52 protein-coding genes and 4 pseudogenes (2 of these 56 only partly in view) are annotated in these 55,398 nt (G+C 62.4%); 23 read left to right on the forward strand and 33 right to left on the reverse strand.

Annotated elements, in window-relative coordinates; translation table 11 throughout:
• On the reverse strand, positions 1 to 1,519 hold the 5' portion of the coding sequence (locus tag AB4Z44_RS08825) for a TonB-dependent receptor (protein WP_404713672.1). The gene continues 1,148 nt to the left of window position 1, outside the view; 1,519 of the gene's 2,667 nt are visible here — the first part of the coding sequence; its start codon is at positions 1,517 to 1,519; the stop codon falls past the left edge of the window.
• A 310-nt stretch (positions 1,520 to 1,829) separates the two neighbouring features.
• On the opposite strand from AB4Z44_RS08825, the gene AB4Z44_RS08830 reads away from it, so the two are divergent.
• Positions 1,830 to 2,990, forward strand: coding sequence for an SMP-30/gluconolactonase/LRE family protein (locus AB4Z44_RS08830; RefSeq protein ID WP_404713673.1), 1,161 nt, complete (start codon positions 1,830 to 1,832; stop codon positions 2,988 to 2,990).
• Between the two features lie 8 nt (positions 2,991 to 2,998).
• On the forward strand, positions 2,999 to 4,372 hold the full coding sequence (locus AB4Z44_RS08835; protein WP_404713674.1) for an MFS transporter: 1,374 nt from the start codon (positions 2,999 to 3,001) through the stop codon (positions 4,370 to 4,372).
• Positions 4,373 to 5,739: 1,367 nt separating this feature from the next.
• Here AB4Z44_RS08835 and AB4Z44_RS08840 read toward each other — a convergent pair.
• A complete protein-coding gene (locus AB4Z44_RS08840; RefSeq protein ID WP_404713675.1) occupies positions 5,740 to 6,636 on the reverse strand; it encodes a LysR family transcriptional regulator in 897 nt (298 codons plus the stop codon).
• A 116-nt stretch (positions 6,637 to 6,752) separates the two neighbouring features.
• Between AB4Z44_RS08840 and AB4Z44_RS08845 the strand changes: the two genes are divergently transcribed.
• Entirely contained in the window at positions 6,753 to 7,421 is a 669-nt protein-coding gene (locus tag AB4Z44_RS08845; protein ID WP_404713676.1) for a glutathione S-transferase family protein, read from the forward strand.
• A 219-nt stretch (positions 7,422 to 7,640) separates the two neighbouring features.
• Here AB4Z44_RS08845 and AB4Z44_RS08850 read toward each other — a convergent pair whose 3' ends face one another.
• Positions 7,641 to 8,375 carry an SDR family oxidoreductase gene (locus AB4Z44_RS08850; RefSeq protein WP_404713677.1) on the reverse strand — a complete coding sequence of 245 codons (735 nt, stop codon included), beginning with the start codon at positions 8,373 to 8,375 and terminating at the stop codon, positions 7,641 to 7,643.
• Between the two features lie 128 nt (positions 8,376 to 8,503).
• Here AB4Z44_RS08850 and AB4Z44_RS08855 point away from each other — a divergent pair, with 128 nt between their 5' ends.
• The 3 genes and pseudogenes from AB4Z44_RS08855 (at position 8,504) to AB4Z44_RS08865 (ending at position 11,382) form a co-directional block, all read left to right on the forward strand.
• Positions 8,504 to 8,815 (forward strand): ArsR/SmtB family transcription factor, encoded by a 312-nt coding sequence (locus tag AB4Z44_RS08855; protein WP_404714199.1) that lies wholly within the window; start codon positions 8,504 to 8,506, stop codon positions 8,813 to 8,815.
• 415 nt (positions 8,816 to 9,230) lie between these two features.
• A pseudogene (locus AB4Z44_RS08860) lies at positions 9,231 to 9,935 on the forward strand (type IV secretory system conjugative DNA transfer family protein); the annotation flags it as partial.
• 859 nt (positions 9,936 to 10,794) lie between these two features.
• Positions 10,795 to 11,382 (forward strand): TetR/AcrR family transcriptional regulator, encoded by a 588-nt coding sequence (locus AB4Z44_RS08865; protein WP_404713678.1) that lies wholly within the window; start codon positions 10,795 to 10,797, stop codon positions 11,380 to 11,382.
• A 37-nt stretch (positions 11,383 to 11,419) separates the two neighbouring features.
• Here AB4Z44_RS08865 and AB4Z44_RS08870 read toward each other — a convergent pair whose 3' ends face one another.
• The 4 genes from AB4Z44_RS08870 to AB4Z44_RS08885 form a co-directional block, all read right to left on the reverse strand.
• Positions 11,420 to 12,316 (reverse strand): hypothetical protein, encoded by an 897-nt coding sequence (locus AB4Z44_RS08870; RefSeq protein ID WP_404713679.1) that lies wholly within the window; start codon positions 12,314 to 12,316, stop codon positions 11,420 to 11,422.
• Positions 12,317 to 12,608: 292 nt separating this feature from the next.
• The gene (locus AB4Z44_RS08875) at positions 12,609 to 13,724 is read right to left on the reverse strand and encodes a hypothetical protein (protein ID WP_404713680.1); all 1,116 of its coding nucleotides are present in this window, start codon (positions 13,722 to 13,724) and stop codon (positions 12,609 to 12,611) included.
• Between the two features lie 40 nt (positions 13,725 to 13,764).
• Entirely contained in the window at positions 13,765 to 13,983 is a 219-nt protein-coding gene (locus AB4Z44_RS08880; protein ID WP_404713681.1) for a hypothetical protein, read from the reverse strand.
• A complete protein-coding gene (locus AB4Z44_RS08885; RefSeq protein ID WP_404713682.1) occupies positions 13,980 to 14,453 on the reverse strand; it encodes an SDR family NAD(P)-dependent oxidoreductase in 474 nt (157 codons plus the stop codon). Before AB4Z44_RS08885 ends, AB4Z44_RS08880 begins: the two co-directional genes overlap by 4 nt.
• A gap of 162 nt (positions 14,454 to 14,615) precedes the next feature.
• Between AB4Z44_RS08885 and AB4Z44_RS08890 the strand changes: the two genes are divergently transcribed.
• The 3 genes from AB4Z44_RS08890 to AB4Z44_RS08900 all read left to right on the forward strand — a co-directional run bounded on the left by AB4Z44_RS08890 (position 14,616) and on the right by AB4Z44_RS08900 (position 19,337).
• Positions 14,616 to 15,545 (forward strand): LysR family transcriptional regulator, encoded by a 930-nt coding sequence (locus AB4Z44_RS08890; protein WP_404713683.1) that lies wholly within the window; start codon positions 14,616 to 14,618, stop codon positions 15,543 to 15,545.
• 184 nt (positions 15,546 to 15,729) lie between these two features.
• Positions 15,730 to 17,538 carry a M3 family oligoendopeptidase gene (locus AB4Z44_RS08895; RefSeq protein WP_404713684.1) on the forward strand — a complete coding sequence of 603 codons (1,809 nt, stop codon included), beginning with the start codon at positions 15,730 to 15,732 and terminating at the stop codon, positions 17,536 to 17,538.
• A gap of 323 nt (positions 17,539 to 17,861) precedes the next feature.
• Positions 17,862 to 19,337: an MBL fold metallo-hydrolase gene (locus tag AB4Z44_RS08900; RefSeq protein ID WP_404713685.1), complete on the forward strand. Its 1,476-nt coding sequence runs from the start codon at positions 17,862 to 17,864 to the stop codon at positions 19,335 to 19,337.
• Positions 19,338 to 19,438: 101 nt separating this feature from the next.
• Here the strand turns inward: AB4Z44_RS08900 and AB4Z44_RS08905 are convergent, their stop codons facing one another.
• A complete protein-coding gene (locus tag AB4Z44_RS08905; RefSeq protein ID WP_404713686.1) occupies positions 19,439 to 19,837 on the reverse strand; it encodes a winged helix-turn-helix transcriptional regulator in 399 nt (132 codons plus the stop codon).
• Between the two features lie 82 nt (positions 19,838 to 19,919).
• Here AB4Z44_RS08905 and AB4Z44_RS08910 point away from each other — a divergent pair, with 82 nt between their 5' ends.
• Positions 19,920 to 20,651: an SDR family NAD(P)-dependent oxidoreductase gene (locus tag AB4Z44_RS08910; protein WP_404713687.1), complete on the forward strand. Its 732-nt coding sequence runs from the start codon at positions 19,920 to 19,922 to the stop codon at positions 20,649 to 20,651.
• Positions 20,652 to 20,721: 70 nt separating this feature from the next.
• Here the strand turns inward: AB4Z44_RS08910 and AB4Z44_RS08915 are convergent, their stop codons facing one another.
• The 5 genes and pseudogenes from AB4Z44_RS08915 to AB4Z44_RS08935 all read right to left on the reverse strand — a co-directional run bounded on the left by AB4Z44_RS08915 (position 20,722) and on the right by AB4Z44_RS08935 (position 23,512).
• Positions 20,722 to 21,171, reverse strand: a complete 450-nt coding sequence (locus AB4Z44_RS08915; RefSeq protein ID WP_404713688.1) for a DUF6010 family protein — start codon at positions 21,169 to 21,171, stop codon at positions 20,722 to 20,724.
• An 18-nt stretch (positions 21,172 to 21,189) separates the two neighbouring features.
• Entirely contained in the window at positions 21,190 to 21,684 is a 495-nt protein-coding gene (locus AB4Z44_RS08920) for a TetR family transcriptional regulator C-terminal domain-containing protein (protein WP_404714200.1), read from the reverse strand.
• Between the two features lie 6 nt (positions 21,685 to 21,690).
• Positions 21,691 to 21,798, reverse strand: a pseudogene (locus AB4Z44_RS08925) (hypothetical protein); the annotation flags it as partial.
• A 242-nt stretch (positions 21,799 to 22,040) separates the two neighbouring features.
• A complete protein-coding gene (locus AB4Z44_RS08930) occupies positions 22,041 to 22,943 on the reverse strand; it encodes a CPBP family intramembrane glutamic endopeptidase (RefSeq protein WP_404713689.1) in 903 nt (300 codons plus the stop codon).
• A gap of 131 nt (positions 22,944 to 23,074) precedes the next feature.
• A complete protein-coding gene (locus AB4Z44_RS08935; RefSeq protein ID WP_404713690.1) occupies positions 23,075 to 23,512 on the reverse strand; it encodes a GFA family protein in 438 nt (145 codons plus the stop codon).
• A 299-nt stretch (positions 23,513 to 23,811) separates the two neighbouring features.
• On the opposite strand from AB4Z44_RS08935, the pseudogene AB4Z44_RS08940 reads away from it, so the two are divergent.
• Positions 23,812 to 24,761: pseudogene (locus AB4Z44_RS08940) on the forward strand (LysR family transcriptional regulator).
• Positions 24,762 to 24,771: 10 nt separating this feature from the next.
• Here AB4Z44_RS08940 and AB4Z44_RS08945 read toward each other — a convergent pair.
• The 4 genes from AB4Z44_RS08945 to AB4Z44_RS08960 all read right to left on the reverse strand — a co-directional run bounded on the left by AB4Z44_RS08945 (position 24,772) and on the right by AB4Z44_RS08960 (position 27,893).
• Positions 24,772 to 25,794 (reverse strand): alpha/beta hydrolase, encoded by a 1,023-nt coding sequence (locus AB4Z44_RS08945; RefSeq protein WP_404713691.1) that lies wholly within the window; start codon positions 25,792 to 25,794, stop codon positions 24,772 to 24,774.
• Positions 25,791 to 26,219 carry a DUF1330 domain-containing protein gene (locus tag AB4Z44_RS08950; RefSeq protein ID WP_404713692.1) on the reverse strand — a complete coding sequence of 143 codons (429 nt, stop codon included), beginning with the start codon at positions 26,217 to 26,219 and terminating at the stop codon, positions 25,791 to 25,793. The genes AB4Z44_RS08945 and AB4Z44_RS08950 overlap by 4 nt, the downstream gene beginning before the upstream one ends.
• A 226-nt stretch (positions 26,220 to 26,445) precedes the next feature.
• Entirely contained in the window at positions 26,446 to 26,679 is a 234-nt protein-coding gene (locus AB4Z44_RS08955; RefSeq protein WP_404713693.1) for a hypothetical protein, read from the reverse strand.
• Between the two features lie 341 nt (positions 26,680 to 27,020).
• Positions 27,021 to 27,893 carry an NmrA family NAD(P)-binding protein gene (locus AB4Z44_RS08960; RefSeq protein ID WP_404713694.1) on the reverse strand — a complete coding sequence of 291 codons (873 nt, stop codon included), beginning with the start codon at positions 27,891 to 27,893 and terminating at the stop codon, positions 27,021 to 27,023.
• Positions 27,894 to 28,084: 191 nt separating this feature from the next.
• On the opposite strand from AB4Z44_RS08960, the gene AB4Z44_RS08965 reads away from it, so the two are divergent.
• Positions 28,085 to 28,393: a winged helix-turn-helix transcriptional regulator gene (locus AB4Z44_RS08965; protein ID WP_404713695.1), complete on the forward strand. Its 309-nt coding sequence runs from the start codon at positions 28,085 to 28,087 to the stop codon at positions 28,391 to 28,393.
• 312 nt (positions 28,394 to 28,705) lie between these two features.
• A complete protein-coding gene (locus AB4Z44_RS08970; RefSeq protein ID WP_404713696.1) occupies positions 28,706 to 29,296 on the forward strand; it encodes a serine hydrolase in 591 nt (196 codons plus the stop codon).
• A 105-nt stretch (positions 29,297 to 29,401) separates the two neighbouring features.
• On the opposite strand, the gene AB4Z44_RS08975 is transcribed toward AB4Z44_RS08970, so the two are convergent.
• Positions 29,402 to 29,965 (reverse strand): TetR/AcrR family transcriptional regulator C-terminal domain-containing protein, encoded by a 564-nt coding sequence (locus AB4Z44_RS08975; RefSeq protein WP_404713697.1) that lies wholly within the window; start codon positions 29,963 to 29,965, stop codon positions 29,402 to 29,404.
• A 207-nt stretch (positions 29,966 to 30,172) separates the two neighbouring features.
• Between AB4Z44_RS08975 and AB4Z44_RS08980 the strand changes: the two genes are divergently transcribed.
• On the forward strand, positions 30,173 to 31,150 hold the full coding sequence (locus tag AB4Z44_RS08980) for an NAD-dependent epimerase/dehydratase family protein (RefSeq protein WP_404713698.1): 978 nt from the start codon (positions 30,173 to 30,175) through the stop codon (positions 31,148 to 31,150).
• Positions 31,151 to 31,353: 203 nt separating this feature from the next.
• Here AB4Z44_RS08980 and AB4Z44_RS08985 read toward each other — a convergent pair whose 3' ends face one another.
• The 8 genes from AB4Z44_RS08985 to AB4Z44_RS09020 all read right to left on the reverse strand — a co-directional run bounded on the left by AB4Z44_RS08985 (position 31,354) and on the right by AB4Z44_RS09020 (position 41,119).
• Positions 31,354 to 31,851, reverse strand: a complete 498-nt coding sequence (locus AB4Z44_RS08985; protein ID WP_404713699.1) for a nuclear transport factor 2 family protein — start codon at positions 31,849 to 31,851, stop codon at positions 31,354 to 31,356.
• A 94-nt stretch (positions 31,852 to 31,945) separates the two neighbouring features.
• Complete coding sequence (locus tag AB4Z44_RS08990) at positions 31,946 to 32,710, reverse strand: transcriptional regulator (protein WP_404713700.1); 765 nt, start codon at positions 32,708 to 32,710, stop codon at positions 31,946 to 31,948.
• Between the two features lie 274 nt (positions 32,711 to 32,984).
• Complete coding sequence (locus AB4Z44_RS08995) at positions 32,985 to 34,115, reverse strand: alpha/beta fold hydrolase (protein ID WP_404713701.1); 1,131 nt, start codon at positions 34,113 to 34,115, stop codon at positions 32,985 to 32,987.
• A 55-nt stretch (positions 34,116 to 34,170) separates the two neighbouring features.
• On the reverse strand, positions 34,171 to 35,214 hold the full coding sequence (locus tag AB4Z44_RS09000; protein ID WP_404713702.1) for an aldo/keto reductase: 1,044 nt from the start codon (positions 35,212 to 35,214) through the stop codon (positions 34,171 to 34,173).
• A 182-nt stretch (positions 35,215 to 35,396) separates the two neighbouring features.
• Complete coding sequence (locus AB4Z44_RS09005) at positions 35,397 to 35,879, reverse strand: VOC family protein (protein WP_404713703.1); 483 nt, start codon at positions 35,877 to 35,879, stop codon at positions 35,397 to 35,399.
• Positions 35,880 to 36,149: 270 nt separating this feature from the next.
• Positions 36,150 to 37,436: an MFS transporter gene (locus AB4Z44_RS09010; RefSeq protein ID WP_404713704.1), complete on the reverse strand. Its 1,287-nt coding sequence runs from the start codon at positions 37,434 to 37,436 to the stop codon at positions 36,150 to 36,152.
• Positions 37,430 to 39,751: a TonB-dependent receptor gene (locus tag AB4Z44_RS09015; protein WP_404713705.1), complete on the reverse strand. Its 2,322-nt coding sequence runs from the start codon at positions 39,749 to 39,751 to the stop codon at positions 37,430 to 37,432. Before AB4Z44_RS09015 ends, AB4Z44_RS09010 begins: the two co-directional genes overlap by 7 nt.
• Before the next feature lie 465 nt (positions 39,752 to 40,216).
• On the reverse strand, positions 40,217 to 41,119 hold the full coding sequence (locus tag AB4Z44_RS09020) for a LysR substrate-binding domain-containing protein (RefSeq protein ID WP_404713706.1): 903 nt from the start codon (positions 41,117 to 41,119) through the stop codon (positions 40,217 to 40,219).
• 173 nt (positions 41,120 to 41,292) lie between these two features.
• On the opposite strand from AB4Z44_RS09020, the gene AB4Z44_RS09025 reads away from it, so the two are divergent.
• The 5 genes from AB4Z44_RS09025 to gstA all read left to right on the forward strand — a co-directional run bounded on the left by AB4Z44_RS09025 (position 41,293) and on the right by gstA (position 46,254).
• Entirely contained in the window at positions 41,293 to 42,186 is an 894-nt protein-coding gene (locus AB4Z44_RS09025; protein ID WP_404713707.1) for a DoxX family protein, read from the forward strand.
• Positions 42,183 to 43,298, forward strand: a complete 1,116-nt coding sequence (locus AB4Z44_RS09030; protein ID WP_404713708.1) for an NAD(P)-binding domain-containing protein — start codon at positions 42,183 to 42,185, stop codon at positions 43,296 to 43,298. The genes AB4Z44_RS09025 and AB4Z44_RS09030 overlap by 4 nt, the downstream gene beginning before the upstream one ends.
• Positions 43,299 to 43,520: 222 nt before the next feature.
• The gene (locus AB4Z44_RS09035) at positions 43,521 to 44,327 is read left to right on the forward strand and encodes an SDR family NAD(P)-dependent oxidoreductase (protein WP_404713709.1); all 807 of its coding nucleotides are present in this window, start codon (positions 43,521 to 43,523) and stop codon (positions 44,325 to 44,327) included.
• 137 nt (positions 44,328 to 44,464) lie between these two features.
• Entirely contained in the window at positions 44,465 to 45,478 is a 1,014-nt protein-coding gene (locus AB4Z44_RS09040; RefSeq protein WP_404713710.1) for a polysaccharide deacetylase family protein, read from the forward strand.
• A gap of 173 nt (positions 45,479 to 45,651) precedes the next feature.
• Positions 45,652 to 46,254, forward strand: a complete 603-nt coding sequence (gene gstA, locus AB4Z44_RS09045; protein WP_404713711.1) for a glutathione transferase GstA — start codon at positions 45,652 to 45,654, stop codon at positions 46,252 to 46,254.
• Between the two features lie 304 nt (positions 46,255 to 46,558).
• Here the strand turns inward: gstA and dmpG are convergent, their stop codons facing one another.
• The 7 genes from dmpG to AB4Z44_RS09080 all read right to left on the reverse strand — a co-directional run bounded on the left by dmpG (position 46,559) and on the right by AB4Z44_RS09080 (position 52,914).
• Complete coding sequence (gene dmpG, locus AB4Z44_RS09050; protein ID WP_404713712.1) at positions 46,559 to 47,605, reverse strand: 4-hydroxy-2-oxovalerate aldolase; 1,047 nt, start codon at positions 47,603 to 47,605, stop codon at positions 46,559 to 46,561.
• Positions 47,602 to 48,552: an acetaldehyde dehydrogenase (acetylating) gene (locus AB4Z44_RS09055; RefSeq protein WP_404713713.1), complete on the reverse strand. Its 951-nt coding sequence runs from the start codon at positions 48,550 to 48,552 to the stop codon at positions 47,602 to 47,604. The genes dmpG and AB4Z44_RS09055 overlap by 4 nt, the downstream gene beginning before the upstream one ends.
• Positions 48,552 to 49,340: a 2-keto-4-pentenoate hydratase gene (locus tag AB4Z44_RS09060; protein ID WP_404713714.1), complete on the reverse strand. Its 789-nt coding sequence runs from the start codon at positions 49,338 to 49,340 to the stop codon at positions 48,552 to 48,554. The genes AB4Z44_RS09055 and AB4Z44_RS09060 overlap by 1 nt, the downstream gene beginning before the upstream one ends.
• Positions 49,341 to 49,348: 8 nt before the next feature.
• Positions 49,349 to 50,227, reverse strand: coding sequence for an IclR family transcriptional regulator C-terminal domain-containing protein (locus AB4Z44_RS09065; RefSeq protein WP_404713715.1), 879 nt, complete (start codon positions 50,225 to 50,227; stop codon positions 49,349 to 49,351).
• A complete protein-coding gene (locus AB4Z44_RS09070) occupies positions 50,224 to 51,105 on the reverse strand; it encodes an alpha/beta fold hydrolase (RefSeq protein WP_404713716.1) in 882 nt (293 codons plus the stop codon). The genes AB4Z44_RS09065 and AB4Z44_RS09070 overlap by 4 nt, the downstream gene beginning before the upstream one ends.
• A gap of 82 nt (positions 51,106 to 51,187) precedes the next feature.
• The gene (locus AB4Z44_RS09075; RefSeq protein ID WP_404713717.1) at positions 51,188 to 51,925 is read right to left on the reverse strand and encodes an SDR family oxidoreductase; all 738 of its coding nucleotides are present in this window, start codon (positions 51,923 to 51,925) and stop codon (positions 51,188 to 51,190) included.
• A gap of 41 nt (positions 51,926 to 51,966) precedes the next feature.
• Complete coding sequence (locus AB4Z44_RS09080) at positions 51,967 to 52,914, reverse strand: 3-carboxyethylcatechol 2,3-dioxygenase (protein WP_404713718.1); 948 nt, start codon at positions 52,912 to 52,914, stop codon at positions 51,967 to 51,969.
• Positions 52,915 to 53,466: 552 nt separating this feature from the next.
• On the opposite strand from AB4Z44_RS09080, the gene AB4Z44_RS09085 reads away from it, so the two are divergent.
• The 4 genes and pseudogenes from AB4Z44_RS09085 to AB4Z44_RS09100 form a co-directional block, all read left to right on the forward strand.
• Positions 53,467 to 54,696 (forward strand): MFS transporter, encoded by a 1,230-nt coding sequence (locus AB4Z44_RS09085; protein ID WP_404713719.1) that lies wholly within the window; start codon positions 53,467 to 53,469, stop codon positions 54,694 to 54,696.
• A 71-nt stretch (positions 54,697 to 54,767) separates the two neighbouring features.
• Entirely contained in the window at positions 54,768 to 55,040 is a 273-nt protein-coding gene (locus tag AB4Z44_RS09090; protein ID WP_404713720.1) for an EamA family transporter, read from the forward strand.
• A 13-nt stretch (positions 55,041 to 55,053) separates the two neighbouring features.
• Complete coding sequence (locus AB4Z44_RS09095; protein ID WP_404713721.1) at positions 55,054 to 55,338, forward strand: EamA family transporter; 285 nt, start codon at positions 55,054 to 55,056, stop codon at positions 55,336 to 55,338.
• Positions 55,280 to 55,398, forward strand: a pseudogene (locus tag AB4Z44_RS09100) (hypothetical protein); its annotated part runs 148 nt beyond the window's last position; the annotation flags it as partial. The gene AB4Z44_RS09095 and the pseudogene AB4Z44_RS09100, both read left to right, overlap by 59 nt.

Genomic DNA, 55,398 nt, shown 5'->3' on the forward strand with positions numbered 1-55,398 from the left:
GTTCGCCAGTTTTCTGGGTCACATACTGATCGAAGTGCGAGAGCACATAGCCGAGTGGCGACTCTTCGCCGTTTTGCGTAAAGTTGTTGCGGAACTTCGACCATGAGGCGATCGCGGTCATGTTGATGTCGTCGGAGAGCCTCCACTTCAGGCGACCCGAGATAGTCGTGTTCTCTGCCTCCTTGTTGCGCGGGTAGCAGAAGCCGGACGGCGATGCCGCATAGGGCGCCGCCTGCAACACGGCGTTGAACTGCGGACGGCAGAAACTCGAATAGACCGAATATGGCTGGCCAGGAGGTGCCAGGAAGCGGCTGTCGAAGCGGATGCCATATTGCGCCATCATCTGCTGATTATACGGTTCGATCAGCGTGCTGGGGTTCGGGTTCGGATTCACCGCCTGCACCAGAAGTTCCGGCGTCTCCTGCATATCCGCTTTGTCATAGGCAGCGGTGATCAGCAGGTCGATGTCGCTGGTCGGGCGCCAGCGGAGCTTGACCTGCCCGCCGCCCTGCGTGCCGCCACCCAGCTCACCGACCTTGCAGCCGCGCGATGCCGCATCGGGTTGCGCCGGGAAGGAGCCTGCAAGACCGGGTGTGCCAAGCTTGTGCATCTCGCAGGTGAAGTCCAGCATGTTCACATAGCCATCCTGCTTCTGGATGTGCCCGGAAACACGGACGGCCAGCGTGTCGGTGAGGCCCAGGTCGATCGCGCCGGTCGCCTTCATCAGGTTGCGCGAGCCATATTGCAGCGAAGCGTCCCCTGAGCCGTCACCGACCGGATCCTTGGTGTAGATTTTGATCGCGCCGCCGATGCTCGCATTGCCGGAGAGCGTGCTCTGCGGACCGCGCAGCACTTCGATATGGTCGACGTCAGTGAGATCGAAGCCGGAGCCGACGACGGTGGCGTGATAGACATCGTCGACATAGAGCGCCACGGCGGGTGCACGGGCGAAGCTGTCCTGATCCTGCAGCACGCCGCGCATCGAAATGACCGGGCCGCTCGCCTGAGCCAGCGGCGGGTGGCTGTAGAGATTGGGGATGACCGCACCGAGATTGCCGACATTGGTGACGTGCGCCGCCTCGAGCTGTTCGTTGGACTGCGCGGAGATCGCCATCGGCGTCCTCTGGATGTCCTCGCGCACATAGCGCGCCGTCACCACGATGTCCCCGAAACCGTCGGCGGCCGGCGCCGCGGGCGTAGCGGACTGGGCGCCTTGCGTGGCTTCCGGGCTCTGCTCCGCCGGAACCGAGCCGGCGCTCTGGGGCGGCAACTGCGGCGGCGTCTGTGCCAGAGCTGCGCTCGAAAGCGCCGCCATGACACCAAAAGATGCGCCGCCCAGCAGCCATTTCTGCAGATCAATTCGGCAGAGCCTTCCGTCCCTCATCGCCCTCTCCCTGTTCGGTGCGGCAGCCGTGCTGGCGCTCGCTCGTTGATTGTTCTCCACCTTTCGAGCGCGTCGAATGAGAGGCACTCCAATGGATAACATGTTAAACTTAATTAGGCGATTCGACGCTGTCAATCCGGCTTAAGAGAGCCGCCCCAGGGCGGCAATTCGATCTTTTACGCCCCGTGACCGCTTGGTGTTATCGTGATGCGATGCAGCGAAACACTAGGCAAAGAGGGGATTATGCGCCGAGTATCCGAACGGCGCGGAGACGGAGCAGCCCTCTTGCCGCCGGCGCTTGCCAAGTCTCCGTGAGACAATTAACGTGATAACTAGGGGGCTGCCGGAATAGGCTTGTATCCTGCGGCAATCACCAGGATCGGCGGTTTGGCGATCGACAAGGATCGAGGTGTCGCGCCCGCTAAGAGAGAGGATGAAAGAAAAGATGCGGACCATTGCAAAGCGTCGCGCCGGGCTCGGCCCGAGTCGGCTGCTGGATCGGCTCTGCCGCGATGCCGGCGCTCTGTTCGCCATGTTGCTCTTGGCCGGCCCGCCTCTGGCTGCGCAATCGACGGGCGCGCCGCCGGGACCTCAACGCTTTCGCGTTGAGAAGGCGGATCCCGCCTTCGATACGCTCGTCGCTCCGGGCGCGACGTTGGAGACCGTGGCGTCGGGGTTCGGCTTCAGCGACGGGCCGGTTTGGGTGCGGAAAACCGGCGCGGTGCCCGGTTACCTCCTCATCAGCAGCATCATCGGCAATGCGCTCTACAAGGTGACGCCGCAGGGCAAGGTCACCCTGTTCATGGATAAGGCGGGCTACAGCGGCGACGATTTTCTACACGACGGCAAGCTTGCCTATATCGGCCGCATCCACATGATCTTGATCGGCCCAAATTGCACAGGGATCGATCCGCAGGGCCGGCTGGTCTGGTGCGCGGGACAGGACCGCGCGGTCAAGCGGATGGAGAAAGATGGGCGGGTCACGGTTCTCGCGGATCGCGGCGACGGCAAACGGTTCAACGGACCCAATGACGTGGCAATCGCGAAGAACGGCGCCATCTACCTGACCGACTCCGACGTCGGCCTACGCGGCGGCATCAACGGCAGCCTCGCCGAACAGCCCAATTCGGTCTGGCTGATCAAGGACGGCAAAGTGATCAAGGTGGTCAGCCGCGACGAACTCGGCTCGGAGCCCAATGGTATCGCGCTCTCGCCCGACGACAAATATCTCTATCTATCGGCCGGCACCATGACCGAGCACCCGCGCATGATGCGCTATCCGGTCCTGGCGGACGGGACGGTCGGCAAGGGAGACGTCTTCACCGAAGGACCGGGCATCGGCGACGGGATGAAGACGGATCCAGAAGGTAATGTCTGGTCGACCGGCCCGATGCCGGGGATCATCCGCATCACCGCGCCCAGCGGCAAGCTGCTCGGCCTGCTGCACATGCCGACCAACGGCGACCGGGAGCCGCAACGGGCGATCTGCGCCTCGGCGCTCGCCTTCGGCGGGGACGACGCCAGGACGCTCTACATCACGGCCTGCGATGACATCTACGCGATCAAGCTGAAAAAGCCCGGCGCTCTCGAGGGGCCGGCGAGCTGACGCGGGCCATGGCGATGATCGAGACGCGCATGACCACGCCCTTCGACGAGGCGCTCACGCGTCGGCCGGTCGGCGCATTCCAGCTCGCGACCGCCGCCATTTGCCTGGTTCTGCTGATGTGCGACGGCGTCGATATGCAGCTGCTCGGATTGGTGGCCCCGCTTGTCATCAAGGATTTCGGCGTCGACAAGAGCAGATTCGGCATCGCCATGAGCGCCGCGCTGATCGGCATGGGCGTCGGCGCCTGGTTCGGAGGTTGGCTGGGCGACCGGATCGGCCGGCGCTATTCTCTGGCGCTCGCGGCGCTCTCCTTCGGTCTCGCGACAATCGCAGCCAGCCTGTCGAACGGGATATGGCCCATGGCGGCGTGGCGCTTCCTCGGGGGCCTTGGTTTCGGCGCGGCCTTTTCCAATGCCCTTGCGATGACCAGCGAATGGCTGCCGGAGCGCTGGCGGCCGTTGGCGATCACCAGCTTGTCCGTTGGCACTCCCGCCGGTGGCGCGATCGCCGGGGCGCTTGTGCCGTTCTTGCTCGCCGGCCATGGCTGGCGGGGCACGTTCGTCCTCTTCGGAGCCTCCACTCTCCTCCTGGTGCTGATCGTGCTGCTGCTATTGCGCGACAGCCCGGCATTTCTCCTCGCCACTGGCCGCACGGCGGAGGCCGATCGTCTCGCCCAGCGCATCCTGGGCAGCCCGGCGATCCTTGCCAGCGCGCGGCGAGCCGAGATAGCCCGTCACGACGATCCCGTCGGCGTGTTCGACGCGAGCAACTTCCGGCTCAACCTCGGCGTAGCGCTCGGTTTCGGGTCGGCAACGCTCGTCGCCTATGCAATCCTCAACTGGTCGACGTCGCTGCTGACCGCCAAAGGCATGTCGCTGCCCTCGGCGAGCTATGCCGTGTCGGTCGCAGGCGTCGCGGCGATCATCGGCTCCGTGGCCACAGGCGTTTTGGTTCGCGCTTTCGGTTCGCGCCAGGTGCTGTTGGTGGCGAGCGGCGTTCTCCTGCTCATCCTCGTGACGCTAGCCAGCGTAGTCGAGCAGACGGCCGGCGCCCTCGACGCCCAGGCCGCTGCGATCATCGTGGTCCTGATCGGTCTCGCCGCGGCGACGTTCAGCTGCGCTATCGCGACCCACTATGTCATCATCACCCTGGGCTACCCGCAATCGTGCCGATCCTCGGGGATCGGCTTTGGGGTGTTCGTCGGGCGGATAGGCGCGATCCTCGCGAGCGGCCTTGGCGGGACCCTGCTGGATCTGGGGCACGGCAGCAGCCTCATCTTCTTCATCGTTCTCGCAGCGGGGTCGCTCATCATCGCGGTGGCGAGCCTTATCATCGATCGCCACGTCGTGGCTCGGGCCTCTGGAGGGGCGCACCGAACGTAGGCCCGCGATCCTCAGGTCGGTGCGGACGTGACGTCCGATCCAATCTTGCGCGCGACGACGATCCGGTCCACGCCCCCGCGCAAGATCAAAGCACTCCCATGAGAGCCGATCTCGACCTCTTCGGCGCCTTGCTGCTCCCCGACCTCGCGCTCGCGGAGGAGATGGTGCCGCCGCTGATCGCGCACATCGCCTCCGCAGTCTGACGTCCTTCCGTTTTCAGCTCGATCCGGGAGGCCATTGAGACAAAAGGCATTAACACCCGAAAGCCGCGTGGCGGCAGCTAGCCTGGATAGCGAAATGCGACGTAGGGTTGACGTCGGCTCGGGGCTTTCGCTGCCCGGTAGCAGATAACCGGGAAAGTCCCGGAGACTATCGCTTCGAGCGACCGGCGGCCTCGCCGAAGCGCTCGCGCAGCCCAAATGAACGAATGCCCGGTTTCGGGTGGCCGGTGAGCAGCGCTGAGCGGCCTGAAGTGGGTCATCGCAGCGGTGAGGGACGAACGGCAGCTTACCTTAACCGTAACGCCAAAAGCGGCCAGTCAGCAGCCGACCATTCCGGTCATTCGACATGCTGGCGCGGCATCCCGAGACGCGCACAGTCCCGTATCTCCATGTTCAATGGACCGTGTCCGGAAAACGCAGTCGGGAACAGGTTTTGGGAAAACGGCCTACCGGAGGGCATCGAGAGACCGATACTACTTTGGCTGTCTTGCTGGACCGTCCAAATCGGGAATGGTCCGCGTTACCGAGGTGGCATGGTGTGGTGTGCAATGAAGGTGGGGGCTGAACGGTCGTTCTGTGGTGCAGCATCCTCGTCAAAGATTGCGCCACCTTGGCGATCCACCCGAAAGTGCCCCAGCAGGCTTGAGCAAACATCTTGGCCGGGGAGGCAGGGGCGAGTGGCGTGAGCGACGAAGAAAAAGCTGGCGTGGTCCGCACGATCCAACCTGACGTTCGCGTCGGATTTGTTGGGATTGGCTGAATGGTTCAGCCTCTGGCGAGCAAGGACTAGCACCTCTTGGCGGGCCGTACCCTCGCTGATGAGGGGGGCCGCAAGACCCGAGGAGCAAACAATTCCAACGGCAAATAGCCCGAGAAATAAACGCCCGCGCATGTCGGCCTCCAACAGCCGTTTACCGCCAACGTGGCTTTCCCGCAAAGGGATCGTTTGCGGTACAGCCAGCGGCAGCTATCCGCTTCCGGCCGCCCGAAAGCTGCCGGTCGGAAAGTCTCCAAACTGCGTCATTGTCCACGCAAATCAGCAGCAACCGCGTGGGCCTCAGGCGAGATGAACCAATGGCTGAAACAACGGGGACGAGAAGAGGCCGCGAGCGGCTGGGATTGGGTCTCGACGCCCTGCAGTGCTGCTCAAGCTGCAGCGCCGAGCGATGCTGCGAGGTGTTCCACAATCGCTCGCACCTTCGCGGAAGGCCTCGGGCCGGCCGGGAAGACCGCAAATACCTCAGCCGGGTCGAGCTGGTAGTCTTCGAGCAGTTGTATGAGCTGGCCGCAGCGCAGTTCCTCTCCTGCCATGACGCGGGTGCCCAGGGACAGGCCGAGGCCGGCAACTGTGGCCGCCAAGACACCCGGGGCCGAGTTGATCCAAAGCCTCGCATGCACATCGACCGAGGTGACGATCTTGTTGTGCCGGAAACGCCAACTCTCGCTCCCGAACGAGCCATGCTGAAGGATACAGTCGTGGCCGACCAAGTCCGCCGGCTGAGCAGGCGTGCCGTGGGCGGCGAGGTAAGCAGGCGCCGCGATCACCAATCGCTCGACCAGTGCGAGTTTACGCGCGCCGAAGGTGGAGTCGTCCAAAGGCCCTACGTTAATGCGGATGGCGAGGTCGACGCCGTCCGCGATGAGGTTCTGGCGCGCGTCACTCATGGCCAGCTCGACTTTCAGGTTGGGATGGCGGGCCAGAAACGGCGCTAGCGCCGGGATGATCGCGCGCGTGCCGTACATGAGTGGTATTGCGAGCCGGATGACGCCGTGAAGTGAATCCAAGCCTCGCGTCGCCTGCTCGGCCTCTTCCATCTCGGCGAGAAGGCGTCTGGCGCGCTCCAGATAAAGTGCGCCGGCGTCGGTCAGAGAAAGACTGCGGGTGGTGCGCAGCAGCAGCGTCGTGCCGAGCCGCGCCTCCAGCATACCGACGATCCGCGATACAGAGGGCTGCGATAGTTTCAGTTCGCGCGCGGCGCGCGAGAGGCTGCCGCTGTCGGCGACGCGGACGAAAACGGTCATCTCTTGCCAGCGATCACTCATTTGAATCTCGGATAAATGTTGTTCGGTTTGACTGGATACACTGCTTCGCGCTGAAGACCTATTTTCCGGGTCACGGTACCCATTCCCAAACCATCGAAGAGAAGGCGTTCCCTGCAGTGGCTATCAAGATTTACGGCGACCCCGGTTCGGGCAGCCGCCGCCGCGTCACCGCAGCCGCGGCCGCGATGGGCATCGACATCGAGATCGTGAACATCGATCTTTTCAAGGGCGAGAGTCACACGCCCGAGTTTCTAGAGCTGAACCCCCATGGTCTGTCCCCCGTGATGGTGGACGGTGACTTCGTCCTCTACGAGTCCGCGGCCATCAATCTCTACCTCGCCGAGAAGGCGGGCAGCGACTTGGCGGGCCGCACCACCGAGGAGCGGTTTCAGGTCCTGCAGTGGATGTTTTGGTCGGGTGAGCAGTGGCGCATCTTTGCTACACTCACCTTCGACGAGGTGCTCGGCAAGAAGTTCATAGGCCAGTCTGCGGACGAGACCATCGTGAAACTGGCGGCCGACAAGATCCGCGCCGCCGCCGCAGTGCTCGACGCCCATCTCGCCAAGCACGACTACATCGTGGGTGACCGGCTGACACTGGCCGACTTCGACATCGCCGGACCATTCTCGCAGAACGAGCGGACCAAGATCCCGCTTAACGACTTCCCAAACTTGGTTGCTTGGCAGCAGCGCCTACTTTCCGAGGTTGCAGGTTGGGCGGCGACGAAGCGCGAGGTCGACAAGCGCATCGACGGTGCGCTGGCGGCGGCCGGCGTTAAGCTTTGACAGCGTGGCGCCGGCGTCCTTGGAGACGACCGGCGCCATGCTTTTGCTACTGCTGCACAAAAAGTAGGTTGGTAGCTGATCCTACATCTCGAAGATGAACGATCGTCCGGTATGAGAAAGCGGCAATCTGGTCATGAATGGCCGGCATTGGGTCTCCTCCCCCTGCGCGCGCGGTAGTCATCGGCCCCTCCAAGTTTGGCGAGGGGCCGATCGCCATTCTTAAGCCGCCGCGCCTCCATCGATGTTAAGCGTAGTTCCCGTGATGTAGCTCGCATCAGGTCCGGCGAGGAACGAGACCGCGCCCGATATCTCCTCCACTTTGCCGTAACGGCCGAGCGGGACGAACGCGGTCATCTGTTTGGCAAACTCGCTATCGGCGGGATTCAGGTCGGTGTCGATTGGTCCTGGCTGCACCGTGTTGACCAAGATGTTGCGCGGCGCGAGGTCCTTCGCCCAGCCGCGCGCCAGCGCCGCAACCGCTGCCTTCGTCGCGCTGTAAACCGCGGTTGCGGGGAAGGCGAGTTCGCCCGAGACGCTGCCGATCAGGATGATCCGCCCGCCGTCGGTCAGGTGGGGCAGCGCCGCGCGGGTGCCGACGTGCAATCCCTTGACGTTGATGCCGAACTGGCGGTCATAGGTCTCGTCCGTGTCGTCGGCGACCGCGGAGAATTCGGCGACCCCGGCATTGTGAACGAGGATGTCGATTGCGCCCAGCGCTGCCGCCGCCTGCTCGACGCCCGCGCGCTGCGACGCAGGATCGGCGGCGTCAGCCTGGAACGCGAAGGCGGTGCCGCCCGCGCTTTCGATCGCCGCTACGGTGGCGTCGGCCGCCGCCTTGTTACCGGCGTAGGTTATCGCGACTGACGCTCCGTCAGCGGCCAGTCGCTTGGCGATCGCCGCACCAATGCCGCGCGACCCACCAGTGACGAGTGCCTTCTTGCCCTGAAGTGACATGGGGTTCTCCAAATTTGGCCCGCGATCACGCTGTCGTGCGCTGTCGGCAGGGCGGAAAATGGGGCATCGTTTCCATAGTTCAACATTCCCGAACTATTAAATTTATCCTGATGTCCTATATCTGGCTGATGCCCCGCTTTACCCATCCCAGGCTGGAGGACGTTCCGCTCGATCTGGCGCTCCACGCGCTGGCCGATCCCAATCGGCTGGGCATGGTGGCGCGTTTGGCCGCGACCGAGCGGCTGAGCTGCACCGACGCCGCGCCGTGTGAAGCCATCCCCAAGAGCACGCTGTCCAACCACCTCAAGCTGCTGCGCGCCGCGGGGCTGATCGAGACGACCCAGGCCGGGCGCGAGATGATCAACACGCTGCGACGCTCCGATTTTGACCGGCGCTTTCCCGGGCTGCTCGACGCAGTGCTCGCCAATCGACCTGTCTGACCTGATCGCGGCATTGGGACGATCTTCGGCATGCCGGTGCTGCTGGGCCGCCATTTCGGTGCCGCAAGGAGGTCGCGCAGGCCGTCCAGCGAGGGCGACCTAACCGTAGCTCCGCTGACCCGCATTTCCACGTCCGAAACTGACGAACGTCAGCAACAGGGAAACGAAACCTTGGCCTAAAACTCGGCTTCTGGGTCTTTCCGCCTGGATCGCTGGCCGAAAGGCCGCTCGCTTCCGTCGACGCTCACCCGAAGTTGGCAGCGATTCATCAGCCAACCGAATGTAGAAATCGCTGCGGCGCGCTCGTCCCCCCAGAGGCATCGGCCGACACCAGACAAGCTCTGACCGGGCGGAACGTTATCAGGGAATTTAGCGCCGGCCCGCGCGTCTGAGTCGCATGCAGGCGGAGGCCCGTATGACACCCACCAAACTGCTCATCGGACAGATGCTGATCGTGATCGCGATCGTGATCGCTGGCGTCTGGTTCGCCACCCAATGGGCAGCGGCCGCCCTCGCATATCAGCCCGAGCTGGGCGCGCCCTGGTTCGCCGCATTCGGCCGTCGGATCTATTATCCGTGGGCGCTGTTCGGCTGGTGGTTTCGCTTCGATGCCTATGCGCCGAAGGTCTTCAACGAGGCCGGTATTATCGCCGGCGCCAGCGGTTTCGTAGGTTGCGGTGCGGCGGTCTTCGGCTCGCTGTGGCGCGCCCGCCAGCGAACGAACATTACTACCTACGGCTCCGCGCGCTGGGCATCGGCCCGAGATATGGGCCGCGCCGGGCTGTTCAACGACGCCGGCGTCTTCCTCGGTCGCTCCGGCGCCAAGTATCTCCGTCACGACGGCGCCGAGCATATCATGGCGTTCGCCCCGACCCGGAGCGGCAAGGGTGTCGGCCTGGTCGTGCCGACCCTGCTCGGCTGGTCGGGCTCGGCGGTCATCCACGACATCAAGGGCGAGAACTGGCAGCTGACGGCCGGCTGGCGATCACGCTTCTCGCACTGTCTGCTCTTCAATCCCACCGACGTCCGCTCGGCGCGCTACAATCCGCTGCTCGAGGTCCGCCGCGGCACCGACGAGGTACGCGACGTCCAGAACATCGCCGACATCCTGGTGGATCCCGGGTGGAGTCGCCACCATTCCCGACAATCCTGACGTTCGGTGACTGTGCGCGAGCCACTGCGACATGGGCAACGAGCAGGGCAGCGAATGCGCCGGACCCTATGCGTCGCATGACAGCTAAACGTTCCAAGAGCCTCTCCCTAGGCTATGTCGCGGTATTCCGCGTCTCTAGAAAGGTGACAGAGCAGGACCCATTGCGTCCAATAGCGTTTGTGATCCTCGGTAATAGCGATCCGCAATAAGGGGCGTCTTGCTCAGGTCTCAGTCGGCCCTGTTCAGCTGCAGTGCCCCGGGCCTAAGAAACGGCTACCATAAGCCAGGCAGCGCCCAGTATCGCGTATGACGGCAACGCCAGGTGATGGGCGGCCCCCGCCCACCTTGCAGTCCTATCCCTCTGGAAAACACCGCCCACTTACACTCCCCAGCGACCGGCCAATCCGATCACAGACAGGCCCAGCTCAGCGCCGTCGCGCGTCGGCGCAGCGAGCGGACAAGGGAGCCCCTGCTCTATCGAAAAGGCCGAGACCTCGCCTGTTTGCGCTGGGTTTGCTGCTTGGCGCGCTATTGCTGGCGTGACGCCGGGACATCCACGGTCCCCCGGCCCTGTCGGTTTCGCCCTGGGCTGGGCCATGTCGTGCGCTCTGCGATGCGGAAGGATTGAACAATCCAAGGATGCTTCGGCAGGTTGCCAAAGAACATAAAAGCTTCAAGATGAATCTTAACTTTAGCCCCCACAAGATCGGCCGACTGCGAGGGTAGCCATATTTCCTCGCAAACGATAAGATGCAGGCAAGATTCTATTTCACTTCAGGATGACGTCAATTAGGAATCATTTTTGCATCTTATATGAGGGCACGCAGTGAGTGCGACCGAACGGGGCCGGCGCCGTGGTGGCGCGCTGGAGGCAGCGATCCTCGATGCTACCTGGGCGGAGCTATTGGAGCATGGTTACGCCGGCCTGACGATGGAGAGCGTAGCCAAGCGGGCCGGTACGAGTTGTCCTGTTTTGGCGCGGCGTTGGGCGAACAGGGCCGAGCTCGCGGTTGCCGCCATCCGCAATTATAACAAGCACAACTCAGTCGATGTGCCCGATTTAGGCAGTGTGCGGGCCGAATTGATTGCGCTCCTCCAAAAGCTTTCGAACCGGGGCGCAACGACGATGACGAAGACCCTTCTCACCGTAAGTGATTTCAAGGAGATCGCAGCGACCGTCAGAGATCTGTTGATGAAGGACACGTGTGACGGCGCATTGGAGAGAGTTCTGAACAGGGGCGTGCAGCGCGGCGAGTTGGATAGAGACAGGATCACGCCTCGGATTTTGGCCCTGCCGCTAAACCTCCTTCGCTATGAAGTGATCACGACAAGAAAGGCAGCCTCCAAGAAGAGCATCGAAGAGGTTGTCGATACGGTTTTTTTGCCGCTGGTTGAGAAAAGACAATCGGCCTAAGGCTACTTTGAAGCGCGCCGGCCGGCATATGATTTCGTTAGTCTCGCCGAACTAAAGAGCAGTTTTGAGCGATCAACTCCAAAAGCTTGTCGTTTTGAACCGAGTAGTAGGCGTCGTGGGGCGTTGATGTATAGGCGGCGAAGGCTGAATAGAGCGCGTCGGCCGCGGTATCAGGGAGTGGGACATCCCGAGCCGCAGAGACGGCAGCTGCATGGGCTGTGGCACCGGCGGCAGCAGCCTGGCGGGCATGCGCGGCGGCTAGTTCCGTCGCGGCGGCGGCTCTCGCCAGGCTCGCAACATTGTCGGCACCCTCATGGGCGTCCTTGGCCGCAATGACAGAGGCATGAGCAACTTTGGAAAGGTGCGAAGCGTAACCGGCAGCGGCTGCAGCGCTTGTCCACGCGCCGGCATTCCCCGCAGATGCGGCCGTTGCGGCGGCAAGAACGGCGGCAATAGCGCGGGCGGTCGGACCGCGAGCCGCGCTCGACCCGAGGGTCCCTTTCACGGCGTCTCGCGCGCGGGTCAGCGTTTCCTCTCCGCCCTTTCCGTCGAGATAGGCGTCGGTGGCCCTTATGCAGTCGACCAGCAGGTTGTTCTCCGGATGCTTACCCCCGAAGGACACCAGACAATCTTCAGCGCACCATATAGCGAACCGTCGCGAAACGATTTCGGGAATTTCCGCGACAAGCCGCATATCTGAAGCGGCAAATTCGCTGCCGCCATGTGAGATTTCTCCGCGCGCTTCCGCGACGAACCACCGCCGCCCATAAACTCTCGCAAGTGACGCTCGCGGAGAGACAGCTGCGTGAAGGCCATGTGAGCCACAAGCGATGTTGCCGCCTACCTTGGTCCATTCCCCAATGGTCCAGGACACCTGGCCGCAGTGCGAGCTCAAATCATCCCTGACAAACCGGTAGCACTGCAGCGTATCCATGGTTCTGGCCTTGCAGGTAGACGCGACGCTCGAGGCCAGCGCCCCAAGAAGGGATGCTCCGGGTGAGCGACGACCATCAATGGCAAATTAGATGCCTACGAGTATCTTATTTGCCGAATGCGACTCCGTCAATAGGAGTCATCGGTGCATCTAAGAGCCGATTGCCCTGGAAGGCCGCCCATGGCGCAGGCGCGCGCGCCCGGCCACGGGGTCGGCCACACTGTAGGGACGTGCCCGCTGTGTCGCTTGTTGACGCCGGCCTGCCACGACCATGATACGCCTTGTGGGCGCTTTATTGGGGAAATGCGGGGCGGTTCCAATGGTACTCAGGGGTTTCACAGTCCACGCAGGCCACATCTTCCACCGGCTTGCCGGTTATCGCTGCGGTAAACCAGTCGAGAAATCTCACGCCGTTGGCTTGCCGCGTGTAGAACCGATCCAACACATGCGGACGCCCGCGGTTATCCAGCGCGTTCTTTGCCAGAACGGCGTCATAATAACCGCCGATGATCCCTTCGTCCTGCCCCCAGCTCGTGTAGGTGCGGAAATTGGCGACGCGCGCGCGGATATAGGCGTGCGCCTCGTCCAGCTTCGAGGGAACGTCGGGCTTCCTGTCCCCGATGAGCTGCATGAACATCGCTTGCACCGCATCGTGTCGTTCGTTGTACTGATGAAATGTGATGTCGGGATGGAGCTCGGCGGCGCGGACATAGAGATCCTCGATGGTCAGCCCGTCGATTGGCACATCCTCGAAGCCCGCAACGCGCTTCAGGACGTTTTCCGTCCCCCAAGATTTGAAAAGTGGGGCGAGCTTCTCACTCAGGTGATAGGCGCCACCGCCGTCGGCGAAGTGCGTGACCAGGGCGCCGGGATATTGCCCGGCGACGATGTGCGTGAAGAGCGGCGAGGCAAGCGCGCCGGCACTCCAGCCCATGACCGCGACGGTGTCCGGCTGGGCATAGGTTTTGAACATCCAGTCCAGGGCCAGCATCGCATTGTCGAAACCCTTGTGCAGGATCGCCGCCTTGCCTTCAGGGTGACCGTTCATCGCCGGCGTGTCGTAAACGGGTGTCGCGTCACCGAGGAAGACGTCTCCGTTTGCGGTGGGAAGGTAGACCAAAGTGTAGTCGGCAAGCGGGTTTTCGGGATTGTCCGTGTCGAAGATCCCGCCCAAGTCGGTCGGATCGAGCTCGAGGTCGGCGAACGCCCGGTAGTGCGGCCGGCAATGCAAGGCACAGTTTTCGCCCGTCCAGCATGCGCCGCCGCCGGCGAAGATCACCGCGAGCTTCTTCGGATCGCCCTGCTTCACCCAGAACGAATAGGGCGTTCCTTGTGAGCAACCGGGCGCTCCCGCCGGCAGGACGTTCCGCCATGGGTTTGGCACCGTTCGAACGGGTTGCGTCGGCATGAGTGTTCCTGATCTAACCGGGTTGACGAAAGGCGAGGGTTCACCACGGGACGGGTTGGCCCTCGCGATCGAGAAATTGCAGACCGGGTCTGCCCTTTTGGGTGAGCAGAACCTCGACCACCTTCGGCACGGCTTCTTCGACACTGAAAGGTGCGTTCGGACCGCCCAAAGCGGTGCGGATCCAGCCCGGCGCCATCAACACGGACGCGCGCGCGTCTTCGGCATGACGCGCGGCATGGCACCGCATGAGCTGGTTCAAGGCCGCCTTGCTGCGCGATAGACGTTGTTGCCGCCTCTTATGTTGTTGCCGAGGCTCCCCTGCCCTGACGACATGACACCGATAAGCCCGTCCGCCGTCACGAGCCCCTGCAGGCCTTCGATGACATGCATCGGACTGAGCGCGTTCGTGACCATCACACGAATGAAGGCATCGGTGGACACGCGTCCGGCGGGCTCGTTCGGGTTGGCGTCGGCGATGCCGGCATTGACGAAAAGGACATCAAAGCTGCGGCCGGCGAGCCGCTTGCGGAGCGCGGTGATCTGATCCGGCACCGTGATGTCGAGTGACTCGATCTCAATCCGGTCCGGATGCTTGTCCGCCAATTCGTGCAACTCGGTTCGATCGCCGCTTCGCACTGTGCCGGTAACGTTCCAGCCCCTCTTCACGAATTCGGAAGCCATCGCGAGACCTAGCCCACGCGAGGCGCCGACCAGCAGGATATCAGCCATGGGCACGTCCTTCCGCGGCATGGGCATGAAACAGGTGGAGGGAAAGCGTTCTCATAAGTCCGTGATAGCGGAGTGGCGGCCATGCCGGCAGACGCATGGGACACATAGTATAGTTGCATCGAACGCCATGTCAGAAACGGCGGATTGCTGTAGGGTCCGATTATGGATCACGTGGATTTGAACCTTCTCCTAGCGCTGGACGCGTTGCTTGCTGAGGGCGGCGTGACGGGAGCGGCCCGGCGCCTCGGCCTGAGCCCGTCTGCCATGAGCCGGACGCTGGCGCGTCTCCGCTCGGCAACCGGGGACCCTCTACTCGTGCGGGCGGGACGCGGACTTGTACCGACGCCCTACGCCAATGAGCTCGGCGAACGCGTTCACACGCTTAGCCGGGAGGTCCTCGCGGTCCTCCGCCCGCCCGTGGGCCAGGTGGAGATCGCCATGCTCGAACGGACCTTCACCATTCGGGCCAACGAAGGGTTCGTCGCAGGTCTTTCCGCCGCTTTGGTCGCTGCGGTCGCAGCGGCCGCGCCACGTGTCCGTCTGCGGTTCGCGCCCAAACCCGAAAAGGACGCGCGCCCGCTGCGGGAGGGGCAGATTGACTTAGAGGTCGGGGTGCTCGGCGCCTTCGCGCCCGAGGTGCGCACACAGGCCTTGTTTCGGGACAATTTTGTCGGCGTGGCCCGGATCGGCCATCCGCTTCTTGCGGATCCCGCCATCACGATCGAACGATATGCGGCGTGCAATCATGTTGTTGCGTCGCGGAGAGGTGAGTTTACCGGACCTGTCGATAACGCCCTTGAAGAGCTTGGCCTAAGCCGCATCGTGACGTGTGTCGTGCCGGGATTTCCCGACGCCATGCGGATCGCTCGTCAGACGGATTTGGTCGGGCTTGTGCCGCGGTCGTGCTTCGGCATTAGCTTCGAAAGCGACCTGGCAGACACAGTCGGACTTCAGAGCTTCGAGCTTCCGGTGCGAACACCGGAAATCGTGATCTCGGCGATGTGGCATCCCCGGTTGGACGCCGATCCGGCGCATCGCTGGCTTCGCGAAACGGTCGGCGCGGTATGCCGGAAGGCGCACCAACAACGATAACGATCGTCGATACTGAAACTCCGCGAGACCGCCGAACGACAAAGCGCCAGCTGAGCAATTCAGCTGCTGCATATCGCCTTGGCCGTTGGGTCGTTCAACGCGGGTTGGTGGCGCGGTACAGCTACCTCGCTAAGGAGTGCGTATGAATTGACGCGAAGCGCTAACCGGAATGTCCGTTTCAGCTATGACGCTGATCGCGAGGCCGAGCTTCGCTGCGGATCCGCTGCCGCAGGAATGGGACTTGCGCGATCTGTACGCGAGCGAGAGCGCCTGGGCTGCATCGATGGCTGCGGCCGAGACGCAAGTTCCAAAACTTGACGCCTTTAAAAAGGGATTTGCCCAAAGCGCTCAGCAGTTCGGCGCGGCGCTGACCGCAATCTCGCTCGCGCAGCGCCAATCGATGCGGCTCTCGACATACGCGCGGCTGTCGGCGAGCTCCGATCTGCGTGATGGTGCGGCGCAGCAGCGCCGAACCCGCGCCGACACGCTTGCGGGCGCACTGGCCGCTTCGACAGCGTGGCTGGATCCGGCGATCCGAATGCTTGGCCTCGCCAAGATCGACGCCTGGCTAGCGGCTGACCCTACGCTGTCACCCTTCCGACACCGATTGTACGATGTGCTCAGGTTGGCGCCCCACGCGCTGCCTGCAGACGAGGTCGCGGCGCTGGCTTCGGGATCCCAGCTCTTCGGTGGCCCCCAGACCATCTACAATCAGCTGCTGGGCGCGGACATGCCTCATCCGACGATCCGCCTGTCGACGGGAGAGGCGGTGCGGCTCGATGATGCCGGCTACACCGGTGCGCGCGCCGTCGCCGACCGGGGGGACCGCAAGCGCGTCTTCGACGCGTTCTGGGGCAGCTACGGCGCCTACCAGAACACCTTGGGGTCGGTCTTCGCGACCCAGGCGGCGGGCGACACCGTGCTGGCGCGGCTTGCACACTATGACGACGCGCTGGACGCAGCACTTGCGACGGGCGATACACCTCGTCCGGTCTTTACGACGATGATCGCAGAAGCGCGTGCCGGCATCCCGTTGCTGCAACGCTATCTGCGGCTTCGCCAGCGGGCGCTGCGCCTGCCGGATCTCCATTACTACGATATGTACGCCCCACTCGGCCGCACCACCCGTACTTTCTCGCACGAGGCCGCACGTGCGGTCATGATCGACAGCGTACGACCACTCGGCCGGGATTATGGTGCCAGGCTGTCAGCCGCGAGCGGCGCCCGTTGGGTCGATTTTGCGCCGCGTCCTGGTAAATATGCCGGCAGCTTCACGAACCCTGATGCGTATGATGTTCATCCCTACATCTTGCTGAACTACACTTCAGACTATCAGGGCCTGACCAATTATGTCCACGAATGGGGGCACGCGATGCACAGCGTGCTCACTAACTCCAAGCAACCGTTCGAGACAGCGCATTATGAAACCTTCGTCGCGGAAATCGCGTCAACCTGCAACGAACAGCTGCTCGCCCACCATCTCATGGACACCGCCGTCGGCAAACAAGAAAAGCTGTTCTATATCGGCCAATTGCTCGAGTTGCTTCGTCTGAACATCTTTCGAGAGCCGATGCTGAGCGAATTCGAGCACGCGGTGCATATGCAGGCCGCTAATGGCGCGCCGATGTCGGGCACCGCGATGTCGGAAATCTATTTCAAGCTGCTAAAGGACTATCACGCGCCGGTCATGGAGATTGACCCACTCTATGCCATGGAATGGTCCTTCATTCCTCAATTCTACACCAGTTATTATTCATTCCAATATGCGACAGCGATCGCCGCATCGTCATATTTTGCAGAAGCCATCCGTGCCGGCGACGCCGGCGTACGCACGCGCTACCTGAACATGTTGGCTGCCGGCGGCTCAGATTATGCGTACAATCTTGTTCTGAACGCTGGCGTGGATCTCGCGTCGCCCGAGCCCTATCGTGCACTGATGCGCCGCTTCGAGGCTTTGCTCGATCAGCTCGAGCATGCGATCGGAGCCGAATAGAGCACTGCCACCCGCTAGTGGGTACGCGATCGACAATCGCCGAGACACTGGAGCCATTTGCGGTCGGTGTCTTGTTGGCCTTCTCTGACAGTTGGATCTGCATCTCTCCACGACGGCACCTGTCGGGTCTATCTGGACGCGATTCATCGAGCAGTATCGTCCATCGTCCCACGAGTGACGGCGATAACACAGGAGCTGTTTCCGAACCGGCGAGAGAGCAGGCTTAGTCGGCAACCTTTACCCGATTATAGGCAAGGCCGGCTTCGCCGATTGCCGCAGCATGTGCGGGCGACCAGGCACAGTCCGCGGAGCCGGCACGGGATATGGAGGCTGGACGGTCGCGCCCGAGGATGCGAGAGTCCTTCACGGCAGCAATCCCGATAGGTGCCGTGTGCTATGAAGCGCGATCGAGCGGGATCCTCATCAGATCAAGGATGCCCATCATGAATAAGCCCGTAGCGCTCGTTCAGAGACTTGGCGATCGGTGCGGAGGGCTGCTGTGGCGAGCGGGCCTAGTCGCCTCCGGTATTCCCGCGCTGCTGCTGGCCGCTGGCACCCCTGCCCCGACATCTGCTGCGCCCCGCGCAGTGAATGGTCTTCCTCCCTGGTCGAGGGGGTATCTCTACATCCATCACATCAGCACCGGTCGAGGCAATGCGAACTATCTCGTGTTTCCGGACGGGACGACTATGCTGATCGATGCGGGGGAGACCGACCCGAAATATGCGGAGAGCGCTCCGCCTTTGAAAGCCTTCCCTCCCGTCCCCGACGGCAGACATTCCGCGGCCTACTGGATCGCGGACTATATCCGCCAGTTCGCGCCCGCTGGTCGCCCGGTTAAGCTCGACTATGCCCTGATCACCCACTTCCACGGCGACCATATGGGCACGATAACGCCGGACAGGCCGATGTCTCCGACCGGCGCCTACCGGCTGACGGGGATCGCCGAACTCGCTGAACTGATCCCCGTCACCACGCTCGTCGATCGCGTTGCGCCGACATATGATTATCCGGTCGACTTGCGTAAGTGCGCCGCCCCCGGCGGCCCGCTCGGCTCGAACGGCCTGTCGCTCGCAAATTATCTCAACTTTGCGGATTATCGGCTAAAGCACGGCCAAGCGGTGGTCGGACTGAAGCCTGGCGCCCTTGACCAGATCAGGCTTGAGCAACCCGCCGCGTTCGCCAACTTCCACATTCGCAATATCGCGTCGAACGGGATCATCTGGACGGGCGCGCGCGATGAGACCCGATATTATATCCCGAAGGGCGCCGAAACCGCCTGCGACTTCGACGAGAATCCGTACAGCACCGTGCTGACCTTCACCTATGGCAGGTTCAGATATTATTCGGGCGGGGACATTCCCGGTGTGCCCGACGAAGGGGATTCATCCTGGCGCGACGTGGAGACGCCGGTATCGGCCGTGGTCGGGCCGGTCGATGTGATGCTGCTGGACCAGCACGGCAAGAGCGACGCCGTCAACGAGAACATCCTGCGCAACCTCGCGCCGCGTGTAATGGTTGAGGAGAATTGGCTTTCGACCATGCCCGGGAAGGAAGCCGTGAACAGGATGGCTTCAAAGGCCCTGTATCCTGGTCAGCGGGACGTCTTCTCGATCGGCATGGCGGCAGAGACGCGCGCTGAGATCGGCCCGATCATGGACAGCATCTACAAGAGCTATGGCGGTCACGTCGTTGTGCGCGTCGCCCCGGGTGGGGACCAATATGAGGTGTTCGTGCTCGACGACAAAAATGGGCGACGTGAGGTGATAAAGAAATTCGGGCCCTATCAATCGAAATAACCGCAATCTCTCCACCGCCGGGATCGCCAGTCCGGAGTGTGTACGGTTCGGCGAGCGCCGGACTGGGGTCGGCACGTCCAATCCGATGGAACGCTTAAATCCTACGCCTGATCGGCTGCCTTCGCGCGATCATAGGCAAAACCGGCTTCATCGATCGCCGCGGCATGTGCGAGCGACCAGGCGCAAAGAGCCTCGAACGGCTGACGAAGCGAATGCCCCAAAGGCGTGATCGCATATTGTACGCCGATCGGCGCGGTCGGCAGGACGGTGCGGGTGACCAGGCCGTTGCGCTCCAGGCGTTTGAGCGCATCGGCCAGAGCCTTGTGCGTGATGCCGTTGAGCCGTCGCTTGATCTCGTTGAACCGCGATGGCTTCGGGCACAATACTGTGAGGATCATGATCGTCCACTTGTCAGCGATCTTGTCCAGCACTGGGCGTATGAGGGCCACGTCGGACTGCGCGCGCAGTGACAGGAACTCGAGATCGGTATCGTCCGCCATATCTAGGCTATCCAAGGTGCGTTCTTGTTATCAGGTATCCATGGTATATCTGTCTTGTCCTCATCGATAAAGGATTTCACAGATGACTCGGATGACGGACAAAGTGGCGCTGGTCGTGGGCGGTGCAAAGGGTATCGGCTTTGCGATCGCAGAGCGGCTGACGGCGGAAGGTGCGCGGGTGTTCCTGACCGGACGGAGCGCCGAGGAGGTCGAACAGGCGGCCGAGAAGATCGGCGCGGGTGCGCGCGGGCTCGTCGCCGACGCCAGCTTGCCGGAGGACATGGCAAGGGTGGTAGCCACGGTAGAAGATGCGTACGGGCGGATCGATGCGCTGGTGCTCAACGCGGGGGTCGGTGATGCCGCCACGCTGGTCGGTGAGACGCCCGAGCATTTCGACCGTCTCTTCGGCGTGAACGTCCGGGGTTCGGTATTTGGATTGCAGGCAGCGCTGCGGGTGATGGTCGATGGGGCTTCCGTGGTTCTCGTCGGATCGATCGCGGGCTCTGCGGGGATCGCTTCCTACGGCACCTACGCCGCGACCAAGGCCGCCCTTCGTTCGTATGCGCGCACCTGGACCGCGGAACTCGCGCCGCGCGGCATCCGCGTCAACGTCGTCGCGCCCGGGCCGACCGACACCGCGATGATGGCGCGCGTGCCGGAGGCCGTGCGGGCGGCCTTGATCGCGCCTATCCCGCTTGGTCGGATGGCGCGCCCGGCGGAGGTCGCCGCAGCCGCCCTCTTTCTCCTCAGCGACGAGGCGAGCTACATTGCCGGCGTGGAATTGTGTGTCGACGGGGGCATGCGGCAGGTCTGAACGTCGTTACCTCTTGCGGGCGGTGCGCGTCTCGAACGCGTCCGCCGAGGCGGCGAACGCGCGGCTCAGATTAGAGCTTATCGCCGGCCGTCGTCATTACCTGCGGGACTCGACGAAATCTGCGCCACACATCGGGCGCTCCAACGAGGTACCAGATGGCCATAACCGGGTCGCAGACAAAGCAGCCGAACGACAATTCCGGCGCGAAGGGGATGATCGGATTACCATAGAGATCGTGTGCGATGTCCCAACCGCTATGCAGCAGCCAAGCTACGCCGATCGCGCGATAATCAGTTAGTCCGCGATACGCCAAAAGGGTGATCACGGCGCAGAAGGCAATTTCCCACGGCCCAAAGCCTCCACTGAAATAGGCGGCGCCCGCCCCGGCGACGAAGACCGCGCTGAACTTCTGTCGCGTCGGTTCGCGCAGGAGGGAACAGAGCGCGATGAAGATAAAGGCGATCACGATCGGCGCGATGACGCCCGGAACTGTGATCGGCGTCGGGGTAGCGAGGGGCATTGCATATCCTCTTGCGGTTTAGGGTCGCGGAGTCCGCAGCGCGGCGCGATCGAGCAGGGCGTCAAGCGCCGTCACCGCGCGGCGGTCAGCGAGCGGATCGCGCAGAAAGCGCGCAGAAGCATGGTGGCTGAGATAAATTCCGCAAAGCTCCCAGACAAATTGTTCGACGTCGAGCTGCGCATCGAGCTCACCAAGTGCGATTGCCTCGAGCGTCCGCTCGGCAAGGATCGCCCGCCAGCTCGCCTCGATCGTCACCAGCGCCGTGCGCGTTGCGCCGGCGACGTCATCGAGTTCGAAGATGCCAGCCGCAACCGGACATCCACCGCGAAGCCCCGCGCGCGCAGTCCAGCCTAGCCAATTCTCAACGAGCGCGCGGAGCCGCGGCAGCCCGGCATCGGCCTCCATCGCTGGCGCCACGACATTGGCCTGGGCAAGCGAAACAGCCTGCTCAAGCAACGCCAGCTGCACCGCGTCTTTCGACCGAAAATGCGCGAACAGACCGCTCTTGGACATGCCCATTGCTTCAGCAAGTCCGCCAATAGTGATCCCGGTAAACCCGACCTGGCTAAGCAGATCGACCCCCCGGTCGAGAATCCTGGCACGCGTTGCTGAACGAGTTTGTGTCACATAAGAGTAGTACGAACGGTCGTGCTTTTTCGCAACCCATATTGCCTTTCACTACACGGCCAATCGTACTGAAGGATTTGACCAAGGCTCGATGTGCGAACCAACGCTCGGCCGGCCATGTTCCGGCTATGTCGAACAGCAGATCGGCGCGCTCTGTCATGCGAGCGCGTTGGCCGCTGCTTCAGCGAACGCCGATCTTTAGATATTCGAAGCCGCGAGCGGCTTCGCTCTGCCACGCTATTCTAGGGATGCTCTGCATCACCGTACGGCGGCGAAGGCTTCCGCGTCACTGCGAGCAGTAGTCCGAAAGCGCAGAGCATCGCGGCAAACGCGAGCAAGCTTCCCTCCGGGCCGACCGTTCCACCGGTAATCCAGTTAGGCCCGTTCGGCGAGAAGTCGAACAAATGCCCCTGATCAAGATAGCCGCTGCCTGCCGCCCCGAACAGTGGAGCGCTCGCCCAGTTCCAACCCGTGTGATAGCCGGTACTCCACCAGAACGACCCGGTGCGATAGACCGCGTAGGCGAGCAGAACGCCCTGCACGAAGAGGCGTAGCAGCCACACCCAGTCCGCACCGGGGTTGCCGAGGTGCGGGATGAGGAAGACGAGGCCGGAAACGATGGTCGCTCCGCGCCAGCCGACAAAGCGCTCGGCGACCAGCAGGATCGCCACGCGCCCGTACAATTCCTCGCCGGCCGCGCCGATGAAATCGAACAACATCCATCCGGCGCCATGCAGGATCGCTGACCCGGGGGTTTGGCTGGCCGGGGCGGCATTGGCATTCCCCGTCGCGATAATCGCCACGATGGCGACGGTCATCACGAGCAATCCCGTCGCCAATCCGATAAGCGCAAATCGCATCGGCTTGGGACCGACAAGGGGGAAGCCGGCTAAGCGGCGCCCGAGCGTTGCGTAGACGCCCATTACGACCAGGAAATCGAGGACAACCCGGATGATCATCAGTATCGCGTAACGCGGCAGTGCCATTTCACCTTTCACGATCATCGGAAGGGCGAACATATCGACGATCGGACGGTGAACAGCCCGCGCGATAGGATCGAAGACGAAGAACGCAGCCACGAGAAACAGCAGGGCGAGCCAGCGACGCGACGGGTGTTCGCTATCACCGAAGGGAAGCCAGCGCATTTCCGGACACTCTCTTATCAACGGGGCGTTCGCGATCCACGAAGCGAAGGTGATTGCTGGCCTTGCGTCTACGCGGCCGGGTAACTCAGATGTCGCCGTACATAAGCGGCGGCATGCTGACCGCAGAGGTTTCACCCCTGCAGGGCAGCGCCGAACTCCTGAGGGCTAGGCGTCTCATCGAAGGTCCGAACGGACTCCGGAAGCTTGATCCATGACTGCTTGCGTTTGGTCCAAATATGTATGGCGGGGACGAGTTCATCGCTTCGCGTAAGGGTGCCGGCACGAAGGATGATCATGTTCGGGACCGCGGCGTTGCGGTTGGCGATGCGGGTTGAACAGGTCGCACAGACAATGTGCTGGGAAGCCATGCTCTCGACGTTCTCGAGTTCGAATTCCGACGCGTTTCCGCTCAATTTCACAAGCGATTCCGGGAGCAACGCGTGGAGAGCGAAGGCGCTCCCGCTCCACGTCTGGCAGTCAAGACAGTGGCATGCGTAGGTGAGCGGGAGGCCTTCCACCGACAGCTCGTATTTCACCGCTCCACAGCGGCAGCTTCCCGTGATGGGCATGGTTATTCCTTGAACTGAATTATCGGACGGCAACGTCTAGGAGGCGGTTTCAGGAAGGTCTCGCATTTTCTGGGTCATGTGCACCCGCTGAAACCACGGGGCAGAGTCGATGAATTGGCGACGTTATGGAGGAGCTCTGCCGCCCCCGGCGAGCATCCAGGCGGGCAGAAGTTGGCGCGGAAACCATGCCGCGATGGGGCGGGATCCCAGCCGTTTTGGCGAAGGTGGCGGGCAGCGATTTCTACCCCCGCGACGCGGTGCCTTGCCGGGTTGCACCGACGGCTCCAGGATAGGTTTCGATGCTAACACCGATCGCCGATCTTTCGCTGGTTCAGCTGCGCTGCTTTGTTGCGGTCGTCGATGCCGGCAGTTTCGCCGAGGCGGGGCGCCGCATCGGTCTCTCGGTATCGGCGATATCCAAGACGATCGCGCGGTTCGAGGCTGCTTATGGCCTGAAGTTGCTGCATCGCTCAACGCATGCTCTGTCGCTTACCGAAGACGGCGAGCAGGTGATCGACGCCGCGCGGGCCGCGATACAAAGCATCAGCGCACTCGCGACGGATCTCGAGGATGCAGCATCTCACGGCCGCGCGGGCCGCGTACGGATCAGCGCGCCCGTGGGCTTCTTGCGCCGACGCCTCGTCCCATTGCTGCCGGCGTTTGCTGCCGCCTTGCCCGACGTGGAGCTCGATCTTCGTGGCGAGAATGAGATAATCGACCTGGCCGGATCCGGTGTCGATCTGACGATCCGTGGCGGGGCGTTGACGCGCACTCCGGGCCACGTCGCGCAGCTCTGGTCCAATATCCCTGGGTCGTTTGCGCGGCGCCCGATTATTTCGCACGGCGCGGTCGCCCTGAAATCCCCGACGATCTCGCCGCGCATGACCTTATCGGGTACCGCAACAAAAGCAGCGGCGTGGTCCGGCCATGGCGTCTGCGGCGCGCCCGGACCGACGAGGATGGCGTGGGCCAGGCACTTACGCCGTTTCGTCCCCATATTGTGATCGACGACGGCGAGGCCAGCTGGGGCGCTGCTTGTTCTGGCATTGGTATCACCATGGCCCCGTTGTGGCTCGCCGCGGAAGCGTTGCGGAGCGGAGCAATGGTGGAGGTGCTGCGCGATTGGCGATGTGAGCGGACACGGGTTTCGATCGTGCGGCGTGACCGACGACATGCGCCGCGCCGGGTTGAGGCGGTGATCGCGTTCCTGAAGGCACATACTCCGAGCTTCCCGGCGGACCTCGCCTGAGCGCCGGACCTCAAGCAATGCCGACGCCCTGTTCCGCTACCCAATGTTCGATCGCGGTGTTCAGCGCGGCGGGTGCCTCCAGCGACACCGTGTGGCCACACTGGACCGTCATCTCGGTCAGATTGGCGCAAGCTTCGCGCATCGGCTCGGCCAATCGGGTGTGAAGGGTGTCGCATACCGCGTCCTCAGTGGCGTGAATGAACAGGGTGGGTTTCGACAAGCGGCCGAAGTTCGGCGCTTCTGCCGCAAACGCGGCATTCGGCGCGTCGTTCAGATACCAGGCATTGGCGCCGCGGAACCCCGTCTGCGCGAACGCCTGGACCACCGTATCGAAGGCGGTCTGCGACATGAAATTTTGGTCGCGTGGTATCGTCGGGGCGACGCCGACACTGCCGAACCAGCCGCTATTTGCGCGAATACCCGCCATCGCGGCGGGTTCGCTCGCGACGCGCGGCTTGGCGCGGCGGTAGAGCGTTGCGATAGTGTTCGCCACGTTCGCCTCGAGATCGCACGCGCTGCGCTCGAATTGTTCGCGATGGTAGAGCCAGTAATCCCACTGTCCGACCGGGAAGCGCTCGATCGGATAGATCGCGCGATCTACCAACGGCACCAACGCGTCCAGCGTGAGGCCTCGGGCGAAATATGACACGCAGATTCCGGCAACGCCGAGACACCGTTCCGCATGATGCGCGGCGATACCCCAGGCAATGGGAGCGCCCCAGTCATGGCCGACCCAAACCGCCGGCGTACCGCCGAGCGCGTCATGCAGTTCGATCATGCCCGCGACGATCTCGCGAACCCCATAAGCAGCGATCTCGGAGGGCACTAACGATCCACCATAACCGCGCATATCCGGCGCGATGCAGCGCCAGCCTCGAGCCGCGAAATGTGCGAGCTGCGGGTCCCAGACCAGGCCGAGTTCCGGCCAGCCGTGGAGGAAGATCATGAGCCTTCCGTCCGCCGGCCCGGCTTCACGCCATGCCGTGCGGTGCCGGTCGCTTTCGGTCACATGGCGGGAAATTCCGCTTGTCATCCGGGCATGTCCAGCTTGGTGGCCGCGATCAGGCGCCAATCGGCGAGCGCGGCCCGGCGGTGAGGATCGGCGCTCAGCTGATAAGCATCGCTCTCAACGATCCGGCGAAATGCTGCGAAATCGGGATATGCTACGATCGCGGTGGCATGCCAAAGTTCGTCCGCTGACCCGGCAACGATCCCGGTGACCATCCCGGCGAAGATCGGTCGGATGCTTTCGAGATCGAGGTCCTTCGCGACTGCGCTGAAGGCCGGAAGATATCCGTTGAAATAGGCTTCCTGCCCCGTCCTGCCGGCGGGCGTCACGCTGTCGGAGTAAGCCGCCGCATCGCGGAAGCGGAGCAGATTGACCATATAGAAGGGCTGGCCATCAGGAAGATCCTCCGCGAGTTGCGCGAAATTCTCTGAATTGATGTCGGTCGTCATTGTGCGTGCCTCCGTGCTTGCTAGGCCGGATATGCGATCTCGATCCGGTGATGGTAGGCACGCACATGGACACGCTGTGTTGCCCTCGCGTACGGAACCGTATGGAGGATTCAGCCGCCTTGCATTCCGCCAAAAGCCGGCATCCGGAATGTGGGTGCCCACTGATCGATTTTGCGAGCCGATTGTAGTCGCCAACCCGGCAAACCACGGCGACAGGAGGGCTGCCTTAGCCGCCGAGACCGTGCAACGCGGTTGTGTCCGCACCCTCCAGATCTGCCTTGATGATGTTCATGGCGTTCTCGAGTCTACCGCGATAGCGCGGAATGATTTTGTCGCGGATGGTGTCGATCGCCGTCGCGTTGGCCGGAATCAGCACGTAGAACCAGTCTATACTGGTCGTTCCGTTCCCGTTGTCCGTGAATTCCCACGCCCCCTCGATGCGTTCGACTACGCCCTTCATCGCCGCCGACGTGAGGTCTTCGACCTTGTAGCCAAAAGACCGGTTCGGTTCGAGGCTGGTCAGCGTCTCATGGAAGGAGGATCCGTCATCGGCGGTGGTGTCGCGAGTCTGGCCGACATATTAGCCCCACTCTTTGGTGACGGTGGTGCTGACATTGCCCGGCATCTCTCCCACTCGAGGGAAGATGTGCGTCACGTCCACCGGCACGATGTAAGCGAAAGTCTCAGCGACCGGACGGGCGATCGTACGGGTCACCTTCACGAAAGCGCGTCTCTCGGAAGCGTACTCTGGAACCCAGCCATGGTGGTCTCCTGCAAGTTTGGATGATGAATCGAACGCCATTAGTTTGCCGTGGATGGAATCGCTCGACCAAGCGCCGCGCCGATGCTCTCGGCGACGGGCGTGGTCGGTCGGCCGATTAGTCGGCTCAGCGCCCGGTCATCGTCAAACAGCACGCCTTTGCCGGCGTTCGCGTCGGCATCGGCAAGAAGGTCGGCGAGCTCGGACGGCAAGCCAGCCGACACCAGCGCCTTCTCATAATCGCCCTCGGCCAAATTGACGTAGGCGAGCGGTTTGCCGGCTTGGCGCGAGACTTCCGCGGCGAGATCCGACAAGGTCCAGGCCGTGTCTCCAGCAAGTTCGTAAATCGAAGCAGGATTGGCTGCGACCAGCGCTGCCGCCGCCGCCTCGGCATAGTCTGCTCTCGCCGCCAGGGATATTTTGCCGTCGGCCGCCGCGCCGTACAGCGCGCCAGCGGCCAACGCCGGCTGCAACGCCATGAGATAGTTTTCGGTATACCAGCCGTTGCGCAGGAACGTGGCTGCGATCCCGGAGGCCTCCAGCGCAAGCTCGGTCTCGCGGTGTTCGACCGCGAGCTTCGCGCCCGGGCGATCCGCATGCAGCATGCTGGTATAAGCGATGAGGCTGACACCAGCCGCCTTCGCGGCGTCGATCACGGCTTGGTGATGGCGGAGCCGCCCTGTCGTCAGGTTGGACGAGATCAGCAGAAGCCTGGTGACGCCGGCAAAAGCGGGCGCCAGTGTTTCCGGCTGATCGTAATCCGCGTGGCGTACCTGGACGCCGCGCGCGACCAAGTCCTCGACGGCCTCGGGATTTCGAACAGCGGCGACGATCTGACTGGGCGGTACGGAGGTCAGAAGCTTCTCGATCGTCAGGCGGCCAAGTTGGCCGCTGGCGCCTGTGATTGCATACATGGTTCAATCCTTTTCTCGGGCTGCGTCACTATCTTCCTTCAGATAATGCGGTCGTCACCAATGGTAACCTCCTATCTTGCAGTAACCGTCGCTTTTCGGTAACCGTTTGGAAACCAACGTAAGGACGTCCGATGGTTCTCAGAGTGCGAAAGAAGGTGCAGGCGCTTCCGGGCTGCCCGATGTCGCGCTGCATGGCGCTTCTGAGCGGCTTGTGGACACCGGAATTGCTGTGGTCGCTGAGCGAAGGGCCCCGCCGGTTCTCCGAAGTGCGGCGCGATATCCCCGGCATCTCAGCGAAGGTGTTGACCAGCAGGCTGCGCGATCTCGAGCAACGTGGCGTGCTGGGGCGTACCGTGATGGCAACATCGCCGCCGACGGTCGAATATCAGTTGACGCCGTTGGGCCTCGAATTGCTTCCCGCCATCAAGTCTATCGTAGCTGTCGGATCGCGTCTGATCCTCCGCGACGCCCCGCCTGAAAAACAAGCGGTGTTGGGGTGACAGCTGCGTGCGGTCACCAACCATTTCGGTCTCGCCCCTTGGTAGGCCGCCGTTCTTTCGTCCTTGGCCGTGCATCGCTGCTGATCGCCAGCGCGCGGTCCGAGCGCGAGCGAATGGCGTCGCATCATCGCTGGCGGCGTTGGAGCTACGACATGGCGGCAGACTCGGCGTATAAGCACTCGATTTGCAGTCAGGCCGCAGTCTTTCGCATCGCGCCGGAGAGCGGTTCAAGCTGATGAGCAGCTTCAAGGGGCTCTTGTCAGCCCTGGTGCTGTCCGACTGGCGCATGGCCGAGACAGGCTGGATGCGCCGGTGCGCTACGGTCGATCCGACCTCATGGATGCCTCGCCCGTGACCGCGGCCAATGTCGGGCGGGGTGCGATGAGCGTTCGCGAACTCTGCGAGGCGATCATGTACCGGAGCGATAACGCTGCGGCCAACCTGCTTATGCGGCGCGCCGGTGGTCCCGCCCGCCTTACGGCCTTCCTCCGATCGATTGGCGATCGGGTCACGCATGTAGACAATTATGAGGGGCAGCTCTCCGATCAACCCCTGCCCGCCGACAGTTCGACCCCCCGCGCGGTGACCGAGACGATGCGGCAGATCATGCTCGGCGCTGCTCTGCCGGCCTCGGCGCGGCAGCAATGGGAAACCTGGATGGAGGGCAACATCGTCGGTCGCACGCGCCTGCGTGCCGTCTTTCCAGACAATTGGATCGCCGGCGACCGGACCGGCACCGGCGACGGTATCTGCAACGACTTCGCCTTCCCGAGACGGCCGGGGACGGCACCGTTGTTGGTGAGCGCGTATTACACGGCGTCAGGAATGGATTTATCGGCACAGGGAGCGGTGCTCCGGGACGTGGCGCGCCTCGTTTTTACCTGGCAGGGTACGGGCCAGTAAGCTTGCTTTAGCCCCCCGAGGCCAGGGTCAGATCCAAGCCATGCCACCGTCGACGACAGCAAGGCGCCGGGATAAAACTGTCGCGGTAGCCTGCGAAGCCGTGTTTCAATTCTGTCCCGACGCTATGGGAAGATCACTGCTCTGGTCCAAGTCGGCATAGCGCACACCGCTCTCGAAGGCGCGTACGAGCGTCGCAACGGTAGCACGCAGCATTGCCTCTGCCGGCGCGCCTGTCGAACTCAATTGGGCCATGAATGCGGGATGGACATAGACCATGACCGCATCGCGGACGACGTTGGCAGCCATGGCGATATCATCGACGCGCCATTCACCACCCGCTACCGCCTTTTCGATCAAACGGGCGACAAGCGCCGTCATTTTTTCGGCATAGGCGGCGATCATATCGGGGCGCTCGACAACGATGCGCCGATAGAGATCGTGGATCTCGCGATCGCCAAGGAAACGTTCGCGCTTGTGGCGGTGAAGGTCGATCAACATCGCCATCAGGCGCGCGGCCGGAGGCCCGTCAGCATCGATATGCTCGGCCGCCAATCTGGCTTCGTCGTCCATCGCTTCTTGGGCGATGGCGTCCATGATCGCGCTCTTTGAGCGATAGAAACGGTAGAGGGCGGCGTGGCTAACGCCCATGTCGCGCGCGACATCGGTCACATTCGTTTTGCTTTCGCCGAACCGACGAACCTGCGCCTTTGCGCTTTCGAGAATGCTTGCCGCCGAGAGCGGCGGCGCGGGATTGTCCTTCATACCCGGGGGTATAGGCGCAGATCGAACGCGAAACAATCTACAGGTTACATATAACACATCTTGTAACATGAACTCAGCGATGCGATATGCTGCTTGACTTATGCGGAGGAAGACATGGCGATTGCATTCGTGACGGGAGCGACGGGATTGCTCGGCAGTCACTTGGTAGAGCGACTGGTCCGGGAGGGCTGGACGGTCCGCGCGCTCCATCGCAAGCCGGAAGACGCGGCAAAGCTACGCAAGATCGGCGCTGAGCCGATCGCCGGCGATCTGGCCGATCCCTCAGCGCTCCGGCGCGGCGTCGCCGGGGCCTATGCCGTTTTCCATGCAGCGGCGCTGTTCACCATGTGGGCGCCGGCGGCCGATTTCGAACGGGCGAATGTCGAAGGGACCAGCAACTTGCTGGCGGCCGCGCTAGCGGAGCGCGTCTCCCGCTTCGTGTACATCAGCGCTGCGGGCGTCGTGATGGGAGATGGCAAGCCGATGACCGATATATCCGAGGAGACCCCCCTCGCCTACCCGGCCTGGGCTCCCTATCTCGCATCCAAGGCGCGCGCGCAGAAACTCGTCCTCGACGCGGACACTGCCGGCGGACTCCGTACCGCGGTGATCATGCCGCCGCTCATCTGGGGCGTCGGCATGCCAATGCTCGATCACATGGTTGAGGACGTGAAGGCGGGCCGTTTCGCCTGGCCCGCCGGCGGCAAGCAGATCATGTCGACCGCCCATGTCGACAATGTCTGCGCATGCGCGATCCTTGCCGCCGAGAAATCGCCCGGAGGCCGGGCTTATTTCGTGACGGACGGAAAGAACCAACCGTTGCGTACGGTAATCACCGAATTGGTCGGGACCAAGGGTGTGGAGATCGAGGCCCGCAATGCGCCGCTTGGCATGGCCTGGCTCATGGCGGGTGTGATGGAGTTCGTCTGGCGCACCTTTGGTCGCGCGGGGGAGCCGCCGCTGACGCGGCAGATGCTACGGATGGTCGGGTATGACTTCACCATCTCCGATCGCCGCGCCCGCGAAGAGCTGGGCTATGCACCTGTCACCAGCTGGACGCAGGGCATCGCCGCAATGCGCGGCTCTGCCTGAGCCTTTCGAGCGCCCGCTATCGGAACGAACTATCGTCTTACCCGCCGCCCACAGTTCAGCCGGCATGGCACGTGCCCCGCGCGTCGGCCGGTCTCGGCGCGACCTACGCGCACCGTTGCGACCGGGCGCGGCGACGCGCTCCTTCTTGTCGTCGCCGCAAGCCAGTGCCTATGCGATCGGCACAATTGCGCGCATCGAAGGCTTCAGCCTTTCGGCGGGTTCGACGAGTAGATGATGGAGGCGATCCTCCAGCCCTCGACGCCTTTCACCAGCTGCCAGCTTTCGGTCCCCCGGTTCTGTTCCTTGCCATCGATGAGGAAGCTAAAGTCAAATGTGACGGTGGCGATCGCGCCATCACTACGGACCTGGAGGTTGGTGTGTTGCGGATCGAGGCGCGACGGGCTGGTGGCCACCAGCTTGACGAAGGAGTCCACGCTGCCCGGCTTGAGCTTCGGCGTATCCGGAGACTTGGCGCGCGCCTGTTTCAGGCCCTCGTCCGAGAGCACGCTGAACCAGGCTGTGCCGGTTGGCAAGAACAGGGCCGCGAGGCGCGGAGCGTCGTGGGACACCACGGCCTGATGATAAGCGCTGATCAGATGGTCGACGTCGACGCTATCGTCGGCGGTAGAAGCCAAGGCCGGAGAGAATGTCATTGTCAGCACGCCGATGGCGGCGAGCGAGCGGCGATGAATATGGGACATGCGTGGATACCTCGTTTCTGAGGCGGCCGGCATGCCGCGGGACCGCATGATCAGCGAATAAAGAAACCGTAAAATTGCGCTGAGCAGGAGGCGCCTAGCGCCGCAGCGCAGGGCCGAGAGTCGCAAGCTTCGCCGCGGTGTTGCGCGCCAATGCCCCGGTCGGCCCGGCCGCGAAACCCGACCAGACCACACTCCCCGAATCGAGATCCGTCGCGCTCATCGCGAGCTCCGGTGCCCCGTTCCAGATGATCAGGCGAGACCGGATGGCAAGGCGCCGCCGGACGCCGTCACGCGCGACCGCCCGAGGGACGACGCGGCCGCCGTCGATCCTTACCGCTCCGTCAATCATGACCGCGCTGAGCGACTTCGCGAGTGGCTCCAGAGTGGAGGCGCCGGTATCATTAAGGACAGGATCCACCACGAGGTCGACCGGACGCGGTGACGGCCGTAACAGCAGAACGCCCACCCCAAGCAGGATCACTGTGGTCAAAAGCATTATTGGACTGCCTGGCCACGATCTTCGCCGAGGCGCGCTCGGACCAGGTTCAAGTTGCGCACCCGGTGTAAGCCGATAGCCGCGTTTGTTGATGGTGACGATGTATCGCGGCGCGGCGGGATCGTCCCCCAGCGCCCGTCGCAGATGGCCGACGACCACCGCCACGCTGTTGGCGCTGACCGAGCGGCCCTGCCAGACCGCATCGATCAACTCGTCCTTGCCGACGACCTCGCCCCTGCGACGGCAGAGGAGCTCAAGCGTGCGAGCAGCCCGGTCCTCCAGTCGACGCGCAGCGCTACCATCGCGGAGGATCGGTTCGGCCGGATCGAAATGCCAGCGACCAATTTGATAGTGATCAACCATGCCGCAGGAGAGCGCCGCTACGTTCGTTTGCGCGAAGGACCTGCGAGTATAGCGGGGCAATCGCCTCGCTGGAGTCCGGCCGACAGGCCGATCTCAATCGGCACGGCGCGACCGTCGGAGGCAAGATTATAACCGACTCGTCCGGTCCGGCGGCGTGGGGCATCTGTCGACCATAGCCGATTGTCCGAAGGAAAATCACCAAGGCGGCTTGGGCGGGATGGCACGAGTGCGCACAGGGGAAATGATTACCCGTGCCATCCGCGGAAACCTCCTGTTACGATCTGGTCAGCCGGCTGGCTGCGAGCCAATCGGAAATGGCCTGAACCAGCTCCTGCTTGCATTCCAAAGGCAGCCAGTGCGCGCCGGACAAATTTGTCACGGTCAGGTTGGGGCAGGCGGCCCGCATCGGCTCGCCATAGCGATTCCCGTTAATGGTGTTGATTGCATCGAGTTCGCCGTTGACGAACAATAGCGGCTGAGAAATGCGACCACCGTTCGGTGCCCGGCGCGCGAAAGCAATGTTGGCGTCGTCGTTGAGATACCAAGAGCAGGGCCCACGGAAGCCATGGGCCTCGAAGGCCCGCACGAGCGCGCCGAAATCCGCCGCTGGCCAGAGCGCCGCGTCAGCTTTGGTGGGTGGGGCGCGGTGCGTGGCGCCGAAACGCCCACCCTTGCGCGTGACCATGGCATTCGGCGAAGGCTTGCCGACGCTGGCGGGGTCCCCTCGCCGAAAGATCGACGCCAGTGAGGACGATTTGTCCGCATCCAGATCCGCGACCGCCGACGCAAAGTGCGTCGTGTAGTAGCGGTAATAGTCCCATTGACCGTCGGGATATTGATCAGCCGGATAGATCGCGCGGTCAACCAGCGGGACGAGCGTGGGCAACGCGTTCGCGTCGGGAAAATAGGGTACCGACACGAGCACGGCCCCTCGACTGCGCTGGGGCTGGTGCGCGATCAACGCACCAACGATGACGCTGCCCCAGTCATGGCCGACCCAGATCGCCGGTTTGCCGCCAAGATGGTCGTGGAGTTCAACCATATCCGCCACGACCTGTTCGTTGGTGTAGGCATCGCTGGCCGCGGGGATTGAAGAGTCACCGAAGCCCCGCAGGTCAGGCGCGACACAACGCCACCCTTGGGCAGCGAACGCGCTCATTTGGGCCCGCCAAACGAGACCGATTTCCGGCCAGCCGTGGAGGAATATCATCAGCGGTCCGTCCGCCGGTCCGCTTTCGAGATAATGTGTCCTGTGGCGAGCTGTGCTTAGCGTATGCGAAACGAAATTTGTGGGCATAGCCGATGCCATCTCCGCGATCGCAACGCCGCCCATCGCGACAAGCAACGCCCGTCTATCGAGCAAGATCGTGGAAAGAAAGCTGGGTGACTGCCGTGGGGTCGTCATTTCAACTACTCCGATGGGCATATGCGGGAAAAGCGGTCGCTCGCACCAGGAACCGTTAGCTGGCGTGTGTGGCCGTCGCCCTGCTGCTTACCGGCGCGCGTTCGTCGAGAAGACGTTCCGACTTGAGGTCCGTCCAAAAATCGGCCGGAATGGGCTCGCGCACTAAAGCCAGATTATTCTCCACCTCCGTTGCAGAGCGCGCGCCGGGGATGACGCTCGCGACCAGAGGGTGAAGCAGCGGAAATTGAAGGGCCGCCGCCTGAAGCGAAACTTTGTGGCGACGGCAGACCGCCTCGATTCGACTTACCTTTTCGAGAATCGAGGGAGTGGCCGGTCGGTAATTGTAGACCGCGCCAGCAACGGCGCCGGTCGCCAGAATGCCAGAATTGTAGGGACCGCCGATCACCAGACTGATCCCGCGCTCTTCGCAAAGCGGCAGCAATCGGTCGAGGGATTCCTGATCCAACAGCGTGTAGCGGCCGGCGAGCAGGAAATAATCGAAGTCTCCGGCCGCCGCGAAATCACAGAGCATCTGCCACTGCGTGATGCCAACCCCGATCGCCTTGATCAGCCCTTGGCCGCGCAACTCGGCAAGCGCACGATAAGCGCCATCCATCGCTGCCTTGAAGTGCGAGCGGCTATAGGGGTCGAGCCCCGCACTGACCGCATTGTCGTCGGGATCGTGAATGGCGAGCATGTCGATAAACGGCGTGTCGAGGCGCGTCAGGGTCGCCTCGAACGATCGCATCACCCCGTCATAACTGAAATCGATATCCGCGCGCATGGGCAGCGGCTGATCCCAAATGCCCGGCTTGACCTCGGCGGGATCGACCGGCGTGAGGCTTCGCCCGACCTTAGAAGAGATAATGATCTCTTCGCGAGCCAAGGGTTTAATCGCCTGACCGAGGCGGATTTCGCTCAGTCCCAGCCCATACATCGGCGCGGTATCGTAGTAGGAGATGCCGCACGCCGCGGCCGCCTCGACGGCGGCAAACGCGCTCGCATCGTCAAGCGACTTGAACATATTACCTAATGCCGTGCCCCCGAACCCGAGTTCGCTCACGGAAAGTTCGGTGCGGCCGATCCGCCGCTCAGTCATAGGTCGACCCATTGTCGCCTCCATATTGATCTTGAGCGGCGCGAGAACAGCATCGATGGCAGATGCCCCCGAGGCCTGGCGCTTCGGCTGGGCGCCCGGCCGGCAGACACCTCAGCAACACATCTGCCCGATCAGCGAATATCCCGGCTGCGAATCCGGCACCACGTCTGGAGTGGCCTCGGCTACGCGTTAGCGGAGGGCGAACGGCCGAAAAATTCGATCGTGTGGCCTTCTGGACCGCGGACATAGGCAACGTGGTCACCAGCGTGGGGCCCATCGGCCACAGATTGAGGCTCGCCGAGCCGATTCCAACCAGCCGCTTCGACCCGCCTCAGCATCTCGTCGATATCAGAGACGGCGAACGTGATATGCGCCGAGCCGACATCGCATGAACGCGGTTTGATGATCTGTCGGTCCGCCGGAGCGAGATATTCGAGGAGCTCAATCTTATGCCCGTCGGGCGTATTGAGAACAGCGATATGCAGGTTGGCACCCTTAACGCCAACGATGTTCTCAACATAAGGGCCGTCGCCGATGACTCTTCTGGCCAACAACTCAAATCCCAGAACCCCGCACCAAAACTCAAGGGCGGTATCCAGGGACGAAACTGTTAGTCCTGTATGGACCGTGCGAAGGACGAGAGTTTCGTTCTTTGTTTCGGACATTATGTCCTCCTCATATTGATCGCGAAAACCGAAGTAGCCGCCTGAATTCCCAAGGGGTTTCGAACACCGGGGGTCTGGGAGCAACCGCCGTCTGTTGCATGTGCACAGAGTGCACCGTGCCGCCGGCTGCTATGCCGCGAGGCGCAATGAAGCGCTGATCATAGAAAGCCGACGCGGTCTTTATGGAATGGCAGCCACTCGAGGCCGAACCGATCGCGGCCCAGGCCGCTCCGCGATCACCCTGCCAAGCCAGGTATTGTGCGGTTCCCCTCAAACCTTCGACGCCGCTCGGGCTTTTTTGCTGACGCCTATCAGAACGGTCAGACAAACCGCTCCCAGCATTGGGCCGGCGGCGAGGACCAGGAGGGACATTGCGAGCGAGTGCGTGGCGTCCACGATCGCGCCGGCCGCCAGCGGAACGAGGACATTCGCGGACTGCCAGGATGCGTTGGCCACACCTGCCGAAAAGCCCAGTCGGCGGTGATCAACCTGATCGGCCAGAATCGCGCTGATGAGCGGCCAGAATGCGAAAGCCGAAACGCCCAGAGCAAAACCCGCCAGACAAAATCCGGAGAAGGTCGTCTGGCGTCCGAAGATCGCCAGAACCATGGGGAAGATGAGGAGCCCCAGGATTACGAACTGCGGCCGGTAGGCCGCCACCCGGTCTGACAGGAGCCCATAGATCGGAATCGCGATCGAGCCGCCGAGCCCGAACATAACCACGACCGTCGCCGCCTTTTCAGCACCGAAGGCATGGCTTTTGACGAGAAGCAGATTGGAGCAAAAGGTGAAGCCGTAGGTCCCCCAACTCGCGCCGAAGCCGGCGAGACAGACGAGCAGCAGCCGGGCCCCGAAGTAAGCGCCGCCATGCTCGTCGACGTGGCTTATGCCCAAGTCGGGCTCCGTCCCCTCGGCGGAAGGCGCGTCCGCGGGAACCACCAGAAAGGTAAAGGTCGCAAGCGCCACCGCATAAATGCCCAGAATATAATAAAGCTGGGACCACCCAAGATGGTCGATGATACGCGGGAAGATCAGATTGGCAGCGACGATCGCCAAGGGCCCCGCCATCGCAAGGAATCCGAAGGCAAAACCGCGCTCTTTTTTGGTGAACCACGGCGAGCTGACCTTGATGGTGGCAGCATAGAAGCTGCCCGAGGATATTCCCATCAGCGTCTGGACGACCAAGCCCTGGGAGGCGGTCTCGATCAGACCGAATCCTCCAGTCGCGCCTGCCAACAGGAAGAGAGCGGTCACAAGAACGCGGCGGCTTCCAAACCGGTCGATCAGGACGCCACCCAGAGCATTCGCCGGGACGTAACCGATGTAGAAGAGCGTGACAAAAAGGCCGAGCTGATAGGCGGTCGAGCCGAGCGTCTGGGATGCGCTCGCGGCAACGTTGCTCCATGCAAGCCGGATGAAATAGGACGAGAACATGACCGCCACCATGTTTCCGAGCAGGATCCAGCGGAACGACGGGTGCTTGACAAGCACCCGCCTCCGGATCGCGACGGGCATGTCAGTGGATTCAGCCGCGCGTTCTGCCCCCATGGTCACCATTTCACGTCCAGTTGGACGCCCACTTCACGTGGCCGCTGCAGCGAAACCGTACTGGCGAAGGGTATGCCCGACGAGCCGCCGGCTGAAATGAAACCAGGATATTCCTTGTCGAGCAGGTTCTTGCCATAAGCTGAAATTTGCCACCGCGCGCCAGCTGGCGCGTACACCAATCGGGCATCGAGCAGGAACAGCGAGGGCTGTTGCGCCAGCGGATCCGAACTCGAACTAGGATTGTAGGAGCTTCTGAAGACGCCATCGACCGATGGCGTGACAGTCCCGCTCCCGATCGGGATGGCATAATCGACATGCGCCGTAGCGGACCATTTCGACGCGAATGGCGTCCGGACCCCCGACAGGTCCTGCGAACATGGCGCCGGGGAGACCAGCGCCAGGGCGACCGTGCACGTCCCGTTCGGGAATTTGGTGTAATGAGCATCGAGATAGGAGAGCGATGCGCCAACCGTCATGCCAAGGACGGGGCGGACAGTGAGCGATGTTTCGACGCCTTTGCTGACCGATGACGCCGCATTGGCCGTGATGAAGCGGCCGTTCGTCAGTACGGACGTCTGGACGTCGGTATAGTCGGTGTGGAAGGCCGTCACGGCGAGATCGACCTTGTTATCGGCTAGCCGCGCCTTGAAGCCAGCTTCGACGTCCACCGCTTTCTCCGGCTTGAAGATGGCGGTTGCCGGATCGCTGCCGGTCGCCGTCCAGTCGAGGCCACCGGCCTTCACGCCGCGGACTGCACGCACGAAGAAATTCAGATTCTGGCTGGCGCGATAGCTCACGACGATCTGCGGCATCGCGTGCTTCTCGGGAGCCTCGAGCCCTTGGAAATCGTGCGGAATGCCCTGCTTTGCGGCCAGGATGTATTGATCAAGCGCCGGATTGCGATCGCCGCTGATCACGTCCGCACCATATAATTGCTGCTCGCCATGCCGCCAAACGCGCGTGTAGCGAAAGCCCGGCTCGATCGCGAACTTGCCCAGCTTCCAGGTAAGATCGGCGAACCCCGACAGCGTCCACACGCGCATATCAAGATCGGTCGTCCGCGCAAACGGCGGAAGCGGATTGGCAATGCCCAATCCAGCCTGGTTGAAGCTCTGGACACTCTGCGCGTGCTGGAGGCCCCGTGATACATATGTGCCAGCGAGGAATGAAACGTTGTCGGTCAGGTCGCCGGACAGCCGCGTCTCGTTACTGAATTCGCGAAAGTGATCACGGGTTTCGTAAAACCCGCCGGCCGCCGTGGTATGCGACGTGTTAGCACCCTGATTCCACTGAAATTGCCAGTAGCTGGTGGTGGATGTCAGCGTGGCGAAACCGAGGTCGGTGCGCAGCTGGCCGTAGAAAATGTCCTGGTTCATGCGCATGAAGTCAGAATCTACGTTGAAGGGTGCCGGCTGCCCCCTGTTCACCGTGGTCCCGAGACCAGTCACCGTCAGGAACGGAAAGTGCAACGGGTCTTCGTACAGGCCGAGCACCGTTCCCCAGCTGCGGAGCGAGTCATGCTCATACTTTAGCGTGATGGTCGTGTTGTCCGTCGGCTCGAGTACCATGATGATGCGGCCGGCTGCGTCCCGATTTGCCGGGCCGTAAGGATGCCGGCTCGGATAGAGATTATGGACCCAGCCCTTGGCGAGATTATCGAAATAGCCGGAGGCACGAACCGACACTTTGTCACCGAGCGGCACCGTCACGCCCCCGCGCAAGGTCGTTTCGTGCGCGTTGAACTCGTACTGCGCGGACAGGTCGGCGGTAAAATCGCGCCCTGGCTTCCGCGTCGTCAGCGCAACGGCGCCGGCCGTCGTGCTGTTGCCGAACGTAATCGCCTGCGGACCACGAAGCACATCGACATTTTCCATATCGAAGATGGGCATTCGACCCTGCTCGTTTCGGCCGAACGAAGCGTCATCGACGAACAGACCGGTCGATTGCTCAAACGAGAAGCTCGACCCGGCGGAGCCGCCGCCGCGCATCGACCTGAAAGTTCCGGTCGAACCGTTCGAAAAGGTGAAGTTCGGGACGTAGACCGCGAGCGAGTTCAAGGCGGTTATCCGCTTGTCCTGCAGCTGGGCGCCCGATAGCGAACTGATGGAGACCGGGACGGCAACCGCAAACTCACGCACCTTTCGCGCGGTCACGACAATATCGGAAACTGCCGCCTCCGTTTGCGGTGCTGGGGCTGGATCGGCTGACTGCGGTGCAGAGTTAGCCACCTGAGCGGTCGCGGGGCACGCTGTACCAAAGACTGCTACTGTCACGAGCGCGATGGTCGCGGACGAACCAAGGCATACGTTGCCAAATCTTCTCATCGAACCCCTCCATTGTTGTCATTTTTCTAGGCGCTCAATGGATCATCCAATTTCGACTGCCGCATCATCGAAAACGATTCGGTGCACTTGGTGCCCGCTTGAGTAGTGACTGGAGCGTGTTCGGTAGACCGCCCACGCGCGATGCCACTAGGCTAAGAGCCAGCAAGAACCAGAATCAGGACCATTGATTGCGCCGAAAGAGGGCGGCGGCAGCTATGCAGATGGCGGACATGGGCGTGTATGCATCGATCGAGGCGCCGGTGGCTACGACGCCAATCCTCCTAGCCTGTCGAACATGATCTCGATCTTTTGGCGCTTCTATAGAGCGTCGGATCGTGCTGGACTGGTACGTTCTGGTACGCCTTTGAGGCAGTGTAGGCGGTAGCCGCGGGGTCGGCGACGCTGCCGGAAACCCGTCGACATAACCGCCTGAAGCTCACCGCGGCGACGAACGCGAGGCGGCAGTCATGAGCGCAGGACATCAATTACAAAATCGATGAAGACACGTACTTTGGGTGAGAGGTGGCGGTTCGAGGGAAAAAGCACGGAGATAGGCGGCCCCGGTGCTGCATATTCGGACAAGACTTGCACAAGCTGGCCCGATTTCAGATATGGCTCAGCCATATAAGTATGCAGCTGGACGAGACCGTCGCCGGCAATGCCGGCATCGACGATAACATCGTTGCTGTCGAAGCCGAGCGTCCCTGCCACTTCTCGTTCGAACAGGCTGCCATCGTGCGGCGATGCGAATTTCCAGGTAGCGTATGACGCCTTGCCATGTGGCACTCTTCGAATGCAGGTGAAGCGTTCAAGGTCATCCGGACTTTCCGGCTTGCCATGTTTCTCGATGAAGGAGGGGGCGGCACAGACGATATAGCAAACGCTACCGACCCGGCGAACCATCAACCGCGAGTCCCGCGGCTCCCCGATGCGCACGACTGCATCCAATCCTGTATCGATCAGGTCGGTCAATCGGTCGTCGAAGGATGCGTCGATCCGCAGCGCGGGATATTTACCCGTCAGAGTCACAAGCGCCGGCACGATCTTCAATCGTCCGAGCGCTGTCGGGAGCTCGACCCGCAAGACGCCCGCAGGGACGGTCGCGCGCTCCCGTATCGACCGCTCGGCATCATCCAGTTCCGCCAATAGCCTTTCGCACGTTTGAAAGAACAAGCGCCCCTCCTCGGTCAAGCCGAGCGACCGCGTCGTCCGCTGGAAGAGCCGGAGTTCCAGACGGTCCTCGAGACGCGCGACGCTCTTGCTCACCGCCGAGGATGAGATGCCAAGCGCCCTGGCGGCTTTCGCGAAGCTGCCAAGCTCCGCCACACGAACAAAGGCGAGGATGCTCCCCAACTTGTCCGTAGCCATGCGCGACGCTCCATCTACAACCCTAGGCGCGTCCTAGCCGCTTTCCGGTGATTGCGTAATCCTGGGAAGCAAACCGCTGACCTTGGCACGGCTTTCGAACCTTGGCGCGACCGATCATCTCCTGACCAAGGCTCACGGCGCTTCGCCGCAGGCTACTGACCAGGAGGCGGCGGATGTCGCACGTGATTGGAGCGCTTCGCGTCGTCTTGAGCGCGCTCGTGGCCGTTTTCTGCATCGCGTCGCTCTACGCGATCGTGTCCAACCCCCTCCCCGTGTGGACGATGGTAGTGGTCGTTGCATGTTTGATCGTTGCGGTGTGGGGTGCGGCATTGCTCATCCGTCACCCCAATGGATATTTCTTTGAACCGCTCCTCGTTCTGCTGCCAGGGCTGGTCGCGGGGCGCCTCCTGTCGACGACCTGGCTTATCCCGGCGGGACAGCCAGCACCCAAGGTTGACGGACTGATGCTGGGCGAGACAGGGCCGGGAATCCCTTTCATCGAGCCGCTTACATTGGTCCTCGGGGCGGCCGTCGCGCTCTATATGCTGGCGCAGGCGCAACGAACAATTTCCGGGGGTTCTGGGGACGCGAGTTTCCGCGCTGCCGATTGGATCGCGACCCTATTGCGCGCCTATGTCGGGTTGATGTTCATTTCCCATTTCACGGGACACGTCTTTGCAGGGCCAATTCCGTTCGACGTCTTTGTCGACTATTTCGGTAAGATCGGCATGCCATTTCCGTCGGCCTCGGTCGTATTGGCCGGCCTGATCGAGATTACGGTCTGCATTGGCCTCGCGTTCGGCCTGATGACCCGCCCGATTGCGGTCTTGGGCACCGTCTATCTGCTGTTCGCGGTAGGCATCGGCGGACATTTCAGCATCGGTTACAGCTGGGCCTTGCCTGGTCTCGGTGTGGAGTTCCCGGTGTTCTGGGCCTTTGCGGTCGCCCTATTCGGGATCTTTGGGGCGGGCCCGATCTCTCTCGATGCGAGGCTTGGTCTCAATACATCCCCCCAAGCTCTCATGGCTCGCGCGCGGGCCAGCAACCAGAATGGAGAGGTAGGATGAAAATCGGCATTGTTGGAGCAGGCAAGATTGGCGGACTGATCGGGACCTTGTGGTCAAGGTCCGGTCACGACGTCATGTTCGCTTCGCGCCACCCGGAGTCGCTGTCCGAACTGGTCGAAGCGGCCGGTGGTGCTGCGACTACCGGCACCCCGGATCAGGCGATCGCGTTCGGGGACGTCATCTTGCTATCGATCCCCTTCAAGGAATTGCCCGCGTTCGGGCCGGCCAATCATCTTGCGCTCGAGCGCAAGGTCGTCCTCGACACAAGCAACCCCACGTTGAGCAGGGATGGCGCGCTGGCAGAAGAAGTTCTCGGGTCGGGCAGAGGCACAGGCGCGTACCTGCGCGAATGGCTCCCAGGTGTCCGTGTCGTGCGCGCGTTCAATACCGTATGGGACAAGGTCCTCGCCAACGAAGCGCACCGGGTGGAACCGCGCGTCGGCATCCCGCTTGCATCGGATGACGACGAAGCGTTGCAGATCGCATCCGCGCTCGTCGTCGATGCCGGCTTCGATCCCGTGATCGTGGGCGCACTTGACCGCTCGCGCGAGTTCGATCGTGGGACCGAGGTCTATGACACCGGCATGACGGGTTCCGCGATCCGTGAGGCGTTGGGCCTTTCCAGGGACGGTCCTTCCGGAATGTCTGAGAAGCAGCAAATTCGAGTGTCCGACGAGGTCCAGATCACCGAAGCAGCTCGAGCGGGCAATACCCCAGAGGCAGCGGATATCGAGGAACCGATCGTAAGTTATTTCAAGGCGCTGAACAGCGGAAACCTCGAGGCCGTCCTCCAATTATACACACAAGACCCTGTAATGTTGCCGTTCATGCTTCCTACTGTCGTCGGCACTGACGCTGTTCGCCGGAATTACGAGAACACGTTCCATACGATTCGCTTCAATATGCACACCACGATCGAAGAGCTCGTTCAGATGTCACCGGAATGGGCTTTCGTTCGTACGGATTCCGCTGGGATTTTCACGCCCATCCGGACCGGACAGGGCACGCCGTCCACCTTCCATGAGCTCTTTCTCCTCCAGAAGGAAAGCGACGGAAAGTGGCGCATCGCCCGGTACAGCTTTTCTCCCACTGCCAAGCTGCCCGACTTGTGATGTGCGAAGGGTGGAAGTGAGCCCTGCGCTTTCTTTCTCCCGAGCCGACCTCGGCGGCGAAGCAATCGTCTTACGGCCGGGACGATGGCGTCGCCGAGAAGATTACGGACTCGCCGGAACGAATGTCATGCCAATGGCACCAGCTTTCGGAATGCCGCTCCGAGGCTCATCTACTTGTGATCACCACGGACGCCGAGCGGCGTCCCGCTTCTCGGAGGCAACATGGACACGCAGATCAAAGGCCGCGTCGCACTAGTGACCGGGGCCAGCCAGGGCATTGGTGAGGCAATCGCGCGTGCGTTGCACCGCGAAGGCGTCAAGGTTGCCCTGCTCGCCCGCAATGCCGAGCGGCTCGGTCGGGTCGTAGACGATCTTGGCGATGGCGCGCTCGCCGTTGGCGGCGACGTCATGAGTGCCAAAAGCTTGGCTGCCGCGATCAAGACCGCCGAGGCGACGCTTGGCCCCATCGACATCGCGGTGAACAACGCAGGCGGCGTCATATCCTCGACAGGCGGCTTGTTCCGCCCATTCGATGAGGTGCCTGACGAAGACTGGCAGGCAACGTGGGAGTTCAACGTGCTTTCTGCCGTGCGGGTCGCCCGAGCGCTCGCGCCCAAAATGGCCGAACGTGGCTGGGGACGGATTATCAACATCTCGTCCGAAAGCGGCGTCCAGCCGGACCCGATCGGTATCGAATACGGCGCTGCCAAAGGCGCGCTCAACATTCTGAGCAAAGGCCTGGCCAAAGCATATGCTGAAAAGGGCGTGCTCGTGAACGTGGTGTCGCCGGCCTTTGTCGACACGCAGACACTACGCGACGTTCTTGCGCAGCAGGAGGGCGCCGAGGCGCTTTCGCGCGACGACCTGGCAACGTACTTCCTGGCTGGATTTCGCCCGAACATCGGCGTCGGCCGCCCGTGCCGGCCCGAGGATGTCGCTGCAGCGGTCGTGTTCCTCGCCTCCGAAGGAGCAGCGTTCGTCACGGGCACCAACCTGCGCGTCGATGGCGGCTCTGTGACGACGCTATGAGGGGTTGGTGCGATGGCGATCAATCTGACCAACCAACGCGCCCCGGTGGTCGGAGCGGCCGGTGGCATCTGCAGGGCCATCGCCGAAGCGTTCTCCGACGCGGGCGCGTCCTGATCCGATCACGAGGAATAATCATCATGTCCGAAACAACAGAATTCGCGCTGACCCGCCGCGCCTTCGCCGGTGCCGCAGCAATCGGCGCATTGGCGGCAATCGCGCCGTCCGCTGTCGCGGCTGATCGCGGTGCAGACGCGGTCGAGAGGCCATTGTCGGGAAAGCCGGGTTCGTTCTGGCCGAACGGCGCACGGCTGGCGATCAGCATCTCCTTGATGTTCGAAGGCGGCGGGCAGCCGATTTCGGGCGCGGGCGGCCCGCTGTCCGAGCCGATCAAGCCCGGTTTCTCCGACCAGCCGACCAACACGTTCTTCGCTTATGGGACAAACGAGGGAATCCCGCGCGCGCTCGACTTGTTCGACAAGCACGACATCAAGGTCACGTCCTTCATGATCGGCAAGGCGATCGAACAGAATCCGGACCTGGCCCGCGAGATCGTCAAGCGCGGACACGAGCCCGGCGCACACGGCCCGACCTGGTCGGCGTCTTATGACCTCCCGCGCGAACAGGAGAAGGCGTTCATCAAGGAATCGGTCGACACCATCAAGCGTATCACCGGCCAGCAGCCTGTTGGGTGGAACGCCTTTTGGCTCCGCAACTCGATCCACATTTCGGAGACCCTGCAGGATCTCGGCTTTCTCTACAGCATCGACGAGCCAAGCCGCGACGAACCTTTCATCATCCCCGTGCGCGGCCGCGACTTCGCGATGGTGCCCTACACCATCCACATGAACGACTTTCTGTTCCCGTTCCAGGGCTACGATCCGGCCGGGCATGAGCAGTCACTGCGCGACGAGTTCGACCAGCTTTACGAAGAAGCGGCGACCAGACGCCGGCTGATGGTGATCGGCATGCACGACCGCGTCAGCGGTCACGCCAACCGCATCCGCGTGCTCGACCGCTTCTTCAAATATGCCAAGAGCCACGACGGCATCTGGTTCGCGCGGAAGGACGAGATCGCGCGCTGGGCGCTATCGCAGCGTCAGAACACCCCAATCGTACACCGCCTTCCGCCTGCGGAATCAGGGCTGCCATAATCCGCTGCAACGCCAAGCTGACGGTTCAAAAGGTCCGGGCAGATGAATGAAAGTCGCCCAGGAACGTCTGGAAAACCTTTTCGAGGCATCAACGCCGGACCGACTGCCGCGCACGTGGCGGGGCGACGTCACCCGCCAGCCAAACCATCATCGTCTGATAGAAGGGACGTCCGATGAAGCTGTTCTACTCGCCCTCCTCCTGCTCCTTGTCGCCGCACATCGTGCTGCGCGAACTCAACCTGGCCTTCACCCTCGACCGCGTCGATCCCGCGACCAAGCGAACCGAATCCGGCGCCGATTATCTGGCGATCAATCCAAAGGGATATGTGCCCGCGCTGGAGCTCGACGACGGGGAGCTTCTGACCGAAGGACCAGCGATCACGCAATATCTCGTTGATAATTATGCCCCTGGCACGCTTGCGCCGCTGTCCGGCACGATCGAGCGGGCCCGGTTGAACAGTCACCTGAGCTATATCGCCACTGAGTTGCACAAGACGTTCGGCCGACTATTCGATCCCGCGCTGGCGCCCAATGCGCGCAGTGCAGCCATGGACTACCTCACGCGTAGGTTCGCATTCATTGAGCAGCTTCTCTCCGATGGACGCCCATTTATTACAGGTGCGGATTTTTCCCTCGCAGATGCCTATCTATTTGTGATCCAGAGATGGGGCTCGTTCACTGGATTCGACATATCGCAATTTCCCAATGTCGTTGCGCACGCCGGACGAGTCATGGCGAGGCCTGCGGTCCAGCTGGCTCTCGACGCAGAGAAGTAGGCGAAGATTTCAGCCGCGCGCTGAAAAGGCTGTTCGGCCGTCAGTGCCCTGCCCTCAACCGACATCGCCCGCGCGCTGCCGGTTCCGATCCACCTGTGCGCAATATCAGGTTGTCGCAGAAGGCCTTGTCAGAGACGAGGCGCGGTACGCGACCTCCCCGTGTCTCAGCGAAATTGAGGCGTATGAATAGGTAGAGGGGCAAACGTTATCGGGACACCCTGACCCTCGCGACGCAGTGTTCAAGTGCCGCATGCGCCCTCTGGTCAATACCAGGCAATGACCGCTGCGCCCAGACCGGCCCGCGCTATTTTGCAGTCCTGTGCGGGTCCCTGCTCGCGACCATGTCGAGCGCGACATCGACAATCATGTCTTCCTGGCCGCCGACCATCTTGCGCCGCCCGAGCTCGATCAGGATCGCGCGCGTGTCGAGGCCGTGATCGTTGGCAGCCTTCTCCGCGTGACGCAGAAAGCTCGAATAGACGCCCGCATAGCCGAGGCTGAGAGTTTCACGGTCGACGCGGACCGGGCGATCCTGAAGCGGCCGCACGAGGTCCTCGGCCGCATCCATCAGGGCGAAGAGGTCGCATCCGTGCTTCCAGCCGTAAACATCGGCGGCGGCAATGAACACCTCCAATGGGGCATTGCCCGCGCCCGCCCCCATGCCAGCAAGGCTCGCATCCACGCGCACAGCCCCGTTCTGAACGGCGACGATCGAGTTCGCGACGCCCAACGAGAGATTGTGGTGGGCGTGTACGCCACGCTCGGTTTCGGGCTTGAGCACACGGTCATAGGCCTGCAGTCGGGCCGCATAGGCGTCCATGGTCAACGCCCCGCCACTATCGGTGACATAGACGCAATGCGCCCCGTAGCTTTCCATCAGCTTGGCTTGTTGCGCGAGCAGCGCCGGCTCGGACATGTGGCTCATCATGAGGAAGCCCGAGACGTCCATCCCGAGCTTTCGCGCATATTCGATATGCTGCTTCGAAACGTCCGCCTCGGTGCAGTGGGTCGCGACACGCACCGAACGCACGCCGAGATCAAAGGCGTGCTTTAGATCGTGGATGGTGCCGATGCCGGGCAACAGCAGTGTGGTGAGCACGCTATGCTCCAGCACCTCGGCGACCGCGCCGATCCAGTCCCAGTCGGTATGTGCGCCGAAGCCGTAATTGAACGATGAGCCCGATAGTCCGTCGCCATGCGCCACCTCGATCGCATCGACCTTGGCGGCATCGAGCGCTTTGGCGATCGCCTTGACGTGATCCAGCCCATATTGATGCCTGATCGCATGCATGCCGTCGCGCAGTGTGACGTCCTGGATATAAAGCTTCTGCATCGTTGGATCGAAGGTCATGCGGCGATCCCTTCATGGCTGCGCAATGCGATCTTCTCGGCGGTCTTGAGCGCGGCCGATGTCATGATGTCGAGATTGCCGGCATAGGCCGGGAGATAATGGGCGGCGCCCTCTACCTCGAGAAAGATGGTGACCTTGAGCCCGGTGAACTCGCCGTCCATCTCGGGAATGCGCAGCGGGCGATTGGAGCCGATATGCTCGAACTGCACCGCTTGTTTGAGCCGGTAGCCGGGAACGTAGCTCTGGACCTCGGCGACCATCTGCTCAACCGAGGCGGTGATCGCGGCCTGGTCGGCATCGTCGCACAGACAATAGACCGTATCGCGCATGATCAGCGGCGGCTCGGCCGGATTGAGCACGATAATCGCCTTGCCGCGCGTCGCACCGCCCACCGCGACGATCGCCTGGCTGGTGGTTTCGGTGAACTCGTCGATGTTGGCTCGCGTGCCGGGACCCGCCGACTTGGACGCGATCGAGGCGACGATTTCGCCATAGCGCACCTTTGCCACCCGGTTGACCGCCGCCACCATCGGAATCGTCGCCTGCCCTCCACAGGTCACCATATTGACGTTGGGGGCATCGAGGTGCGCGTCCCCGTTGACGGCGGGAATGGTGTATGGCCCGATCGCCGCCGGGGTCAGATCCACGACACGTTTGCCCGCGGCTATCAGCAGTTCACTGTGCCGCTTGTGCGCGCCAGCGGACGTCGCGTCGAAAACGATCGCGATGTCGCGGAAGCCCGGCATTGCCATCAGACCCTCGATCCCGCCCGCCGTGATCGCCACTCCCAGCCGCTCGGCACGCTTGAGACCATCCGATTCCGGATCGATGCCAACGAACGCCCCCATCTCGAGCACGTTCGACAATCGCATCACCTTGATCATGAGATCGGTGCCGATATTGCCCGACCCAATGATCGCAACCTTGGTCTTCGGACCACTGGCCATTACCGGTTCTCCTCATAGCGGAAGGAAACTGCGCCCAAGCCACCGACCGTGGCGCGAACCCCGTCGCCGGGCGCGAGGGCTACCATCGGCCCCAGGGCGCCCGTCAGAACGATGTCGCCGGCACGGAGTGGCTCGCCCCTCCCGACGAGGGTTTTCGCCAGCCAGAGTGCGGCATTGAGGGGGTGGCCGAGGCATGCGGCGCCGGCACCGACGGACACGACCTCGCCGTTGATCTCGAGCGCCATGCCGCACGTCCATAGATCGAGACCGCTGAGCGGTTTACGATCGGCGCCAAGCACGAAGAAGGCGGAACTGCCGTTGTCCGCGACCGTGTCTGCGAAAGTAATCTTCCAATCCGCGATGCGGCTGTCCACGATCTCGATGGCGGGAGCCACCGCCCCGACGGCGTTCGAGACGTCCTCAAAACTTATGTCAGGTCCCGCGAGGTCCGCATCGAGGATCAGCGCCACCTCGGCCTCGACTTTTGGTTGTAGTGCGCGGGACGGATCCAGCCGCCCGCCGTCGACAATTTCCATGTCGTCGAACAGGACGCCGAAATCGGGTTGGTCGACACCGAGCTGTTTCTGGACCGCCTTGGCTGTGAGACCAACTTTGCGGCCCACGATGCGCCGGCCCTGCTCAGTCCAGAAGCCCGTATTGGCGGCCTGTACCGCATAGGCCATATCGGCGTCGTCTGGCGCGAGGAGATCACGCAGCGGTGGGATGGCGCCGCCATCGTAGGCCTCGCGAAGACGAACGGCGGCCTCGGTTTGGGACGCTGCAAGCATGGGAACTCCTAACATGTCAAATTTCCGGGCCCGTTGGGCTCCGTCAGCTGTTTGCGCGCCCGAGCCTCGATAAGCTCGGCTGCTTGCCGAAGTGGTGGAAGGAAATCGCCGATGATCCTCTCGGTGGTCATCCCGGCCGTATTCACGATGATATTGATGCAGGCAGCGACGTCATGCGCTCGCGTCATGATCGGAAGCGCAATCGCGGCCGTCTTCTCTTCTGGCTTCCATTCCCGGTAATTGAGACCAAAACCCTGCTGCCGGGTGCGCTCGATCACCCCTTCGGCATCGAAGCCGCTCCCGGTCTCTCGTGCCTCCGGATCGGGATCGGCCTGGATGAGCCGGAGTACCGCTTCACGGACTTCCGGACGCGAAAAGGCCAGATACGCACGCCCCATAGCGGTGCGCAGCATGGGAAGGCGGGTTCCGATCATGCCGCGATGGAAAGAAAGCGGGCTGGAGTGATGTGTCGAGTCCCGGATTAGCATCGCGGTTCCGTCCGGTATGGACAGGTCACACGGCCAAACCACCTGATCGGAAAGATCCCTCAGAATGGGCGCAGCAATGCTCGAGATCCACTCGTGATCGGTCAAGCTCGCCGCCATGAGCCGCAACCGGCCGGTCAGCTGGAAAGAGCCATCGCCGTCGCTGCGGGTAACGAAGCCCTCTTCTGCGAGGGTTTCGAGCAAACGCCGAACGGTCGTCCTGTGCAGACCGGTATGTGCGGCAACCTCTGTCGGTGACGCACGGCCGTTCGGGGCATCGACCAGAGTTTGCAGGATCGTCAGCCCTCGCGCGAGCCCGTTCACCAGCTTGTAGTGGCCGCTGCCGGGATCGACACCATTCGAATCGTCCGGCAGTTTTTCCATGGTGCTGACCTCGGTCATTTGTCCGTCAGAAAAGCGATATGCTCGGCGTTGAAGCGATCCGCGTCCTCATATTGCGGCCAATGGCCGCATTCGTTCATGACGATATAGCGGGCGTCGGGGATCATGTCCGCAATCTGGCGACCCTCCTCGGGTGTCGCGGTCGGATCATGCGACGTCCAGACGACAAGCGTGGGCGCCTTGATCGATTGATAGTCGGCTTCGGTCAGCATGTTGCGGCGCCTTGTCGCCATGTCCTGCAGCGAGAGCGTTCGCTTCATCGTCTCCGCGAATCCGGGCTGCGCGTAGATCGCACGACGCGTCTCGACCAGATCGTCGCTGACGAGGGCTTTGTCGTACATCAGGAACTCGAGGCGCGTGCGGATCCGCTCTACTGACGGGTCTTCCGCGGCCTCGGTCGAAAGTTTCGTGATCCGAGCCATCACCTCCGGATGCGCCGTCCAGCCAGCCGCCGTGTTGAGCACGAGCCGATCGACGACTTCGGGATGATAGACCGCGATGTACGATGCGATCCAGCCGCCGATAGATTCGCCAGAGATGTGCGCCCGGTCGCGGCCGAGCGCCTTGATCACCGCCAGAACGTGCGCCGCATAGTCGGGAAGTTCGTAGTTGATGGCGGGCTTGTCCGTCCAACCGTGACCGATCAGGTCGATTGCGACCGTCCAGAACAGATCCGCGTGCGGCCCGAGATTCCTCACATAAGCCTCGGCATGGCCGCCGATGCCATGCAGAAGGAGAAGGAGGGGTTTGCTCGGGTCACCCGAGCTCAGGAAACGGGTGCGGATGCCGCTGGCATCGAGGAAACCTTGAGTGAAAGAGACTTGGCGCAGGTCCGCCCACACGGACGGAAAAACGATGGAAGGGTCTGCGAGTGCCATTTGAAGGGCTCCGTGGATCGTGGGTGTTCGGTGCGGATCAGGTCGCGGGATGTGGCATCAGGCGCGGACCACCTGTCCTCCATCAGGCGACGAGCTGGCCGCCGCTTGCGTCGATGATTTCACCCGTCAGATAGCCGCACCCCATGGCGAACAGGTAAGCCAGGGCGATCTCGTCGGGCTGGGCGATCCGCTGCAAGGGCACTTTCGCCGTCGTTGCTCGGATGAAGTTCCCGCGCGCTTCCTCGGGCATGGCGTCATAGGTCGAGGTAGCGGTCACACCCGGCGCTACGACATTGATGCGCTTCGGAGCGATCTCCTTGGCAAGCTGCCTGGCCGATGCTTCGATCGCGGCGTTCGCGGCACCGATCATGGAGTGATTGGCCATCCCGGACCGGCTCGCGACCCCGGAGGTCAACGTGATGGACCCGCCATCAGAGAGGCGAGGCAGCACTGCCTGGACGACGCGATATTGGCTCCAGAACTTGCCGTTGAAATATTCAGCCGCCGCTTCCAGTTTCATGTTTCCCGCGACAGTGTCGATACCAAGGCGCGCGGCAGACTCGTGGACGGTCATTGCCACGTGGTCGATGTTGCCGACTGTCGCGAGAAGCTGTTCGAGAGCGTCCGCATCCTTGGCGTCCACCTGATGGGTGGTGATGCGCAGGTGCCGCCCCCGCAACCGCTCGAGAGCGTCGGCTCCCCGCGCAGCGACGTGGACCGCGGCGCCTGCCGCGGAAGCTTGCAGCGCAACCTCAAGCCCGATGCCAGCGCTGCCGCCAATCACCAAGACCTTGGCTCCATTCAGATCTATACCCGACATTGTGTTTTCCTATTTGTAAGTGTGAAAGCGATGCGCGCCGCTCATGCGGCGATTTCAGTGCGCTTGGCGGATGCAACGCCGAAGCCGGCGATCCACTCCGGAATGGCGCGATAGTATATCGACCGGAAATCGTAGCCAGCATCCGCGCCGACCGCCGACAGAGCGGCGATCCAGGTGCGGACCTCGTGAGCGGACGCACCAGCTTCCTGGGTGATCTCATCATCCTTGAGGATGTCGAAGGCGTCGGCGTGGCCGGTGGCGGCCATGGCGATGAAAGCATGATCCCATTGGGGATTGAGTGGTTTCGATGGCGGCTCGGCGAGAGTGAGATTCCGCGCCGCGTCCATGAGGCGCAAACGGCGGCCGGCAACCGCTTCGTCATTGGGATTGCGGCCGTCGATCAGCCGCCGCGCTACCTCAGGCGGGGCACCTTCGATCTGCGGAACCGGCGGCTCGTGAGACAGGCCGCCAGAGCCGATCATCAACGCGCGTTTGCCAAGGCCGCGAGCAAATCGACCGACCGCCTCACCCATCACTCGTGCACGACGACAGCTAGCGAACGGCGGAGCGACAGAATTTATGAAGATCGGGACGATCGGCGGCGTATCAAGCGAGCCAAAGATGTCGCGGAGCGGCTCGGTGAAGCCGTGATCCACTTTCATTTGGTGTGAGACGGCAACGTCGATTTCTTGTGCCAGCACGGAAGCTGCGCACTGTGCTGCCTCAGGTGCAACGTTGAGTTTTCCCGCGAGCGTATCGAAGTCCCCGAGAGCGTCTGCGGCAGTGCCGATGCAGAATTGCGGCATCAGGTCGTAGAAGAAGCCATTGAAATGGTCGGGTGCGAAAAGAAATACGATCTCAGGCTCGAACGCTACGATGTTTGCACGGAGTTCGGCTTTGGCCGCTTCAATTTCGTCGAGAACCTCCGCCGAGGGATCAAACATTCCCTGGAGCGGCGTATGAGAGAGGCAGGCGGCGAACGCTAGCATGGACAGAAGCCTTCTTGTCAGGAGGTCGTTAGTGCCGTTGCCCCCCCTGACTCTCCACCGCGAATACCGATCTGTGCACTCTGTGCCCGTCTAGCGGCCGTTCCGATCCGTGTGCACAAAGTGCACCGCCCGGCTTTTCAACGTGAATTTTGGATGACTTTGCCCTTCTTGGTGGGCGCTTAAATCGACAGGCTGAGGTTTTACGGATGCGGACGAAATTCCAGTGTCGGCGCCGGCGCGCATTAACGCTGGCCCGAACCGGCGTTCACGCGGCGCACAAATCGCGGGCCTTCGATCCCAGGCCAACGACGGGTCACGACCACATGCCTTTCAGTATCCGCCGCGGAGGCAGCCGCCTCCATCGTATCGCCATTCAGCTAATCAACAAATGGGCCGCGAGATCTGCAAACGCCCGCCACTAAACCAACGCCGCTCGAGCGTCCGTTCGACGTCACGTCGTGGTCGGACAGTTCTATTCGCTGAAATCAGATTGCCGACTGCATCCGAAAAGCCCTGCGATCACGATGAACAATTGGACCCAGAACTGAGGCCATGCCGAACGAACCGACCCCTGACGACCCAATCGAAGTGGTTTCTCCGCAGGCTTTGTCACGTGAATCAAGCGTCGACATGTCGGAAAGAGAGATGCACGGCCTTTCCCTCATCGTCTGCGTAGCGATCGCAAACGGTTACTATATCCAGCCGCTGATCGCAGAGGTGGGGCATTATTTCGCGCTGCCGGTTCGGCTATGGGGGCTGCTGCCAGCGTTGACGCAGCTGGGCCTCGCCACGGGGTTGGTTACGCTCCTCCCCCTCGCGGACACGGTCCAGCCGCGGCGCATGCTTTGCATCGTTCTCCCGCTTCAAGCGCTCGCGTTGCTCGCGATTCCGGTAATCCCAAGTTCGTACGGGTTGTTTGCGTCCTGCTTTGCGATCGGACTGTTTGGAATCACGCCGTATCTGCTGCCTCCCTATGCCTCGACGCGCGTGCGCCCGAAAAGGCTCGCTCACGTCACTGCTGTCCTGACCCGCGGTGTGATCGTCGGTATCCTTCTTGCCAGAGCGGTCTCGGGCTTAATTGCCGGAAGCTTCGGATGGAGGGCGGTCTACTGGACGGCTGCAGCTCTCACGATAGGCCTTCTGGCAATGGCTCTGGGCATTGTCAGGCCGACCACGACCGGACAGCGGAAGAGCTATGGCAGCCTTCTTCTCTCGATGATCCGGCTGGCGCGCACGGAGCGAAAGCTCCAGATTGCGGCATTCACCCAGGCTACCACGTTCGGCTCGTTCAACGCCTTCTGGGTCGGGGCAACGCTCTATCTGAGCCAACACTTCGGTTGGTCGGTGAGTGCGATCGGCTTGGTGGGCCTGGTCGCTGCAGCGTCTGCCGCGACCGCTCCAATCTTCGCACGCGCAGCCAATCGCTTCGGGCTCGGTAGGGCGAGATCCGGCGCAATGGCAGCCACCCTGGTGGCGTGGGCGATTTTCATCCTTTGCAGGTCGAACATACCGCTTATGGCGGTGGGACTGATTGTGCTCGACGTGGCGTCCGTAACGGTCGACATCTCCAACCGCACGATGCTTTATCGGTTGGCGCAGGATATGCGCTCCAGGCTCAATGCCGTCTACACGATCAGCATGTTTGTGGGGGGCTCGGTCTTCTCGCTTGCATCGGGTCTCGCTTATGCCGACGCAGGCTGGCTGGGATCGTGTGCGGTTGGGGCTTTTGCTGCAATCCTCGGCCTGATCGTCTCGCTGCACCACGGAACTGCCGAAATATAGGCGCTTCAGGCCCGGCTCATGCCAAACTTCCGCAGTAAACGCGTATCGCTACCTGAAGAAAGGTCGCCGACATGACGGTAAACGCAACGAAAGGCTCAGACTGGAGCTCGCATCGCGGGCTGGTCCTTCTCGCCGTCGAATACCAATGGTTCTACAATGGCGCCAATTTCCTTGCATTCAAGATTGCCGGCGACGCGCTTCATCCGTTGATGGTGGCAACGCTACGCTTCTCGCTCGCGGCGCTCATCCTCCTGCCGTTCGCGTTGGTCCGATGGCGGCGTTCGCCCGTCCCAGTCCGCGCGCTAGGCGGGGCGGCGCTTCTTGGCGTGACGATGCTAGTCTAGTGCCAGCCAAGCGATGGCGATCTGGGGTACGCACTTCCTTCCAGCGGGGGTGGCCGCGGTGCTCGGCTCGTCGTCGCCGCTGTTCCTCGCATTGTTCGCATGGGCCGTGTTTCATGAACCGTTGACCCTTCGGCAGCTCGGCGGCGTCGCCACCGGCTTCGTCGGGCTCGCTCTGATGGGCTGGACGTCCGCGGCCAGCGGCGATTTGAAGCTCGTTGGCGCGGCTTCTCACAATCGCCGTGTCGGCGGCTTGGGCAGCCGGATCGTTGCGCGCTCCACGGCTGCCGCAACCCCGTGATCCCGTGATCGCGCTCACCGTCCAGTTGGCCGCGGCGGGCGTCGTGCTGGCAGTGATCGT

The organism is Sphingomonas sp. MMS24-J13 (assembly GCF_044905095.1).
GTDB lineage: Bacteria > Pseudomonadota > Alphaproteobacteria > Sphingomonadales > Sphingomonadaceae > Sphingomonas_I.

Excerpts from the sequence above, each read along its gene's own strand:
- AB4Z44_RS08830 (WP_404713673.1), top strand. The coding sequence starts at position 1,830 with ATGCGGACCATTGCAAAGCGTCGCGCCGGGCTCGGCCCGAGTCGGCTG.
- AB4Z44_RS08835 (WP_404713674.1), top strand. The coding sequence starts at position 2,999 with ATGGCGATGATCGAGACGCGCATGACCACGCCCTTCGACGAGGCGCTC.
- AB4Z44_RS08840 (WP_404713675.1), bottom strand. The coding sequence starts at position 6,636 with ATGAGTGATCGCTGGCAAGAGATGACCGTTTTCGTCCGCGTCGCCGAC.
- AB4Z44_RS08850 (WP_404713677.1), bottom strand. The coding sequence starts at position 8,375 with ATGTCACTTCAGGGCAAGAAGGCACTCGTCACTGGTGGGTCGCGCGGC.
- AB4Z44_RS08855 (WP_404714199.1), top strand. The coding sequence starts at position 8,504 with ATGCCCCGCTTTACCCATCCCAGGCTGGAGGACGTTCCGCTCGATCTG.
- AB4Z44_RS08870 (WP_404713679.1), bottom strand. The coding sequence starts at position 12,316 with ATGGATACGCTGCAGTGCTACCGGTTTGTCAGGGATGATTTGAGCTCG.
- AB4Z44_RS08875 (WP_404713680.1), bottom strand. The coding sequence starts at position 13,724 with ATGCCGACGCAACCCGTTCGAACGGTGCCAAACCCATGGCGGAACGTC.
- AB4Z44_RS08885 (WP_404713682.1), bottom strand. The coding sequence starts at position 14,453 with ATGGCTGATATCCTGCTGGTCGGCGCCTCGCGTGGGCTAGGTCTCGCG.
- AB4Z44_RS08890 (WP_404713683.1), top strand. The coding sequence starts at position 14,616 with ATGGATCACGTGGATTTGAACCTTCTCCTAGCGCTGGACGCGTTGCTT.
- AB4Z44_RS08895 (WP_404713684.1), top strand. The coding sequence starts at position 15,730 with ATGACGCTGATCGCGAGGCCGAGCTTCGCTGCGGATCCGCTGCCGCAG.
- AB4Z44_RS08900 (WP_404713685.1), top strand. The coding sequence starts at position 17,862 with ATGGAGGCTGGACGGTCGCGCCCGAGGATGCGAGAGTCCTTCACGGCA.
- AB4Z44_RS08905 (WP_404713686.1), bottom strand. The coding sequence starts at position 19,837 with ATGGCGGACGATACCGATCTCGAGTTCCTGTCACTGCGCGCGCAGTCC.
- AB4Z44_RS08910 (WP_404713687.1), top strand. The coding sequence starts at position 19,920 with ATGACTCGGATGACGGACAAAGTGGCGCTGGTCGTGGGCGGTGCAAAG.
- AB4Z44_RS08915 (WP_404713688.1), bottom strand. The coding sequence starts at position 21,171 with ATGCCCCTCGCTACCCCGACGCCGATCACAGTTCCGGGCGTCATCGCG.
- AB4Z44_RS08920 (WP_404714200.1), bottom strand. The coding sequence starts at position 21,684 with ATGTCCAAGAGCGGTCTGTTCGCGCATTTTCGGTCGAAAGACGCGGTG.
- AB4Z44_RS08930 (WP_404713689.1), bottom strand. The coding sequence starts at position 22,943 with ATGCGCTGGCTTCCCTTCGGTGATAGCGAACACCCGTCGCGTCGCTGG.
- AB4Z44_RS08935 (WP_404713690.1), bottom strand. The coding sequence starts at position 23,512 with ATGCCCATCACGGGAAGCTGCCGCTGTGGAGCGGTGAAATACGAGCTG.
- AB4Z44_RS08945 (WP_404713691.1), bottom strand. The coding sequence starts at position 25,794 with ATGACAAGCGGAATTTCCCGCCATGTGACCGAAAGCGACCGGCACCGC.
- AB4Z44_RS08950 (WP_404713692.1), bottom strand. The coding sequence starts at position 26,219 with ATGACGACCGACATCAATTCAGAGAATTTCGCGCAACTCGCGGAGGAT.
- AB4Z44_RS08955 (WP_404713693.1), bottom strand. The coding sequence starts at position 26,679 with ATGAAGGGCGTAGTCGAACGCATCGAGGGGGCGTGGGAATTCACGGAC.
- AB4Z44_RS08960 (WP_404713694.1), bottom strand. The coding sequence starts at position 27,893 with ATGTATGCAATCACAGGCGCCAGCGGCCAACTTGGCCGCCTGACGATC.
- AB4Z44_RS08965 (WP_404713695.1), top strand. The coding sequence starts at position 28,085 with ATGGCGCTTCTGAGCGGCTTGTGGACACCGGAATTGCTGTGGTCGCTG.
- AB4Z44_RS08980 (WP_404713698.1), top strand. The coding sequence starts at position 30,173 with ATGGCGATTGCATTCGTGACGGGAGCGACGGGATTGCTCGGCAGTCAC.
- AB4Z44_RS08985 (WP_404713699.1), bottom strand. The coding sequence starts at position 31,851 with ATGTCCCATATTCATCGCCGCTCGCTCGCCGCCATCGGCGTGCTGACA.
- AB4Z44_RS08990 (WP_404713700.1), bottom strand. The coding sequence starts at position 32,710 with ATGGTTGATCACTATCAAATTGGTCGCTGGCATTTCGATCCGGCCGAA.
- AB4Z44_RS08995 (WP_404713701.1), bottom strand. The coding sequence starts at position 34,115 with ATGACGACCCCACGGCAGTCACCCAGCTTTCTTTCCACGATCTTGCTC.
- AB4Z44_RS09000 (WP_404713702.1), bottom strand. The coding sequence starts at position 35,214 with ATGACTGAGCGGCGGATCGGCCGCACCGAACTTTCCGTGAGCGAACTC.
- AB4Z44_RS09005 (WP_404713703.1), bottom strand. The coding sequence starts at position 35,879 with ATGTCCGAAACAAAGAACGAAACTCTCGTCCTTCGCACGGTCCATACA.
- AB4Z44_RS09010 (WP_404713704.1), bottom strand. The coding sequence starts at position 37,436 with ATGGTGACCATGGGGGCAGAACGCGCGGCTGAATCCACTGACATGCCC.
- AB4Z44_RS09015 (WP_404713705.1), bottom strand. The coding sequence starts at position 39,751 with ATGAGAAGATTTGGCAACGTATGCCTTGGTTCGTCCGCGACCATCGCG.
- AB4Z44_RS09020 (WP_404713706.1), bottom strand. The coding sequence starts at position 41,119 with ATGGCTACGGACAAGTTGGGGAGCATCCTCGCCTTTGTTCGTGTGGCG.
- AB4Z44_RS09025 (WP_404713707.1), top strand. The coding sequence starts at position 41,293 with ATGTCGCACGTGATTGGAGCGCTTCGCGTCGTCTTGAGCGCGCTCGTG.
- AB4Z44_RS09030 (WP_404713708.1), top strand. The coding sequence starts at position 42,183 with ATGAAAATCGGCATTGTTGGAGCAGGCAAGATTGGCGGACTGATCGGG.
- AB4Z44_RS09035 (WP_404713709.1), top strand. The coding sequence starts at position 43,521 with ATGGACACGCAGATCAAAGGCCGCGTCGCACTAGTGACCGGGGCCAGC.
- AB4Z44_RS09040 (WP_404713710.1), top strand. The coding sequence starts at position 44,465 with ATGTCCGAAACAACAGAATTCGCGCTGACCCGCCGCGCCTTCGCCGGT.
- gstA (WP_404713711.1), top strand. The coding sequence starts at position 45,652 with ATGAAGCTGTTCTACTCGCCCTCCTCCTGCTCCTTGTCGCCGCACATC.
- dmpG (WP_404713712.1), bottom strand. The coding sequence starts at position 47,605 with ATGACCTTCGATCCAACGATGCAGAAGCTTTATATCCAGGACGTCACA.
- AB4Z44_RS09055 (WP_404713713.1), bottom strand. The coding sequence starts at position 48,552 with ATGGCCAGTGGTCCGAAGACCAAGGTTGCGATCATTGGGTCGGGCAAT.
- AB4Z44_RS09060 (WP_404713714.1), bottom strand. The coding sequence starts at position 49,340 with ATGCTTGCAGCGTCCCAAACCGAGGCCGCCGTTCGTCTTCGCGAGGCC.
- AB4Z44_RS09065 (WP_404713715.1), bottom strand. The coding sequence starts at position 50,227 with ATGACCGAGGTCAGCACCATGGAAAAACTGCCGGACGATTCGAATGGT.
- AB4Z44_RS09070 (WP_404713716.1), bottom strand. The coding sequence starts at position 51,105 with ATGGCACTCGCAGACCCTTCCATCGTTTTTCCGTCCGTGTGGGCGGAC.
- AB4Z44_RS09075 (WP_404713717.1), bottom strand. The coding sequence starts at position 51,925 with ATGTCGGGTATAGATCTGAATGGAGCCAAGGTCTTGGTGATTGGCGGC.
- AB4Z44_RS09080 (WP_404713718.1), bottom strand. The coding sequence starts at position 52,914 with ATGCTAGCGTTCGCCGCCTGCCTCTCTCATACGCCGCTCCAGGGAATG.
- AB4Z44_RS09085 (WP_404713719.1), top strand. The coding sequence starts at position 53,467 with ATGCCGAACGAACCGACCCCTGACGACCCAATCGAAGTGGTTTCTCCG.
- AB4Z44_RS09090 (WP_404713720.1), top strand. The coding sequence starts at position 54,768 with ATGACGGTAAACGCAACGAAAGGCTCAGACTGGAGCTCGCATCGCGGG.
- AB4Z44_RS09095 (WP_404713721.1), top strand. The coding sequence starts at position 55,054 with ATGGCGATCTGGGGTACGCACTTCCTTCCAGCGGGGGTGGCCGCGGTG.